64 protein-coding genes, 1 tRNA gene and 1 pseudogene (1 of these 66 running past the window's edge) are annotated in these 57,671 nt (G+C 35.8%); 9 read left to right on the top strand and 57 right to left on the bottom strand.

From position 1 onward, the window contains the following. From aroC to MHB61_RS00305, 7 genes are all read right to left on the bottom strand, one after another. Positions 1-666: the 5' portion of a chorismate synthase gene (gene aroC, locus MHB61_RS00335; RefSeq protein WP_003132775.1), read on the bottom strand. The gene continues 501 nt to the left of window position 1, outside the view; the window shows 666 of its 1,167 coding nt (coding positions 1-666); its start codon is at positions 664-666; its stop codon lies beyond the left edge, outside the window. A gap of 30 nt (positions 667-696) precedes the next feature. Then, complete coding sequence (locus tag MHB61_RS00330) at positions 697-1,293, bottom strand: HAD family hydrolase (RefSeq protein WP_003132774.1); 597 nt, start codon at positions 1,291-1,293, stop codon at positions 697-699. 4 nt (positions 1,294-1,297) lie between these two features. Next, entirely contained in the window at positions 1,298-1,897 is a 600-nt protein-coding gene (locus MHB61_RS00325) for a DUF1054 domain-containing protein (RefSeq protein WP_137016081.1), read from the bottom strand. Between the two features lie 111 nt (positions 1,898-2,008). Further along, positions 2,009-2,932, bottom strand: a complete 924-nt coding sequence (locus MHB61_RS00320) for a DMT family transporter (protein WP_003132772.1) — start codon at positions 2,930-2,932, stop codon at positions 2,009-2,011. A gap of 110 nt (positions 2,933-3,042) precedes the next feature. Continuing rightward, positions 3,043-4,113 (bottom strand): 3-dehydroquinate synthase, encoded by a 1,071-nt coding sequence (gene aroB, locus MHB61_RS00315; RefSeq protein ID WP_003132771.1) that lies wholly within the window; start codon positions 4,111-4,113, stop codon positions 3,043-3,045. Continuing rightward, positions 4,110-4,970: a shikimate dehydrogenase gene (locus MHB61_RS00310; RefSeq protein ID WP_010906122.1), complete on the bottom strand. Its 861-nt coding sequence runs from the start codon at positions 4,968-4,970 to the stop codon at positions 4,110-4,112. The genes aroB and MHB61_RS00310 overlap by 4 nt, the downstream gene beginning before the upstream one ends. Positions 4,971-5,137: 167 nt before the next feature. Beyond that, positions 5,138-5,794 (bottom strand): VTT domain-containing protein, encoded by a 657-nt coding sequence (locus MHB61_RS00305; RefSeq protein WP_003132768.1) that lies wholly within the window; start codon positions 5,792-5,794, stop codon positions 5,138-5,140. Between the two features lie 380 nt (positions 5,795-6,174). Between MHB61_RS00305 and MHB61_RS00300 the strand changes: the two genes are divergently transcribed. Both MHB61_RS00300 and MHB61_RS00295 read left to right on the top strand, forming a co-directional pair. Further along, complete coding sequence (locus MHB61_RS00300) at positions 6,175-8,319, top strand: amino acid ABC transporter substrate-binding protein/permease (RefSeq protein WP_003132767.1); 2,145 nt, start codon at positions 6,175-6,177, stop codon at positions 8,317-8,319. A 15-nt stretch (positions 8,320-8,334) separates the two neighbouring features. After that, entirely contained in the window at positions 8,335-9,078 is a 744-nt protein-coding gene (locus MHB61_RS00295; RefSeq protein WP_003132766.1) for an amino acid ABC transporter ATP-binding protein, read from the top strand. 137 nt (positions 9,079-9,215) lie between these two features. Here MHB61_RS00295 and MHB61_RS00290 read toward each other — a convergent pair whose 3' ends face one another. The 23 genes from MHB61_RS00290 to MHB61_RS00180 form a co-directional block, all read right to left on the bottom strand. Beyond that, positions 9,216-10,163: an IS30 family transposase gene (locus tag MHB61_RS00290; RefSeq protein ID WP_003130410.1), complete on the bottom strand. Its 948-nt coding sequence runs from the start codon at positions 10,161-10,163 to the stop codon at positions 9,216-9,218. Between the two features lie 103 nt (positions 10,164-10,266). Further along, complete coding sequence (locus MHB61_RS00285; RefSeq protein WP_137016460.1) at positions 10,267-12,186, bottom strand: lectin-like domain-containing protein; 1,920 nt, start codon at positions 12,184-12,186, stop codon at positions 10,267-10,269. 21 nt (positions 12,187-12,207) lie between these two features. Further along, complete coding sequence (locus tag MHB61_RS00280; protein ID WP_004255282.1) at positions 12,208-12,849, bottom strand: hypothetical protein; 642 nt, start codon at positions 12,847-12,849, stop codon at positions 12,208-12,210. Between the two features lie 115 nt (positions 12,850-12,964). After that, a complete protein-coding gene (locus MHB61_RS00275) occupies positions 12,965-13,390 on the bottom strand; it encodes a F0F1 ATP synthase subunit epsilon (RefSeq protein ID WP_004255278.1) in 426 nt (141 codons plus the stop codon). A 184-nt stretch (positions 13,391-13,574) separates the two neighbouring features. Beyond that, entirely contained in the window at positions 13,575-14,984 is a 1,410-nt protein-coding gene (gene atpD, locus MHB61_RS00270) for a F0F1 ATP synthase subunit beta (protein WP_010906126.1), read from the bottom strand. Positions 14,985-15,116: 132 nt separating this feature from the next. Beyond that, the gene (locus tag MHB61_RS00265; protein ID WP_004255268.1) at positions 15,117-15,986 is read right to left on the bottom strand and encodes a F0F1 ATP synthase subunit gamma; all 870 of its coding nucleotides are present in this window, start codon (positions 15,984-15,986) and stop codon (positions 15,117-15,119) included. A 15-nt stretch (positions 15,987-16,001) separates the two neighbouring features. Further along, positions 16,002-17,504: a F0F1 ATP synthase subunit alpha gene (atpA, locus tag MHB61_RS00260; RefSeq protein ID WP_004255265.1), complete on the bottom strand. Its 1,503-nt coding sequence runs from the start codon at positions 17,502-17,504 to the stop codon at positions 16,002-16,004. Between the two features lie 186 nt (positions 17,505-17,690). Continuing rightward, entirely contained in the window at positions 17,691-18,218 is a 528-nt protein-coding gene (locus MHB61_RS00255; RefSeq protein ID WP_004255262.1) for a F0F1 ATP synthase subunit delta, read from the bottom strand. A gap of 1 nt (position 18,219) precedes the next feature. After that, positions 18,220-18,726: a F0F1 ATP synthase subunit B gene (gene atpF / locus MHB61_RS00250; RefSeq protein ID WP_004255258.1), complete on the bottom strand. Its 507-nt coding sequence runs from the start codon at positions 18,724-18,726 to the stop codon at positions 18,220-18,222. Positions 18,727-18,740: 14 nt separating this feature from the next. Continuing rightward, complete coding sequence (gene atpB, locus MHB61_RS00245; protein WP_004255255.1) at positions 18,741-19,454, bottom strand: F0F1 ATP synthase subunit A; 714 nt, start codon at positions 19,452-19,454, stop codon at positions 18,741-18,743. A 44-nt stretch (positions 19,455-19,498) separates the two neighbouring features. After that, positions 19,499-19,714, bottom strand: coding sequence for a F0F1 ATP synthase subunit C (locus tag MHB61_RS00240; RefSeq protein ID WP_004255250.1), 216 nt, complete (start codon positions 19,712-19,714; stop codon positions 19,499-19,501). 183 nt (positions 19,715-19,897) lie between these two features. Continuing rightward, the gene (locus MHB61_RS00235) at positions 19,898-20,674 is read right to left on the bottom strand and encodes an alpha/beta hydrolase (RefSeq protein WP_004255244.1); all 777 of its coding nucleotides are present in this window, start codon (positions 20,672-20,674) and stop codon (positions 19,898-19,900) included. 284 nt (positions 20,675-20,958) lie between these two features. Next, complete coding sequence (locus tag MHB61_RS00230; RefSeq protein WP_137016458.1) at positions 20,959-23,169, bottom strand: DNA internalization-related competence protein ComEC/Rec2; 2,211 nt, start codon at positions 23,167-23,169, stop codon at positions 20,959-20,961. Beyond that, on the bottom strand, positions 23,150-23,797 hold the full coding sequence (locus MHB61_RS00225) for a ComEA family DNA-binding protein (RefSeq protein ID WP_004255240.1): 648 nt from the start codon (positions 23,795-23,797) through the stop codon (positions 23,150-23,152). Before MHB61_RS00225 ends, MHB61_RS00230 begins: the two co-directional genes overlap by 20 nt. 59 nt (positions 23,798-23,856) lie before the next feature. Further along, positions 23,857-25,218: an ABC transporter permease gene (locus MHB61_RS00220; protein ID WP_021214597.1), complete on the bottom strand. Its 1,362-nt coding sequence runs from the start codon at positions 25,216-25,218 to the stop codon at positions 23,857-23,859. Further along, positions 25,215-26,147, bottom strand: a complete 933-nt coding sequence (locus MHB61_RS00215; protein WP_004255238.1) for an ABC transporter ATP-binding protein — start codon at positions 26,145-26,147, stop codon at positions 25,215-25,217. Before MHB61_RS00215 ends, MHB61_RS00220 begins: the two co-directional genes overlap by 4 nt. A 104-nt stretch (positions 26,148-26,251) precedes the next feature. After that, positions 26,252-26,650, bottom strand: coding sequence for a hypothetical protein (locus MHB61_RS00210; protein WP_004255236.1), 399 nt, complete (start codon positions 26,648-26,650; stop codon positions 26,252-26,254). Positions 26,651-26,753: 103 nt separating this feature from the next. Continuing rightward, positions 26,754-27,317: a GNAT family N-acetyltransferase gene (locus MHB61_RS00205; RefSeq protein WP_004255233.1), complete on the bottom strand. Its 564-nt coding sequence runs from the start codon at positions 27,315-27,317 to the stop codon at positions 26,754-26,756. A 172-nt stretch (positions 27,318-27,489) separates the two neighbouring features. Continuing rightward, positions 27,490-28,668, bottom strand: a complete 1,179-nt coding sequence (locus tag MHB61_RS00200; protein ID WP_021214596.1) for an SLC13 family permease — start codon at positions 28,666-28,668, stop codon at positions 27,490-27,492. A 380-nt stretch (positions 28,669-29,048) separates the two neighbouring features. Further along, positions 29,049-29,705, bottom strand: a complete 657-nt coding sequence (tenA, locus tag MHB61_RS00195; protein ID WP_004255229.1) for a thiaminase II — start codon at positions 29,703-29,705, stop codon at positions 29,049-29,051. A gap of 35 nt (positions 29,706-29,740) precedes the next feature. Next, positions 29,741-30,046, bottom strand: a complete 306-nt coding sequence (locus MHB61_RS00190) for a CHY zinc finger protein (RefSeq protein WP_010906134.1) — start codon at positions 30,044-30,046, stop codon at positions 29,741-29,743. A gap of 16 nt (positions 30,047-30,062) precedes the next feature. Next, complete coding sequence (locus MHB61_RS00185; protein WP_004255227.1) at positions 30,063-31,034, bottom strand: biotin--[acetyl-CoA-carboxylase] ligase; 972 nt, start codon at positions 31,032-31,034, stop codon at positions 30,063-30,065. A gap of 5 nt (positions 31,035-31,039) precedes the next feature. Continuing rightward, positions 31,040-31,609 (bottom strand): biotin transporter BioY, encoded by a 570-nt coding sequence (locus MHB61_RS00180; RefSeq protein WP_137016456.1) that lies wholly within the window; start codon positions 31,607-31,609, stop codon positions 31,040-31,042. Between the two features lie 144 nt (positions 31,610-31,753). Here MHB61_RS00180 and MHB61_RS00175 point away from each other — a divergent pair, with 144 nt between their 5' ends. The 6 genes and pseudogenes from MHB61_RS00175 to MHB61_RS00145 all read left to right on the top strand — a co-directional run bounded on the left by MHB61_RS00175 (position 31,754) and on the right by MHB61_RS00145 (position 36,358). After that, positions 31,754-32,995, top strand: a complete 1,242-nt coding sequence (locus MHB61_RS00175; RefSeq protein WP_004255221.1) for an AMP-binding protein — start codon at positions 31,754-31,756, stop codon at positions 32,993-32,995. Further along, positions 32,985-34,133, top strand: coding sequence for an acetyl-CoA C-acyltransferase (locus tag MHB61_RS00170; RefSeq protein ID WP_010906135.1), 1,149 nt, complete (start codon positions 32,985-32,987; stop codon positions 34,131-34,133). Before MHB61_RS00175 ends, MHB61_RS00170 begins: the two co-directional genes overlap by 11 nt. Next, complete coding sequence (locus MHB61_RS00165) at positions 34,118-34,480, top strand: hypothetical protein (RefSeq protein ID WP_010906136.1); 363 nt, start codon at positions 34,118-34,120, stop codon at positions 34,478-34,480. The genes MHB61_RS00170 and MHB61_RS00165 overlap by 16 nt, the downstream gene beginning before the upstream one ends. Beyond that, positions 34,455-34,748: a hypothetical protein gene (locus tag MHB61_RS00160; RefSeq protein ID WP_004255215.1), complete on the top strand. Its 294-nt coding sequence runs from the start codon at positions 34,455-34,457 to the stop codon at positions 34,746-34,748. The genes MHB61_RS00165 and MHB61_RS00160 overlap by 26 nt, the downstream gene beginning before the upstream one ends. Continuing rightward, positions 34,736-35,490 (top strand): annotated as a pseudogene (locus MHB61_RS00150) (SDR family NAD(P)-dependent oxidoreductase). Before MHB61_RS00160 ends, MHB61_RS00150 begins: the two are co-directional and overlap by 13 nt. A gap of 22 nt (positions 35,491-35,512) precedes the next feature. Continuing rightward, complete coding sequence (locus MHB61_RS00145) at positions 35,513-36,358, top strand: NAD(P)H-dependent flavin oxidoreductase (RefSeq protein WP_004255210.1); 846 nt, start codon at positions 35,513-35,515, stop codon at positions 36,356-36,358. Between the two features lie 303 nt (positions 36,359-36,661). Here MHB61_RS00145 and MHB61_RS00140 read toward each other — a convergent pair. Further along, a tRNA-OTHER gene (locus tag MHB61_RS00140) sits at positions 36,662-36,722 on the bottom strand. 319 nt (positions 36,723-37,041) lie between these two features. Between MHB61_RS00140 and MHB61_RS00135 the strand changes: the two genes are divergently transcribed. After that, the gene (locus MHB61_RS00135; protein ID WP_137016454.1) at positions 37,042-37,266 is read left to right on the top strand and encodes a hypothetical protein; all 225 of its coding nucleotides are present in this window, start codon (positions 37,042-37,044) and stop codon (positions 37,264-37,266) included. On the opposite strand, the gene MHB61_RS00130 is transcribed toward MHB61_RS00135, so the two are convergent. The 26 genes from MHB61_RS00130 to terL form a co-directional block, all read right to left on the bottom strand. Next, positions 37,256-37,813: a hypothetical protein gene (locus MHB61_RS00130; protein ID WP_137016452.1), complete on the bottom strand. Its 558-nt coding sequence runs from the start codon at positions 37,811-37,813 to the stop codon at positions 37,256-37,258. The two genes, MHB61_RS00135 and MHB61_RS00130, sit on opposite strands and share 11 nt — an antisense overlap. Next, positions 37,813-38,334 carry a hypothetical protein gene (locus MHB61_RS00125; RefSeq protein ID WP_137016450.1) on the bottom strand — a complete coding sequence of 174 codons (522 nt, stop codon included), beginning with the start codon at positions 38,332-38,334 and terminating at the stop codon, positions 37,813-37,815. Before MHB61_RS00125 ends, MHB61_RS00130 begins: the two co-directional genes overlap by 1 nt. A gap of 195 nt (positions 38,335-38,529) precedes the next feature. Beyond that, positions 38,530-39,819: a LysM peptidoglycan-binding domain-containing protein gene (locus MHB61_RS00120; RefSeq protein ID WP_137016448.1), complete on the bottom strand. Its 1,290-nt coding sequence runs from the start codon at positions 39,817-39,819 to the stop codon at positions 38,530-38,532. Then, positions 39,816-40,166 (bottom strand): holin, encoded by a 351-nt coding sequence (locus MHB61_RS00115; protein WP_081144332.1) that lies wholly within the window; start codon positions 40,164-40,166, stop codon positions 39,816-39,818. The genes MHB61_RS00120 and MHB61_RS00115 overlap by 4 nt, the downstream gene beginning before the upstream one ends. Positions 40,167-40,222: 56 nt before the next feature. Then, positions 40,223-40,720 (bottom strand): hypothetical protein, encoded by a 498-nt coding sequence (locus MHB61_RS00110; protein ID WP_137016446.1) that lies wholly within the window; start codon positions 40,718-40,720, stop codon positions 40,223-40,225. An 18-nt stretch (positions 40,721-40,738) separates the two neighbouring features. Next, entirely contained in the window at positions 40,739-41,518 is a 780-nt protein-coding gene (locus tag MHB61_RS00105; RefSeq protein WP_137016444.1) for a fibronectin type III domain-containing protein, read from the bottom strand. Continuing rightward, positions 41,508-42,008 carry a hypothetical protein gene (locus tag MHB61_RS00100; protein ID WP_249351771.1) on the bottom strand — a complete coding sequence of 167 codons (501 nt, stop codon included), beginning with the start codon at positions 42,006-42,008 and terminating at the stop codon, positions 41,508-41,510. Before MHB61_RS00100 ends, MHB61_RS00105 begins: the two co-directional genes overlap by 11 nt. A 69-nt stretch (positions 42,009-42,077) precedes the next feature. Further along, positions 42,078-42,488, bottom strand: a complete 411-nt coding sequence (locus tag MHB61_RS00095; RefSeq protein WP_249351770.1) for a phage baseplate upper protein — start codon at positions 42,486-42,488, stop codon at positions 42,078-42,080. A 12-nt stretch (positions 42,489-42,500) separates the two neighbouring features. Further along, entirely contained in the window at positions 42,501-45,257 is a 2,757-nt protein-coding gene (locus MHB61_RS00090) for a phage tail spike protein (RefSeq protein ID WP_283657079.1), read from the bottom strand. Further along, positions 45,257-46,018: a distal tail protein Dit gene (locus MHB61_RS00085; RefSeq protein ID WP_137016577.1), complete on the bottom strand. Its 762-nt coding sequence runs from the start codon at positions 46,016-46,018 to the stop codon at positions 45,257-45,259. The genes MHB61_RS00090 and MHB61_RS00085 overlap by 1 nt, the downstream gene beginning before the upstream one ends. Positions 46,019-46,031: 13 nt before the next feature. Next, on the bottom strand, positions 46,032-48,644 hold the full coding sequence (locus tag MHB61_RS00080; protein ID WP_137016579.1) for a tape measure protein: 2,613 nt from the start codon (positions 48,642-48,644) through the stop codon (positions 46,032-46,034). Between the two features lie 15 nt (positions 48,645-48,659). Then, positions 48,660-48,929 carry a hypothetical protein gene (locus MHB61_RS00075; RefSeq protein ID WP_137016582.1) on the bottom strand — a complete coding sequence of 90 codons (270 nt, stop codon included), beginning with the start codon at positions 48,927-48,929 and terminating at the stop codon, positions 48,660-48,662. Positions 48,930-49,012: 83 nt separating this feature from the next. Beyond that, a complete protein-coding gene (locus tag MHB61_RS00070) occupies positions 49,013-49,363 on the bottom strand; it encodes a tail assembly chaperone (protein WP_015968013.1) in 351 nt (116 codons plus the stop codon). Between the two features lie 115 nt (positions 49,364-49,478). After that, positions 49,479-49,976, bottom strand: a complete 498-nt coding sequence (locus MHB61_RS00065; RefSeq protein WP_137016584.1) for a phage major tail protein, TP901-1 family — start codon at positions 49,974-49,976, stop codon at positions 49,479-49,481. Positions 49,977-49,986: 10 nt separating this feature from the next. Further along, a complete protein-coding gene (locus tag MHB61_RS00060; RefSeq protein ID WP_137016586.1) occupies positions 49,987-50,376 on the bottom strand; it encodes a phage capsid protein in 390 nt (129 codons plus the stop codon). Further along, a complete protein-coding gene (locus tag MHB61_RS00055) occupies positions 50,373-50,732 on the bottom strand; it encodes an HK97-gp10 family putative phage morphogenesis protein (protein ID WP_081144340.1) in 360 nt (119 codons plus the stop codon). Before MHB61_RS00055 ends, MHB61_RS00060 begins: the two co-directional genes overlap by 4 nt. After that, a complete protein-coding gene (locus MHB61_RS00050; protein ID WP_262651970.1) occupies positions 50,729-51,040 on the bottom strand; it encodes a hypothetical protein in 312 nt (103 codons plus the stop codon). The genes MHB61_RS00055 and MHB61_RS00050 overlap by 4 nt, the downstream gene beginning before the upstream one ends. Then, positions 51,037-51,369, bottom strand: a complete 333-nt coding sequence (locus MHB61_RS00045) for a phage head-tail connector protein (protein WP_003131944.1) — start codon at positions 51,367-51,369, stop codon at positions 51,037-51,039. Before MHB61_RS00045 ends, MHB61_RS00050 begins: the two co-directional genes overlap by 4 nt. Next, positions 51,356-51,553 carry a HeH/LEM domain-containing protein gene (locus MHB61_RS00040; RefSeq protein ID WP_014570729.1) on the bottom strand — a complete coding sequence of 66 codons (198 nt, stop codon included), beginning with the start codon at positions 51,551-51,553 and terminating at the stop codon, positions 51,356-51,358. The genes MHB61_RS00045 and MHB61_RS00040 overlap by 14 nt, the downstream gene beginning before the upstream one ends. Next, positions 51,553-52,374, bottom strand: coding sequence for a N4-gp56 family major capsid protein (locus MHB61_RS00035; RefSeq protein WP_003131942.1), 822 nt, complete (start codon positions 52,372-52,374; stop codon positions 51,553-51,555). The genes MHB61_RS00040 and MHB61_RS00035 overlap by 1 nt, the downstream gene beginning before the upstream one ends. A gap of 1 nt (position 52,375) precedes the next feature. Next, a complete protein-coding gene (locus MHB61_RS00030; RefSeq protein WP_098408057.1) occupies positions 52,376-53,038 on the bottom strand; it encodes a capsid assembly scaffolding protein Gp46 family protein in 663 nt (220 codons plus the stop codon). A 124-nt stretch (positions 53,039-53,162) separates the two neighbouring features. Then, positions 53,163-53,411, bottom strand: a complete 249-nt coding sequence (locus MHB61_RS00025) for a DUF6275 family protein (protein WP_058225951.1) — start codon at positions 53,409-53,411, stop codon at positions 53,163-53,165. A 58-nt stretch (positions 53,412-53,469) separates the two neighbouring features. Continuing rightward, complete coding sequence (locus MHB61_RS00020) at positions 53,470-53,802, bottom strand: YjcQ family protein (RefSeq protein ID WP_081144344.1); 333 nt, start codon at positions 53,800-53,802, stop codon at positions 53,470-53,472. Between the two features lie 45 nt (positions 53,803-53,847). Then, positions 53,848-54,888, bottom strand: coding sequence for a minor capsid protein (locus tag MHB61_RS00015; RefSeq protein WP_137016016.1), 1,041 nt, complete (start codon positions 54,886-54,888; stop codon positions 53,848-53,850). Positions 54,889-54,891: 3 nt separating this feature from the next. Continuing rightward, positions 54,892-56,268 (bottom strand): phage portal protein, encoded by a 1,377-nt coding sequence (locus MHB61_RS00010; RefSeq protein ID WP_137016014.1) that lies wholly within the window; start codon positions 56,266-56,268, stop codon positions 54,892-54,894. Between the two features lie 14 nt (positions 56,269-56,282). Then, positions 56,283-57,671 (bottom strand): phage terminase large subunit (terL, locus tag MHB61_RS00005; protein WP_137016012.1); only part of this gene is annotated, 1,389 nt, incomplete at its 5' end.

Here is a 57,671-nt window from a genome sequence, read left to right as displayed (position 1 = left end):
TACTCTGGTTTCAATTATTCCACCAATTGTATCTCCAGCTTTTTTTATTTGGTCGATGTAATTGCGTAATTCTTCTGCTTGACTCTCATCAAAAATAGACAAATCACTAAGGCCAGCTGTCTGACGAATATCTTGAACACTTAAATTTTCTGGACTTGTAATTTCTCGTCCGCCAAAATTTACGACATGATTAGCTATTTCAATTTCTAATTCGTGAAGTAGTTTTTTTGCCACAGCTCCAACCGCAACACGCATTGTTGTTTCACGCGCTGACGAACGTTCTAAAACATTTCGTAAGTCTTCAAATTCATATTTCATTCCGCCAACTAAATCGGCATGTCCTGGGCGTGGTTTGGTCAAACGACGTTGCTTTTTAATTTTATCTTCAACATCTTGGGCTGCCATAATCTGTTCCCAATTCTTGAAATCACGGTTTGTAACATTAAGTGTAATCGGGCTACCAATTGTTTTTCCGTGTCGAACGCCTGAAGTAATTTCAACTTGGTCAGACTCAATTTTCATCCGTCCGCCACGACCATAGCCGCCTTGACGACGTTTAAGTTCAATATTAATATCTTCTGCTGACAATGAGAGACCGGCTGGCACTCCTTCAATAATTGCTGTAAGTCTTGGGCCGTGAGATTCTCCCGCTGTAAAATAACGCATTTTATACCTCCATTTTTAGTAACTTTTTACTTATTTCATTTCAAAAATTTGAATAATATCTGTTAATTTATTAATTTGCTGTGAATTTTTTGCTGAAAGAAAATTGATTGATTGAATGCCACTATTATGGGCTGCTTCAGTATCAAGGATTCGGTCACCAATATAATAGGTTTCTTCAGGCTTTAATTTATACTTCTCAAGTAAATAATTGATTGCTTCAGGATGAGGTTTTCTTTTAAATCCATTTTCAGAAGTGACTATTTCTAAAAAATAGGGGGAAATTTCCAGCTGATTAAGCAAATCATAAGCATTTTTCCCTTTGTGAGTATAAATGAAATTTTGAATATTTTCTTTTTGAGTCCAATCTAAAACGGCTTTTGCACCAACCATTAATTTAATTTCGTCATTTTTAGCTGTTGAATTTGTCGTGAAATCTTCTTTTATTTCTTGAAAAGGAACGGGTTGTTCTTTTAGTAAAGCATTGACTGACTGACCTTTTATAAAATTATATACTGTTTCTCGGTCAAATGGTAGGTTAAAGTTTGCAAATGATTCGGACAAGGCTTCTAAAAACACCTCATAGCTATCAATTAGTGTTCCATCTAAATCCCAAATAAATGTCGTCATTAGATTAGACCTCCATTAATTTTTGATAAATCGGTAGGAGTTGGTCAATTGTTTCTATCATTTCCGCTAGAATTATTGAGTCCTCTTTGCCGTTAAATCTTTCTTTAGGCCAAACCCGTCCAATTTCCAATTCAGATTTTTTTACTTTTCCTAAGCGTTCAGCGGCTTCTCTAAATGCTGACAGGGGATAAGTTTCTGCTTTTGTATGGTCTTTTGAGATTAAGAAATCTTCTGTCAGTAACTTTTCTACTGACAGACTTGTCAGTAAGTTGGCGTATTCTTTTTGCTTTTTAGGCTGGTCTATCATTGATAAATAAATAAAAACGTAATCTTCCCAAATTCCTAATTGAAAATGGGCTTCCATTTTATAACCACGGACTTTTGTGGAAATTGCTGACCAAGTATTTTCAGGCGCATTTGCTGTTCTTCTGCGATGTTGAGCGATGTGAAAGTAAAATTCTTGATTTGGAATTTTTACTGACAGCTCTGTCAGTAACTTTTGACCAATTTCAGAAAAAACAGGTTGAATTTCAGAACGAATCTCAGTCATTCTTGGTTCTAAACCTTCTATTTTAAAAATTTCAAATGATTTTTGAGTAAACATTTTAGAGTGATTATCCTCAATTTTCTAAGTTCTTTTATAGGTATTACTGCTTAGTGAACGCGCAGACGGAAGGCAGTGAGCGTGAAGCCCTGTTCCATATTACTAGCTACTTTATAAAAATTTAATGAATATTATTCCGGTCAGCATAATTAGAATCCCAACAATTTGCCAAATTTGAATGCCATATTTACTTGAGCGCCACCAACCAAATTGTTGAACCAACATACTGCCTAAAATTTGTCCAATCAAGCCCATCATAATTGTCAGCCCTGCACCAATTTGCGGAACAGCAACGACTGTTGCAAAAACAAATGAAGCTCCTAAAAATCCACCAATTCCATTCCAAGGTTTTGCTTTTTTTAATTCTGAAATTTTTGGCAAACGGTGGTCAATAAAAAGAGACACGATAAAAATAGCTAAAAATCCAATGAAGAACGAAACAAAGGCTGCTTGTGCAGTATTTTCAAGTAAAACTCCCAATCGGCCATTAATTGCTTGTTGAGCAGCTGACATTGCCCCAACGATGACCGCCCATATCCGCCAGCCTAGTAAGTTAGTTTGGTGCGTTTCTGCTTCTTTTTCTTTTAAATTAGGAAGAACAACCGCGACAATAACACCAGCTAAAGTAATGATAATTCCCAAAAAGCGCATCAGAGTCATCGGAAGTTGCATGGCATGAAACCAGCCAAATGAATCAATAAGTGTCCCCATCAATATTTGACCCAAAATAGGTAAAATCACTGTTTGGACAGCTCCTAATCTTGGAAAAAGTAAAACATTAGACGTTAGGAAAATCCCACCAAGAACCCCACCAATCCATATCCATGCTGGGTGTGAGCCAACAAATTGAAAACTAGGAAAAAGTGTTTGACTTGTCACTAAAGTGATGATTCCTAAAAAAATCGAACCAACAAAGTTGGAAATTCCAGAGGCTAAAAATGGTGAGCCAACAATTTTTCGTAAATCCGCATTGATTGGATTTTGATTAGCAAGTAAAAAACCGCCAACTAAAGCAAAAGCTAGGTAAATATACATCGTTTCTCCTTTAAATAAGTGTTTTTACAGCTTTTATAAAAGCTGGGAGTTTTTTAATGCTACCACATTTTTGTAATTTTTAGATAGGGTTCCTCTCCGAATAACTCAAGTTATTTTTTGAGATAGTCTTTCATTTCTTCAAAAGTCACTTCATTAATTTTAGCGGTGCCAATTTCAGGAACAATAACGGTTTTGATGATTCTTCCTCGTGCTTTTTTATCATGAGTTAATGCTTTAAACAAAAGCTCTTCATCCCAAGGTTGATATTCGTCAGGTAAACCAAATTTTTTGACCATCTTTCGAATTTGGTCAGTAATTCCTTTGGGCATAAGACCTTTGAGTTCGGCAATTTTACTGATTTGAACCATCCCGATAGCAACTGCTTCTCCATGCATCACTTTGCCATAGCCTGCAGTATTTTCAACAGCATGTCCAATTGTATGACCAAAGTTCAAATAGAGCCGTACACCATTGTCTAATTCATCATCAACAACCACTTTTCGTTTTACTTCACAAGACCGATAGATAATTTCTTCAATCTTATCAAGCTTTTTTACTAAATCATCCGCCGACAAGTCTGTCAGTAAATTCCAGAGATCTTTGTCAGCAATTAGGGCGCACTTGATGACCTCCCCCAGTCCTTCACGGAATTCTCTTTGACCGAGCGTTTGCAGAACTTCTGGGTCAATTAACACGCCGTCAGGCTGTGTAAAAGTCCCAATCATATTTTTAGCCATTTTGGAATTAATTCCTGTTTTCCCACCAATAGAACTATCCACTTGGGCGGTCAAACTTGTTGGAATTTGTAAGAAATGGATGCCACGCATGTAAGTAGAAGCTACAAAACCAGCTAAATCACCTGTTACTCCACCACCGAGTGCAATAATTCCGTCAGAACGAGTCAATCCAAATTCGGCACAAAAGTTCCAAGCATTTTCGGCTGTCAGTAAATTTTTACTGGCTTCTCCTTCTGGAAATTCAAAAGTTGCCACTTCAAAACCTACTTTTTCAAGTTGGTCAACAACTTTTTGACCATAAAGTCCATTGACATGATTATCAGAAATCAAAACAATTTTTTGCTTCTTCCACAATGAAGAAACCCAAGTTCCAATATTAGCCAAGGCCCCATTTTCGATGATGACATCATAGGGATGTTCTGGTAAATTCACATTTAATTTCATGCTTCTTTCTCCATTTCTAATGTAATTTCTGCAACAGGCATTTTTTTACCTGTCCATAAATAAAAGCTTTCCGCCGCCTGTCCAATGAGCATGCCAAGTCCATTTTCAGTTTGAGCTCCTTGCCCTTTTGCCCAACGTAAAAATGGTGTTTCTCTAACTTTATAAATAGCATCTACCACCAAAAGTTTTTCAGGAAGAACTAAGCTCTTTTCCAGCGGCAAAGATTCTCCGTCCATTCCGACTGAGGTTGCATTTACTAATAAGTCGGTCTGTTTCAACTCTTTTTGTAATCTATCAGCTTCAGATAAGTCTGTCAGTAAAATTTCAATCCCTGTTTTTACTGACAGCTTTTCCAATTTTTCTTTTAGCGGAATATATGAGGCCGATTTTCTTGCTGCGACCACAATTTTTTTAGCTCCAGACAAAGCTGCCTGAGCAATAATTGCAATTGCTGCACCCCCTCCACCAAGAATAAGCATTTGTTTATTTTGGATATTGAAATGATATTTTTCTAAACTATTGAAAAATCCTATGCCATCTGTATTGTGTCCAATTAATTTCCCTGATTGATTGACTACTGTATTAACAGCTCCAATTAATTCAGCTGCCGGACTCAATTCATCCATAAATGGAGTAATTTCTGTTTTATAAGGCATTGAAATATTAAGTCCATACATGTCCAAAGTACGAACATTATCCACAATAGCTGGCAATTTTTCAGCCTCAACTTCCCATGCTAAATAAACACCATTTTCATTCGTTAAATCAAAAGCCAGATTATGAATAAATGGTGACAAGCTGTGTTTAATTGGGTTTGCTACAACAGCAGCCATACGAGTGTAGCCGTTAATGTTCATAAAAATTCTCCAAAATTACTGATGAAACTACTAATATATCCATAATTGCGCAAGACGCAAAAGGCTCAACTATGCTAGTGTCTTTGTCAGTAAATTCTATTGTCATTGACATATTAATCGATAAAAAAAAGGACTGACAGTTTTGTAAGTCCTATTTTATCATAAAGTTAAGCTTCCTTGCGACTTCCAAGAACGCGTTTCAAAATGCCAATAATTGCCGGTAGTAGTGACACAAAGACAATGGCAATCATGATGATTTCAAAATGTTTTTTAACAAAAGGAATTCCACCAAATAAATAGCCTGCACCTAAGGCAACAATAACCCAAGCAAAACCACCGATGAAGTTAAAGAAAATAAACTTTTTATGTGGCATTTTACCAGCACCAGCTGTAAATGGAACAATCGTCCGAATGATTGGCATGAATCGCCCTAAGAAAATGGCCCAAGAACCCCATTTTTCAAAAAATTGATGAGCTTCTTCCATATATTCTGGTTTTAAGAAACGAGAAAGCCATTTATGTTTTGGAATGACATCCCCAAATCTTCGACCAATTTCATAATTCAACAGATTAGCAATGAAGGCAATAATCCCCATCACCAAAATCAATAAGCCAATAGATAATTTTCCGTTTGACATTGCTGCCAAAGAACCAACAAAAAATAAAATGGAATCCCCAGGCAAGAAGGGGAAAATCACTAATCCTGTTTCAATAAAAATAATCGCCCCTAAAACAACATATATCCAAATATGACCATTAGGCATCTGGGCAAAATTAGCCATCCAGTCATTAAAGAAACCAAAAATCGAAAGTTGTACAAACATAATATTCCTTTTCAAAAGTTAAAAATTCTTACAATAGTTTTGTTTACTTAAATAGAATACATCCATAAAGAATTCATTCAAGCACTCGTTCAATTTTACAACAAAAAGGGCCTTTTGACAATAACAACTTTCTTATAATTTATCAGAGAAATCTCAAAACTAATGGTCAAACAATGTCAGAAAACCTAACATCAGCTTGCTTATAAGCAACTTTTGTGGTATAATTTTTCCAGAATAAAATAAACTGAGCTTAGCTCCTAATAAATATAGGAAACTAAAAGAATGTTATTCCAACACTTATTTAGAAGAACATTTTTTTAATTTTCATTTTTTTATATTTAAAAGAAGACAAGCTCAAATCTCATATTCGAGGAGACAAAATGAAGAAATTATTTTTCGCTCTGGCAATGATGCTTGCCACTGTTACAGCTTTCCTAGTCGCACCTTCGGTTAAGGCCGAGACAACTGTAAAAATTGCATCCGATAGCTCATACGCTCCATTTGAATTTCAAAATGGTCAGAAAAAATGGGTAGGGATTGATGTTGATATCATGCAAGAAGTTGCTAAAATCAATGACTGGAAATTAGAAATGTCATATCCTGGTTTTGATGCAGCTCTCCAAAACCTTAAAGCTGGACAAGTAGATGGTATAATTGCAGGAATGACAATCACTGACGAACGTAAAGAAACTTTTGATTTTTCAAATCCTTACTATACATCAGCATTAACCATTGCTACAACTAAAGACTCTAAACTTTCTGATTACAGTGATCTTAAAGGTAAAGCAGTTGGAGCAAAAAATGGGACTGCTGCACAAACATGGCTTCAAGAAAATCAAAAGAAATATGGTTACACAATCAAAACCTATTCTGACGGTGTTCATATGTTTGCCGCTCTAAGCTCTGGTAATATTGCTGGAGCAATGGACGAAGTTCCAGTTATTTCTTACGCTATGAAACAAGGGCAAGATTTAGCAATGAACTTCCCATCAATCTCCCTTCCAGGAGGCTATGGTTTTGCCGTAATGAAAGGCAAAAATTCAACGCTTGTCGATGGTTTCAATAAAGCACTCGCTGAAATGAAATCAAACGGAGATTATGATAAAATCCTCAAAAAATATGGGATTACTGCCACTAAAAAAGCAACACCTAAAAAAGATGTTTACACCATTGCTTCAGATAATAGCTTCGCTCCATTTGAATTCCAAAATGATGATAAACAATTCACTGGTATCGACGTTGACTTGCTTAACGCTATTGCTAAAAACCAAGGTTTCAAACTAAAATGGAATTTCATCGGTTTCCAAGCAGCTGTTGACTCTGTTCAATCTGGACATGCTGACGGAATGATGTCAGGAATGTCAATCACTGATGCTCGTAAACAAGTTTTCGATTATGGTAGTCCTTACTATTCTTCAAACTTAACTATTGCCACATCAAGTACAGATGACTCTATCAAGTCATGGAAAGACCTTAAAGGTAAAACTCTTGGTGCTAAAAATGGAACTGCTTCTTTTGATTATCTTAATGCCCATGCAAAAGAATATGGCTACACTGTAAAAACTTTCACTGATGCAACAACCATGTATTCATCATTGAATAACGGTTCTATCAATGCTCTAATGGATGACGAACCCGTCATTAAATACGCCATTAAACAAGGGCAAAAATTTGCCACACCAATTAAACCAATTCCTGACGGACAATATGGATTTGCTGTTAAAAAAGGAAGCAATCCAGAGTTGATTGAAATGTTTAACAATGGTTTAGCAAATCTCCGTGCCAATGGTGAATATGATAAAATCATTGATAAATATTTAGAGAGTGATGCTAAAACAATCCAATCAAGCGCAAAAGAAAATACTTTCTTTGGTATTTTACAAAATAACTGGGAACAAATTGGCCGTGGTCTACTCGTTACTCTTGAACTTGCCATTCTCTCATTTATCTTAGCAATGATCGTCGGAATTATCTTTGGACTCTTCTCAGTAGCTCCAAGCAAGATTCTACGTACAATTGCACGCATCTATGTTGACCTTAACCGTTCAATTCCGCTCTTAGTATTAACAATCTTTATCTTCTACGGAATTCCTAACCTGTTACAAATCATTACGGGTCACCAATCACCACTTAATGAATTTACAGCGGGTGTTATCGCCCTTACTTTGAACTCTTCTGCTTATATTGCAGAAATCGTTCGTTCTGGTGTTCAAGCTGTACCTTCTGGACAAATGGAAGCCAGTCGTTCACTCGGTGTGACTTACCTGACATCAATGCGCAAGGTTATCTTACCTCAAGCCATTAAAATTACAATCCCTAGTTTGATTAACCAATTCATCATCACATTGAAAGATACAACATTAGTTTCAGTTATCGGACTTGTTGAATTGCTCCAAACAGGTCAAATTATCGTGGCACGTAACTTCCAAGCCTTCCGTGTTTATGGATTAATTGGTTTAGTTTACATGATTGTCCTCCTCTTCTTGATGTGGATTGGACGTCGCGTAGAAAAAAGAATGAAATAAGGAGAACATACTAATATGGGAATCAATACTCAAATCGAAGTCACTGATCTTCACAAATCTTTTGGAAAAAACGAAGTTCTAAAAGGAATTACAACAAAATTTGAAAAAGGTGATGTAGTCTGCATCATTGGCCCTTCAGGTTCTGGAAAATCAACTTTTCTTAGAGCTTTAAATGGGCTTGAAACAGCTACTTCTGGCGATATTATTATTGACGGATTTAACCTTACTGATAAAAATACAAATCTTAATCTTGTTCGTCAAAACGTTGGAATGGTTTTCCAACATTTCAATCTTTTCCCAAATATGACTGTGATGCAAAATATTACTTATGCTCCAGTTGAACTGAAAAAGATGTCAAAAGATGATGCAGATAAAAAAGCAATTCAACTTCTTGAAACAGTTGGCTTGTTAGATAAAAAAGATGCAATGCCTGAAATGCTTTCAGGAGGTCAAAAACAACGTGTTGCTATCGCCCGTGCCCTCGCAATGAATCCTGACGTTATGCTCTTTGACGAGCCAACCTCAGCACTTGACCCTGAAATGGTTGGTGACGTTCTAGCCGTTATGCAAAAATTGGCCGAAGAAGGAATGACAATGCTTATTGTTACTCACGAAATGGGCTTTGCACGTAAAGTTGCTAACCGCGTAATCTTTACGGATGGTGGAGTTATCTTGGAAGATGGTACACCAGAAGAACTCTTTGATAGCCCAAAACATCCCCGTTTACAAGACTTCTTATCAAAAGTTTTGAATGCATAAAATAGAAAAATCCCATTAAAATTTAAATGGGATTTTTTTATTTATTCATACTCTATTTTATTATAAATACAAGTGTTTTTGAAAAAATAAAAACCAGAGCTCTGGTTTTTATTTTTTTCGCAAATTGCAAGTCCAAGTTAGCCAGCCAAGCTCATCTCATATGAACTCTTATAGTTGAACATTTTTCTTGGATAATGGTTCATCCAATACTCGATAGCGGCGACTTCTTCAGGGGTCGTCTTTGTTGTGCCTTTTGGCAGATGCCTACGAATCATTCGGTTATGGTTTTCATTCGTCCCTCGCTCAAAGCTCGCGTAGGCGTGTGCATAGTAAACTGGACAGCTTACGACCTCAGAGAGCCTTGCAAATTCATGGCCATTGTCAGGGGTAATGGATTTGAAGTCATAACTTTTTTGAAGTTCCACCAGCTCATCATTGACCGCCTGTGCTGTTTTCCCATCAATCAAGCGAATGATCTCCGTGCGGTATTTTCGCTCTGTGAGCGTCAAAAGCACCTTGTTCTTAGCTCTCGTAAGAATGACCGTGTCAATCTCGTAATGCCCCACTTCTAAGCGATTGTTAATGAACTCAGGCCGTTCTTCAATAGACTTGCCAAAAGGATGCTTTGGCGCACGAGGTTTGATTTTCTTTGCCGCCTTATACTGCGGATAGAAAAGATGATGACGCTTGGCTTCTAACCAGCCCCAGTTGACCCAATTGTAGAGGCTGCTCAGAGAAACTCCTTTTAGAGCCTGATGAATGACTTCCAAAGAGTCCTTGTCTTCTTTAAGACGTGTACTCACATAACAATCAATCTCAGTCGTGAGTTTACTCGGACGAACACTGTGAGCCCTCAATCCTTCATAATTTTCTTGAGCCTTTTTAGCAGAGTATTTTACCTTCCGCTTGAGCTGGATTTCCCCTCGCTTCATCTCTCTGTCAATCGTCCCATGAGCTTTATTCAATAAGCGCGCAATCTCACGGTTGCTCAGTCCTTCTTTATTGTGCCAACGTTCAATGTTTAAACGGTCTTGATTGGTCAGGTGTTTCCCTTTGCTCTGGCTTGTGATAGAATAGTCTTGCATCTGAATTTCCTTTTTATACTATTTGGTCGAACTTCTAGTATAAGAGATTCAGATGTTTTTTGCTTGACTCAAGGTGGCTAACTTCATTTTACAATTTGCGTTTTTATTTTTTTACTATTTTCAAAAATTTATAAAACTTATTAAATCCTGTAATTGTTCCAATAGCAACTACACCGCCAGCAAATATTCCAGCTGTTCCTGCCACTTGTATTTCCAAATTATGAGCTGACACGTTTGGATATTTAGACTGCTCGTTATTTATTGCTACAACAGATGATTGAGGCATTTGGGAAATCTCTGTAGGCATTTTTAAAGGCAGTTTAAGTGGTGAATCAATCTCTTTGTATACTTCTTTGAAGGTATCATTTGATTCACTATTAGGTTTCTCGTTTTTATGAATTGCTTCTTTTTTTATAGTCCCTTGTTCCTGTGGTTGATCTACTGTTGTTGAATACTTGCTAGTTTGTTTACCTTGTTCATTTTTTCTTTCTGCTGTAGAACTCTGCTTACTTGAATTGTTATCACTTGTGGTAGGTACAACAACTTTTGAAACGATGAGTGTAAAGTGCAACTCTTGATTTTTATATTTCTCACCTGAGATTGCATCTTTTAAAGTAGCATATTGCTGACCATCAGTTGTCACTACTTTCGAAATATAGTAATTGTCCGGTAAATTAGGGAGTTCAGGCATAATAACTGCTTCATTTATCTCACCTTCAGTATCATTAATTGTTGGCAGTAAAATCGACTGGTCTACCACATCAGAACTATATTGATAATTAAAATGTGCTTTTCCAATAGGAAGCTTCTTATAAGTAACATTAATTACATTATTTTCCGCATCATTATTTGCCACAACTAAAGGAGGGGCAGACACAAAAATATACCCGGGTATTTCTGGCGTAAGGAAAGAGAAGGTATTTATATCAACAATATCCCTGAGCTGTTTACCTAACACCTTAATTGTATCTCCCACATTAGCTTTTATAATGGAAGGGGAAAAATTTGTTATTGGTTGGTTGGTATCTTGATCAAGATAGTTAACCTGAACACTCTGCGTTCCTTTATAAGCATTAAACTCATCTTCTGTACTCGAATAGGTCAAACGTCCAAAATTACCTCCAGTCGAGCCAATTATTCCCAGTGACATTGAACGAGCAACTGTTATTTTTTCCGAAAGAGTTGTAGCTTTCCCCCCATTTTCTGACGAGATTGTATATGTTAATTCCCCTGTTACATTCTTATCATTAGTAAGTGTGCTACTTGGCTGCCAATCTATTTTCATATTTTCAGTAATTGTACTTCCAGTATTTGGAACTGAAGTGGTTGGATAAGCCTGTTTAATTAACTCCCCCAAATTATTTGTCTGACGAATTGAAACATTGTTGGATGCCGCGTTTTCTGTACCAGATCCGTCTAAATCTACATCAGAGTTTTGATATAGATCTCTACCCATGAAGATTGAATCTGACAGGCCACCAATACCCAAATACTTTCCAACAACATTTGAAGTCCCATCTGCAGCTAAATTTGATTTCAAATTATTTGCAATAAAATCTGTAGATTTTGGTGTTAAGATAAATCCTAGAGAATCACCAGCAGCAAAAGGGTCTGTACTAGAATTAGCTTGTAATGAAAAATTACCCGAAAAGCTGACTTTCTGAGTCATATCAATCGCACCATTAAATAAAGCATATCCAGCAGATTTAGACTTATTATTTACTAAATTCACTGAAAAGGTAGACGTTTCTACAGTCTCAGCTGACCCTATATTTGTCCATAACGCCGAATTCTGATTCGACTGCGGAGGATAGATATGGTTTCCAGTATCAAAACTCTGATCTGGAACTAGCTGAGAAATTGTAGTATCTGCCTGAACACTCTTGTAGAAAGCATCATTTAAAAAATGGAATGACAGTGAATAAGTGAAAATTATTATAAAAAGAATCAATTTTGAACAAAAATTAATTTTCTTTATTAAATAAGAAGTTGTTAACTTAAAATATTTGTCGTTATTGTTCAAACTTAATTCCTTTCTTATAAATTACTGTAATTGACTTTCACTCACTAACTGCCTTGATTTAAGAAGAGCACTCTTTTCATTCATAATTAAATCACGAACTTGCAAATCTTGAGATTCTAATTCTAATAAGTTAATCGCTTCTGATAAATTCTTAACTTCTTTATCTTCTATACATCCGATGATATAATTCAAGCTTCGCGAATTAAGATATTTTTCTGGTAGTTGAGGCACCTCTAAAATTTCTTCTTTTAGAATCTGGTTCATTTTTTTTATAATTTCATTTTCTTTTTTTTGATATTTTTTCAAAAATAATCTTTTAACCATTCTTTTCCCTAAAGGAAAATAGTCTCTCATCCATAACCATTGGGAGCCTATACGTATACCATTACCTAACACCAGGGCAACAAAACTGATTGAGAACATTCTTACAAAAACTTCTGTGGCACCTGTTTTTGCTGCTACTCTCCCAAACATACCAGATTTTTCGGTCATAAACCAAACAATTAAAATCGAAGAAATGAGAAATCCTAGAAAAATTGCTTGCCACTCAACCTGACGGGCGACTCGTCGTTCATAATTTTGTTTCAGCTCATCTGAACTTTGCAAAAGTTCTTCTAGCTTTGTTAGTACATCCAATAGCTGATGACAATAATCAAGAATCACGTTGCCCCTCTCTAATTTGCAGTATTTTATTTAAAGAACTCCATCAATTTTAACATGTTTGTCTTTATTTTGCAATCTTATTCCCTTAAAATAAAAAAACACCCGTAGGTGCTTTTTATCTATGAGACGAAACATTCAGCCGGTTAAGCGCTCGGTGGAGTGCTACTTCCGCTCTATTTATTTCATCTGATTTCTTCTCAGCTTTAGCAACTTCAAGTGCTTTTTCAGCTCGAATTTTTGCACGTTCCGCACGTGATACATCAATATCACGATTACGTTCTGCAGAGTCTGCAACAATTGTTACAAGACTATCTTTTATTTCGATAATTCCACCATTTACTGCAATATAATCAACATGTGTTTCATCATCTGGACGACGAACTTTAAGTTCATCAATTTCAAGTCCAGCAATCGTTGAAATCATATTTGGCAAAATACCAATTTCACCATTCGTAGTTCGAGCAGTAATGTAATTTGCATGGTGATCGTAAATCATACCAGCAGGGGTAATTACTTGAAGTGTCATGACGTTTTCAGACATTCGATTCCTCCAATTTTTTCTATGAAAATTTAAATTACAAAGATAAAAAATACTTTTCTAAAAACAAAACTCTAACAGTCACTCAAATTTTACAATTCAATCAACTTTTACTGACAGAATTTTTTGTCAGTAATTTTTTTAGTCAATAGAGTATTTTCACTTTCTCAATTCATCAGAAATCGAATTAATAACCCATTGATTTTGCTTTTTCGAGTACATCTTCAATTGGACCTACACCACGGAAAGCATCTTCAGGGACTTCGTCATATTTACCTTCCAAAATTTCTTTGAAGTCATGAACAGTTTTGTCAATTGGTACATATGAACCAGGTTGACCAGTAAATTGTTCCGCAACGTGGAAGTTTTGTGAAAGGAAGAATTGGATACGACGTGCACGTCCAACGAGAATTTTTTCATCGTCAGACAATTCATCCATACCAAGAATGGCAATAATATCTTGCAATTCTTTATAACGTTGGAGGACACGTTGAACTTCCATTGCCACTTCATAGTGTTCTTCACCAACAATTTCAGGTGTAAGCGCACGTGATGATGAAGCAAGTGGGTCAACGGCTGGATAAATACCCATTTGTGTCAAACGACGTTCCAAGTTAGTTGTTGCATCCAAGTGAGCGAAGGCTGTAGCTGGCGCTGGGTCAGTATAGTCATCGGCAGGGACATAAATCGCTTGGATAGATGTAACAGAACCCTTCTTAGTAGAAGTGATACGTTCTTGCAATTGCCCCATTTCAGTAGCAAGTGTTGGTTGGTAACCAACGGCAGAAGGCATACGTCCCAAAAGGGCAGAAACTTCTGAACCAGCTTGTGTGAAACGGAAGATGTTGTCAATGAAAAGCAGTACGTCTTGACCTTGAACATCACGGAAATATTCAGCAATTGTCAAACCAGTAAGGGCAACACGCATACGTGCTCCTGGTGGTTCATTCATTTGACCAAAGACCATGGCAGTTTTTTCAATAACGCCTGATTCTTTCATTTCCCAGTAAAGGTCATTCCCTTCACGAGTACGTTCCCCAACACCGGTAAACACAGAAATACCTCCGTGTTCTTGGGCGATGTTGTGAATCAATTCTTGAATAAGGACGGTTTTACCAACTCCGGCACCACCGAAAAGTCCAACTTTACCACCTTTAAGGTAAGGTGCAAGCAAATCGACAACTTTAATCCCAGTTACGAGAACTTCGTTTGCAGTTGACAATTCGTCAAATGTTGGAGCTTTTTTATGGATAGGATTACGTTCTGCATCAGCAGCAAATTCTTCCCCACCGTCAATAACATCACCAAGAACGTTAAAAACACGACCAAGAGTGGCTTCCCCAACAGGAACGCTGACTGCTTTACCTGTATCAAGGACTTCAAGTCCACGAGTCAAGCCATCAGTAGATTCCATAGCGATTGTACGAACTGCACCATCACCAAGTTCCAAAGCAACTTCAAGAGTAATTTTTGTTTTTAGGCCATTGACATCTTTGTAGACAATCAAGGCATTGTTAATCTCAGGCAATTTGGCATCAGAACCAAATTCCACGTCAACGACGGGACCGATAATCTGAGTAATTTTACCAGAACTCAATGTTTTTCCTCCTGTTTTTATTTTCTGTCAAAGAACAGAATTTCTATTCATTTTTATGTTTGTCAGTAAAAATTTTACTGACAAAAACAATTAAGATTCAAAGCCATCACTGACAGAATTCCTATCAGTAAATTAAAGCGCTGAGGCTCCTGCAACGATTTCCGTAATTTCTTGCGTAATCGATGCTTGACGAGCACGGTTGTATTGAATAGTCAAATCATTGATAACAGAGTGAGCATTATCAGTTGCAGTACGCATTGCTGTCATACCTGCAGCATGTTCTGCTGTCTTAGCATCAACGATTGAACCATAAATCATACTTTCAGCGTATTGTGGCAACAATTGGTTTAAGATTGTTTCACGATCTGGTTCTAATTCAAATGTTTCAAGAGATGGTTTTTGTTGACCTGATTCTTCAAAAGAAATAGGCAACATTTTTTCCATACGTGCATCACTTACCAATGAGTTCACATGGTGATTATAGCAAACATAGAGTTCATCGAATTCTTCTGCTTGATATTCAGTTACCGCTTCTGTAACAATCGCTCTAACTTCTTCAAAAGTTGGTTGGTCTGAAAGACCACGAAGGACATAAGAAACTTTAACATTGCGTGCTTTGAAGAAATCTGCTCCAGTACCGCCAAGTGCAAGAATAGTATATTCACTTTCATTAGCATGACGTTTACGGATAGTATTCATGACAGATTTCAAAATATTTGAATTATAGCCACCGACAAGTCCACGATCCGAAGTAATTACAAGATAGCCAGTTTTTTTGACTTCTCTTTTTATCATCATTGGATTCTTTGCTGGCTCTTTGTCTGAGGAAACTAAATCAGTTGTAATTTTACGAACTTTTTCAGCATAAATTTGAAATGCTTTGGCATGAGATTCAGCTTTTTGAAGTTTCGCAGCGGAAACCATTTGCATGGCTCCAGTTATTTGACTTGTTTTCTTCGTTGAGGCAATCTTAGTTTTTATTTCATTAAGTGAAGCTCCCATTAGTTAGCCTCCTTATTAATAATTCGTTGTATTTTTGAATGCTTTAATTGCTTCGTCGAGTTTTGCTTCTTCTGGCAAATCTTTAGTTTCAGTAATCACGTTCAAGAGTTCTGCATAATTTGCATCGAAGAAATCGAACATTTTTGTTTCAAAATCAAGAACGTCATCAACTGGAACATCATCAAGATGACCATGAGTCAATGCATAAAGAATTAAAACTTGTTTTTCAACAGCCAATGGTTTGTGCAATGGTTGCTTCAAAACTTCAACGGTACGACGACCACGATTCAATTTTGCTTGAGTCGCTTCATCAAGATCAGAACCAAATTGAGTAAAGGCTTCAAGTTCACGGAATGACGCAAGGTCAAGACGCAAAGTACCAGCAACTTTCTTCATGGCTTTGATCTGTGCAGCACCACCAACCCGAGAAACTGAAGAACCAGCATCGATGGCAGGACGTACACCTGAATAGAATAAGTCATTTTCAAGGAAAATTTGACCGTCAGTAATAGAGATAACGTTTGTTGCAATATAAGCTGAGATATCTCCGGCTTGTGTTTCAATGAATGGCAGTGCAGTCATTGAACCACCACCAAGATCGTCAGATAATTTGGCAGCACGTTCCAAAAGACGTGAATGTAAGTAGAATACGTCACCTGGGTATGCTTCACGACCTGGTGGACGGCGGAGCAAGAGTGAAAGTTCACGATAAGCAACCGCTTGTTTTGATAAATCATCATAAACAACTAAGACGTGTTTACCGTTGTACATGAATTCTTCACCCATTGCAGCTCCAGCATAAGGAGCGATGTAAAGAAGTGGTGAAGGTTGAGAAGCTGACGCAGTTACGACGATTGTATAATCCATCGCACCGAGTTTGCGGAGCGTTTCAACTTGTGTACGAACAGTTGATTCTTTTTGTCCAATCGCAACGTAGATACAGATCATATCTTGACCCTTTTGGTTCAAGATTGCATCAATAGCGACTGATGTTTTACCTGTTTGACGGTCTCCGATAATCAATTCACGTTGTCCGCGTCCAATTGGAACGAGGGCATCAATCGCTTTAAGACCAGTTTGCAATGGTTCAGAGACTGATTTACGTTGCATAACACCAGGAGCTTTTGCTTCAACAGGACGAGTTTTACCAGTATTAAGTTCTCCAAGTCCATCAACAGGTTGTCCAAGTGGATTTACAACACGTCCGATGAGTTCTTCACCAACTTGGATTTCCATGATTTTACCTGTACGTTTTACAGTGTCACCTTCACGAATTGAGAGGAAATCACCAAGTACGATAATACCAACGTCTGTCGCATCCAAGTTTTGCGCCATACCAAGGACACCATTTGAAAACTCAACAAGCTCACCGCTCATCGCATTTTCAAGGCCATAGGCACGGGCGATACCGTCACCAACATAGGTAACGACACCAGTTTCAGCAACTTCAAAATCTGGTGTGAAATTTTCAATTTGTTTTTTAATCAGTGAGCTGATTTCATTAGCTTTAATTGCCAAAAATATGCTCCCTTCTAGAAATTTTTACTAGTTCAAGGCTATTTAGCTTTAAACTGCAGTTATACCGTTTGAGCATGATAGGTAAGATTTGAAATCACCTTTATATTTTCTCAAAAGTTTAACAGTATGATTTTGAAAAATTTTCCACTGAGTTTTGAGCAGAGAAAGAAAATTTTTCTATCCTGATTAGAGGATTTCAGCGGCGATTTTAGCCAATTGTGTTTTTAGTGAGGCGTCAATAATTTTTCCACGAGAATTCACAATGAATCCACCGAGAATTTTTTCATTGACTGTGTTAATTACTGTTACTTCATTTAGGTCAAATTTTGCTTTCGCCATAGCTGTAAATTTTTCAATCTGAGCATTTGTCAAAGCAATGCTTGAAACCACCTCAACGTCAGCAATCTTAAACATATCATCTGCTGCATTTTTAGTTTCATCAAGTATTTCACCCAAATCTCCTAAACGACCATTTGAACGAACGGTATTAAGGAAATTTGACATTACTTCTGAAGAAGTTTGAAGTAAAGTATCAATCAATTCAGATTTTGCAGAGAATGAATAAACTTCGCTACTTAAAAAAGCAACCAAGTTATCTTCTTTGAAAAGTTGAATCATTTCGCTAACTTCAGAAAGAATTGCTTCAAGTTGTCCTTTTTCTTGGGCAACTTCTAGTAAAGCTTTACTGTATTTTTGTGAATTTACTTTTGTCATCTTATTCTCCTAACTTAGCGAGATAAGAGTCGATTAATTCCTGTTGTGCAGAAGCATCTAATGATTGTCCAATAAGCTTTTCAGCAATTTGAACTGAGATGTCCGCAACATCGCCTTTAACTGTGTTAAGAGCTTCTTTGCGTTCTTGCTCGATATCTTCTTGCGCACGTTTTTTCAAACTAGTTGCTTCTTCATTTGCTGTTGCAAGTACTTTCGCACGGTTTTGTGAGGCAGTATCGTTTGCAACTTGAATGATGTTAGCAGCTTCTTCTTTTGAACGTGCAAGTTCTGCTTGACGTTGTTTAACCAAGTCAGCAGCTTGTTTGTTGTTCGCTTCTGCTGCATCGATATCATCAGATATTTTTTTCGCACGACTTGCAAAAACACTAGTAATTGCATTCCATGCAAAGAGGCGCAACAATACCAATAAGATAATAAATGCACCAGATACAACGATGATGTTACCGAGAACGGTATTCGGAGCAGCTTCTAATAATAATGTTGACAATTTCTACTCCTTTCTTAATGTTCTGCTATAATTTTGTGGCTAATGTACAAGTTTGTCAAAAGGACAAAGACATAAGCTTGGAGGGCTGAAATGAAAAGTGAAAAGCCAATCCATGCAACTTCAAGAATCCACGCAACTGGAAGCATCCACATGGTTGATTGAATCATACCGGCGATAAGACCAAGCATGATTTCACCCGCGAAGATATTCCCATAAAGCCGTAAACCAAGTGAAAGTGCATTTGTAAATTCTTCCAGAATATTCATTGGAAGAAGACCTTTCGGATCTTTCCAGAAGGCAACTTTGAGGTAACCTTTAAAACCGAATTTTTGTACACCCAGTGTATTTGACATTACAACAACAAGTAGTGCAAGAGTCAAATCGACTGTTGGATTTGCAGTTGGTGATTTCCAAAGGGAAACATCACCTGGCGTACTAATTTTGGTTACTAGCCCAATGCAGTTGGCAATAAGAAGGAAAGAAAAGAGGGTAAAGTTCATGAGCGCAAAGCGTGGTGCTTCATGAGGGCCGACGTTATCTTTGGAAACTCCATTGACAAAATCAACAACCCACTCAAGAACATTTTGTTTACCTTTGGGTTTGAGCTGCATATTGCGGCTCGCCCAGAATACCAGACCGAACACAATGAGGACAGTCACAAAAGTCATTACTGTGATTGTTCCATCAAATGGAATTGGCCCAATATTAAAGGTCCATGTTGATTCCATACCTGTTCTTCCTTTCTGTTTTTAAAATTTTGTTGAGAAAAATTTTAACGGAAAAGGAATGCCATAGCAAGGGCGATGAAGAATGTACCTTCGACGAAGGCAATACCCATGAACATTGAACCACGAAGTTTTCCTTCAAGTTCTGGTTGGCGTGCAACGGCTTGGAGAAAGTTTGAAACGATAAGTCCATCACCGATAGCGGCTCCGAGTGCTGCAAGACCGATAGCAATTGCTCCAAGAGCGGCAAGTGTAATTGTCATTATAGACCTCTTTCTATATTGCGATTTCGCAAATTTATTTTACTAAGAAATTCTACTACTATTCGTAGTTTTTGTCAAAGACAAGCATGAGAATTTCATCATTTCTCTCATTTTTGTCTTTGTAAGCGTTTGAAGACAAAATTTTTAAATTTTGTACTGAATAAACAGAGAAATTTTTTTAGATTAGCTCAAGCGTTCTTCTTGTTTATAATTTATTGGGAGCCATTTTAATACAGATTCGATTTTTTGGGTCCAATAATACCATTCATGAACGCCGTCTGAGCTTTCATAAGTAATATCGAAACCTAATTTTTTCAACTCGGCTGTCGCGTATTCATTTCCTGGAAAAAGAAAATCTTGTTTCCCACACCAAGCATAAAGTTTGGGTTTGTTTTCTTGTTTTCTGTCTGCCAAAGATAAAATTTCATTATCTGACCCTTTAAAAGTTTCCCAATTTCCAAAAATTCCTCCCCAGTAAGCTGGATTTTCTTTGAAATTTTCTTCCATTCCATCAAAAGTCAAAACGCCAGACAAACTAGCCGCATAACTAAAATAGTCAGTTCCTAATGCGAGACGATAAGCTCCATATCCTCCCATTGATAAACCAGCGATAAAGTTTTTTTCTCTTTTTGTGGATAGATTTGGGAAAAAATTGTTAATTACTTTGGGAAGTTCATGAGCAATCGCATCAAAATAATTCATACCATATGTGGTGTTCACATAAAAACCAAGATCCGTTGAGGGCATGACAATTGCTAAATTAGTATGCCGAATCAATCGTTCAATTCCTGAACGAATTATCCAAGAATTCTCGTTTCCGCTCATTCCATGCAAAAGATAAAGCACCGGAATATCTGTTTGGGTAAAATCTTCCACTTTACTTGATTCAGGATAAATAACATTAACTTTTCGATTCATCCCAAGAACTTCTGAATAGTATTCGATATTAATTACTGCCATAAAATATCTCCTTAATAAATTTATGTTGTTATCATTTGTTGACAACTCTCTACCTATTAAAAGTGGATTTTCTTCAATCCCTTAATTTTGAAATTTCCTTTCTCTTTTATTCTGACCTTCTTTCACTTTTTTTCAAAGTGTGCGCTGTGAAGTCATTACTCCATTTTATTTTTGGGGTACATTAGAAATCAAATAATGGTAGTATTTTTACGTTTCTACAGGCCTTCAACGTCTTCTTTATTCTAACATTTTATAGATGTCTTTTGCTCACTTTTTCCTTTCATTTATCTAACTGTTTGGATTCGCCACTGTTGATTGATTTGCATTAGTTTAAGCGCTCCCTTTTGATCGGTTCTCAGTATTCTGATTTGGTTTTTTTTTAATGTTTCTAAAGTTTCTTGATTGGGATGTCCATATCGATTTTTCTCTCCAACCGAAATGAGGGCAAGTTTGGGATTAATTTCTTTAATAAAGTCAGGGTTTGAACTTGTTTTACTGCCATGATGACCTACTTTTAAGACATCAAATTTCAATTTAGGATAATTCTTGAGCAGTTCTTTTTCTCCTTCTTGTTCTAAATCCCCTGTAAATAGAAATTTTGTATGATAAAAATTTCCATAAGTCACGATAGAATCATTATTATCCCCTTTTCCTGTATAACCATTTGATAAAACTTGTAAAGCACTATCAAAGATTGGAATTTTATCTCCAACTTTACTGATGTGAATCGCAATATTTGCTTTCTTCAATTTTTCTACAAAATGATTATTTGTCAGTTCACCGGGGCTAACCCAAATTTCTTTTATTTTTATTTTATCAGCTAAATTCAAAAAAACTCCAACATGGTCAGCGTCCGTATGCGTCAAAATGAGCTGGTCGATTTGACTTACTCCAACAGATTCAAGATATGGAATGAGTGTTTTTTCGGCATTTGTTTGACTTTGAGGTTTTTGCCAACTTTCTTGCGGAAGGGCTAATCGTCCGCCTGTATCAATCAAAATTGTTTTTTTATTAAATTTATCTTGCAAAAAAATACTATCCCCTTGGCCAATATCAACTGCTGTGATACTGGGGTAAACTGGATTTTTACAAATAAAAAAACTACAAACAATTAGGCCAGCAAAAATTATTTGTCTTCTTTTCTTAAAGAGATTATCAATTAACAAACCGATTAGGAAAAATAAGATTAATAATTCAATTGGCCGGGGATTCCCTAAAACCAAAGGATAATGTAAGGGTAAATCAACCTCATGAATTAGCCATTCTAGAATTTGAAAAATATGATTTATATTAAAATTATAGCCAATTAGAGACAAGAGAAAAGTTCCTAATAGTAAAGGCAATAAGATTACATCAAATAAAAAGCCAAAGCCAATCGTCAGTAAAATTGAAAAAGGCTGAAAGATATGAAAATCCAAAATGAGTAAAGGTAAAACACTCAAAGAAATCACTGATGATTCTGTCAGTAATTTTCTTATTCCTTTTAGTTCTGAAATTTTATGATTAATCATTGAAATGACAAAAGCATAAAATAAAGTTAGTTGTCCTCCTGTTGTCAGTAAAAATTTAGGACTGACAATCATCAGAAGAAAGGTTGTCACTGCTAGGTTATCTAAAGGATTTAGACGAATATTTTTTTGAAATAAAGCTCGTAATACTGAAACCGAAAATCCTGTCATAAATGCATAAAAAATTGAAAAGGGAATTTGCCAAATATTTAATTTTTCTCTCGTTATTCCTAGTCGAAGAATAATTCTACGAAACCAATCAATGAAAAAATTAACTTGCATTCCCGATAAGGCAAAAAGATGAATAATTCCTAATGAACTGTAAATGTCTCCTATTTGATTAAAATCTTTACTTAAAAAGCCAAAAAGTAAGCCAGTCATATAATCATTCATTGGCTTTGGAAAATGAGTTTGTGACCAGACAATTGCTTTTCGTCTTAAAACATGGAGGTCAAAAGTGTCGTTTAAAACTATTTTATTAATTTTATCAATCGTAATTTGCCGATAAATATTCTGACTCGCTAAATACTTTTGATTATCGAATCCATTAAAATTTCTTTGTTTTTCTGGAATTTGAAGGTTTCCTGTGAAACTCAGCTGACAATTTTGACTTAGATTTTGATAAAATTTTTGTTCTTTTTTACTTTTTAGAGTCTCGTAAACTTGATAATTTTGGCCTCTTTCTTTTCCTTGAAAACTTAATAAATCACCATTAACTTGGATAGTGTCGGGGATCATTGTAATTTTGGAAAGAGTGGTTGGCTGATTTTCACTATTCTTAATCGTATCCATTTTTACTACTAAGAAAAAACTTCCCATAACTAATAAAAATGGGATGACTAAATAATATTTTCTATATAAGGCAAGTAAACTTGAAAAAATGAACAAAATGAGACAAATTAAATTAAAATTGAAGATTAAAAAATACAAGATAACAGAAAGATAAGCTAAAAATATCAAAGGAATTTTATTCAAAACACAACTCATCTTTCAATTTTTCTAGTGTTTTATCTCCAAAACCAGAAACTTTTCCCAAGTCTTCAAGTGATTTGAAATCACCATTTTTCGTCCGAAAATCGATGATGTCTTGAGCTTTTTTCTGACCAACACCTGTTAATTTTTGTAGTTCAGTCAAATCTGCTTGATTGATATTTATTTTTTCAGTGGTTTTTGAGACTTGACTAGTGACCGAATTAGCAGAGCTGTCAGTATTTTCTGTGCTTGAATTTTCACCAATTTTTGGGACATAAATTACTTCTTCATCTTTTAATTTTGCTGACAGATTAATTGATTTCTGGTCAGCTTGGTCAGTAAAACCACCAGCTTCTTTAATTAAATCAACTAGACGTTCATCTGACGAAATTTGATAGACATTAGGCTTTGTTACCGCACCTTTTAAATCAACCATAATTTTACTGACAGATTTTTCATTAGGTTCACTAAATTTACTGACAGAGCTTTGCCTGCTGACAGAACTTAAATTTTCTACTGACAGATTTGTAGTTGGCTTTTGACCGTTGGTTAAAACGTAAAAAATCCCACCAGCAATGAGCCCACAAACAACTAAAACAATCATTTTCCAATATTCTTTTACTTTTTCTAAAATCTTATCCATACTTTTATATACGAAAAAACTCTTGGAAAGTTTCCAAGAGTTGAATTATAAAATATTTTTTATTTAAAGATGAATCGATAAGCCAAAATTATTAGAATGATAATGATGACAAGAGCTAGACGCAATGGAGAATTTCTCCGCCATGGATTTTTCTTTTCACCATTTTCACTGACCAGTCTGTCAGTTGTTTTTTTCTTTGAATTTCGACCTGTCAGTCCTTTAAAAAGTTGACTCATAATTTTTTCGTCGCTGTAAGAAAGAACATTTCGCGCATAAATTTTCTCACCCGCTTTTGCTATTGCAAGCGTTGCTAAAAGTTGTAATCCAAGAGCAATCCAGGCTTCTGTCGTTGTTGAATATTGAATAGCCAGTCGGCTAGTCATCAATGTTGGACTGATAAATGGAATAAAACTAAGAACTTTCAAAACAATATTCCCCGGAACAGTCGAGCCAGCAATTCCCCCAATATAACCAATCATCGCTAAAAAGGCAATTGGCTGAGTAGCTTGTTGCACCTGAGCTTGTTCATTAACCAGAGATGCCACAATTGATGCGAGAATTAAATAACCTAAAATCCCAATTAAAGACATGGCTACCAAATAAATTCCGAAACCGAAAGTAATCCCTGAAAGCATGGCACCAATTGCTTTAATCTGATCTAAATTTTTGATAAAAGGATAAGCAATTCCAAAACCAAGCACATAAATTCCAAGCTGAGTCGCTAATAGTAGAATTACACCAATAATTTTCCCATAATACTGTACGTTTGAGCTAGTGGCCGCGAGTAACGTCTCCATAATTCGACTAGATTTTTCATTACCAATTTCCTGTCCGATGATTCCCACATACATCATCATCAATGTGAAAATTAAAATCGAGGCAATGGAGCCAATTGCGATATTCGCGCCAGTCTGTCCATCACCTGTTGACTTTTGTCCAGAACTTGTTTGTGTTTTCATTGTAAACTTAGCTGGACTAAGAAGGTCTTGAACATCAGCGGCTGACAGATTGAGACGTTGTGCTGTTTTTGAAATATTAACTTGAGTCAGCGCAGTTTGAAAACTTGATTGGTCAAATTTGACACTTGATTTATTATCAGTGACAATGGTATAAGCTCCATTATCTTCGGTTAAAAATCCATCAATTTTTCCGGAAGAAAGGTCTTTCTTAGCGTCATCTAAAGAAGACTCGTTACGAATATCTGCTTTTAAAGTGTCATTTTTAGAAAGAATCTGAGTTAGAGCAGGATTATCGACTACAGCCATTTTTGGACTTTGATTAGCCCCGCTACTGATGACTAAACCGATAATTAAATAAATCGCTCCTAGCAAAAATGGTGAAAGGACAAGTGCCCAAAAGCCCACTCCTTTGACACGACTTCGGTAAATATTTTTTGCAACAAGCCAAGTTTGATTTTTCATTTTATTTCCTCACTTCTTGCACTTAAATTTTCTTGATTGTTCTCAGCTGCTTCCATTCGGAAAATTTCATCTAGTGACGGTGGAGACTGAACAAATGCTTGAACATAGCCATCTTTAGCCACTTTTTGGAAAATTTCACGTCCAACTTCTGCCTCAGATATTTTTATTGAACGACCACTTCCTCTTTTTTCAATTGATTCAACTCCTGTAATTACAGAGAGCTCTTCATTGGGCAGATCAGACTCCAAATAAATACGGGTACGGCCATAAGAAGCTCGAATGGCTTCAACCGTTCCATTTAAAATTGTTTGACCGCCTTTTAGCATTAACAAATGGTCAGATAAAAGCTCAACATCACTCATATTATGGTTAGAGAAAATAACCGCCGCTCCCTTATCACGACTCCGTTTAATCTCATTTCGCAAGAGTTCTGTATTCACTGGGTCAAGCCCTGTAAATGGCTCATCCAAAATCAAAAATTCAGGCTCATGAATCAAAGTGGCAATGAATTGAATTTTTTGGGCATTCCCTTTAGAAAGGGTTTGAACTTTGTCGGTTGGTTTACCAACGACCTCTAAACGTTTCATCCAGTCTTGTAACTTTATCCGGGCATCTGCTCGTTTCATTCCATGGAGTTCCGCAAAATAAAGAATTTGGTCTTCAACTGTCATCTTTTGATAAAGACCACGTTCTTCGGGTAAGAAACCAATTTTTTGCTTGATTTCTTGCGTAATCGGTCCATCTTGCCAAGTAATTTTCCCTTGGTCAGCTGATATAAAATTAAGAATCATCCGAAAAGTCGTTGTTTTCCCAGCACCATTTTGACCAATTAAGCCCATAACTTCACCTGGTTTAACAACCATATTGAGATTATCAACAGCGATTTTATCACCAAAGCTTTTTCGAACTTTGTCAATCTTTAATGTCATAATTTTCCTTACTCTTCCTTTTTTTCTAATTATATCATTTTATTTTCACTTTTAACCTCCTTTTCCCTCTTAGGTAAGACAAAAAATGTCTTAATTTTGTCATTTTAATTTTCTTTCTTCATTTGACCTCTAAATCCTAAAAAACTTAGGCTCAAAAGGAGCATGCTTGCAAAAAAAGCAGGTCCAGCAGAACTAAAACTACTCATACCCCACAGCCATCCTTGCCCCTGAGCTAAATAAACTCCTGTGTTGATTAAGTCAATTAGAAAAACTAAACTCAGAATGAGCCACAAAACTTTTAAGCTTTTCATTTTCCGAGATTTTATCCCCAGATGCCAAATCCAAAAAGCAGCAAAAGTAAAGATTAAACTTCCAAAAAGATAAATGAGCTCAACGGATTGAAGCCAGTAAAAATGCTGACTCTCAAGGCTAAAACCAATAACTGTCAATAGTCCTGCAAAAATCAGGACGGGGATAAAAATGGACCAGATAAATTTGTTCATTTTTTCTTCCTTTCTACTTTTAATTTATTTAATTTTATTTTAATATTTTTCTTACCATACACAAAATGTTTTACTTTTTCAATAAAATAATAAAAAATCTTGACTAATTAGCCAAGATTTTTTCTAGTTCATTCTCTGACAAATCTGTCAGTAATTTTATCGCAGTAACTTTATCAGTAGTTTGGAGAGAGCGTTCTAACCAAACAATACCATACCATTGTTCAAACTTATAACCCGCTTTTGGAAAAAGTCCAATTTGTTCAAAACCAAATTTTTTATGAAATGCAACACTTGCTGGATTTGGATAGGTAATACAAGCATAAGCACGCTGATAATTAAGTACCGATAAAGCTGTCAGTAACTTTTGGTAAAGGGCACTACCAGCGCCATGTTGCCGTTCATTTTCATCTAAATAAATTGATAATTCAACCACCCAATCATAAGCCGCCCGTTCTCGATAAGCGCCAGCATAAGCATAACCAATGATTTTGTCATTTTCAATCGCCACAATATAAGGATAGCGACTTCCTATTTTTTCAATTCGCTTTTCAAATTCTGCAATCGTTGGGACTTCATACTCAAAAGTAATGGCAGTTTTTTCAACATAAGGTTTATAAATTTCTAAAAGTCTTTTAGCATCAGACTTTTTCGCTAATCTAAACTCCATTTCCTTCTCCTTTACATTTTTAACTATTATACACCATTTATTAATTACTGACAGAAATTTCTACACATTTTTATTTAACACTTTTTTATCAGAGATAAATAAAAAATTACTGACAGCTCTGTCAGTAAAAATTTTCCATAATAAAAAAGCTGGATGCTCCAACTTTTACATCTTAACCAACAATTGTCACAATGACTAAACCAATCAAAGTTAGAATCACAACAAATCCTGCATTTACAATTGTAAAATATTTTACAAATCCTCGCGTTTCACCACGCGCATTCATTCTAATAACTTTGTAAGCAATCAGCGTTGCCATTGACGAAACAATTGTGCCAATTCCCCCAATATCAGCTCCAAGCACCAAAGAAACAGCATGAGGAGTGAACGGAGAAATCAAAATTGGGGCCGCGATATTAGAGATAAATTGACTCATAATCACAGTTCCTAAAAAAGAAGCCTGCGGTCCAACTAAAGTATTACTGATAAAATCAGTCAACACACTGATATTAGCAATATTTCCTACAATCAAAAAGAAAAAGATAAATGTAAATAAAAGATGATAATCAATTCCTTTAAAAAGTCTCGGACGATAAATTAACACAACTAAAGCAACAATTGCTCCAGCAAGATAAAAATTCACATAGCCAAAAACCGAAGCTGCCATCAATAACATCAAAACAACAAAAATAGAAGTTTCAACTTTATTAAATTGCGTCACTTTAGTTTCAATCACCAAAGGCTCATTATCAATGAATTGACAAGCAATCATCAAAATCAATAAACCCAAAATCCATAAAGCGCCTGTTCCTTTAAAAAAGTCCAAATTAGTTAAAGCGGCACCACCATGATGTGCTGCTACTTTATAAAAAGAATACAAATAAAGATTATGCGGATTACCTTGCGGAAGTAAGGCAGAACCAATGTGACAGGCCGGAACAATCAATGCTGCTCCAATATAAACTGACTTTCGGTTTTTAATTTCTTTAGTAATCGCTAAATAGAGCGGTAAAACCGTCAAAATTGTTAAATCATTTGTAAAAAAAACGGCTAAAAAGAAGGTAAGTAGCGTCGTAAATCGAACGAGCTGACGCGTTGTTGTACTTCTTTTAACTAAGGATTGTCCCAAATACTGTAACAAACCTGTTTCTTTAAAACCACCAATTACAAGCATCAAACCTGAAACCGTAACGATGACGTGACAATTAAAGAAACGCGTTGTCACTCCACCCAAACTAATGGCAATAATTGCAATAATAAACGAAATCAGAAAAACTTTGTCCACTAGAAACCAATTTTTAATGGCCGTCCATACTTTTTGGGATTCGCGCTGAGTAGCTGAATGTTCCACTACTTCTCCTAACTAGCATATAAAATTTTGCACCACAATAAATTATACCATCTAAAGATGACAGTGACAAGCTTTTTCTCATATAAAAGTAAATTAATTTTAAAGGGACTTTTTCAAGTAGAAAATACATTTATTATCCATAGATTCCATCTAAAATTTCATCAAAAAAATCCCCCTGACTAGGAGGGATTTGAAAGAAATTAAGCTACTCGCTATAGCTTATTTACGTAACCATGACTTTTAGGTAAACGCTTTCCTATAAGGATAAATATATTTCATCATTTTGTGTATCCGTTTGCAAGAATTAACTGAAATAGATTTAATCTTTTTTTATATTAGAAGTCATATAAGACTTTTTAACTTTTACAGAAAAATTTCAACTACCATTTTTCTAAGACCAAAGCCATTTCCCAAAAATCAGCCTCCATTTTACTACTAATCAAAAAAGCCTCAAGCATCTGTTCTTGCTCTTGTTCATCACTTTCTTGATAAAGCCGATTAATAATATCACACTCTTTTGCGATTTGGACGGTAGCTTCTTCACTCGCATAGGTTTCAATCCATTTTTGATACAAAGGATTGGGCGACCCCACCTCAATTAATCGTAAACCAATTTCATGATATAGCCAAGCACAAGGCAACATTCCCGCAATTGCACTATTGACAGAGCCATCAATAAGCTGACGATACATATGAGAAACATAATGATAAGCAGTGGGAGCAACCGGCGTTTCTAAAATTTCTTGTTCACCAATCTCTAATTCTTTAAAAAATCCCTCGCGAACAAAAATCTCTCCATTTTTTAGTTCTTCGGCATTTAATCTTAAATGTGCTTGAATCTCTTCACTAGCAGATTTCTTGGCAATAAGAAAATATAACTTACTAAAATGTTCAAGATAATAACGGTCTTGCAACAAATAATAGCGAAAAACCTCAGGAGCTAATTCTCCACTCACTAATCCTTGAATAAAAGGATGCTCAAAACTTCTTTCCCAAAATATTGATGATTTTTCTCTTGCTAATTCAGTAAATAACATTTCATTTCTTCCTTCATAATATTAAAAACATATGCCTATTCATTAAAATAAACTTGCCAATGTCGATGACAATTTGGATTAAAAGCGGAGCTGCACTTGATACACTCTCCTCGCGAATAATCATTAAAATTTAATTTTTTTCCACAATGGCCACAAAGTACTGGAAAGTCTTCTTTATCAGTAGCCCTAAATAAATGATTCTCTAATTCATCGTGACAATGATAACAAGAAAAATACTTTTCACAGTCTGAACATTTTAGGGCGACAATATCATTTTCTTGATGATAATGAGTACACCTGCCTTCCTCATCTATCACTTTCCCCCAGATTTTTTCTCGCAATAAAATTCACCTTTCATTACCAATCAACTTTCACAACTTCGCCACTTTTAAAAGTTTGTAATTCTCCTGATTTTGCTTTTAAAATCAAGCTTCCGTCATCAGAAATTCCTTCTACTTTTCCATTAACAGCTTTTGTTCCCAATTTTAAAGTCACATTTTTACCAAACAACAATGACCTCTTTCGATACTCATCAATTAAATCTGGCTGTCTATAATTTGCGAAATTATTTATCACTTCTTTAGCCATTTCTGCTAAAAGCTGATTTCTGTCTATCTTAAACTCAGGATTTATTCCCTGAGCCTTTTCGGATAAATCTGCTGGAAAATCTTTTGTTGACAGATTTAAGCCAATTCCCATAATGAAATTTCCAGCAGAGCTTGATTCTAAATCTAAAGCAGCTTCAGTGATAATTCCGCCAACTTTATAGGTTCCCAAATAAATATCATTAACCCATTTGAGTTGAAAGTTTTTATCTTTATAAAATTGTTCAAGGACCTTGACAACGGCCACAGCCGTACTTGTCGTCAATAATCCTATTTTCAAAATATCATGACTGGGGTTGGGTAAAATAAGACTAAAATATAATCCAGTATCACTTGGAGAATAGAAATTTCGGCCACGCCGACCGTGTCCCTCCGTTTGATTATTTGCAACAAAAATAAAAGGTTGTTTGACCTCATGTGAAGACAAATATTGCTTCGCTAACTCTTGCGTAGAAGTCACCTCATCAAAAACAAAAATTTTATCTTCAAATTTCATTCCACTATAAAAATTTATCGTATCTTCATCTAATGATTCATTTCCAACATACTTATAGCCCAAATTTTTACGACTTTCGATTTGATTGCCCTTGCGCTTTAAAGTATTAATTGCTTTCCAGATACTTTCTCGACTAAGCTTTAGCTCCTCAGCTAATTCATCACCCGAAACCCAGTTTCCTTTTTGTTGAAGAAGTTTTAACAAGACAAATTGTTTTGTTGTTCGCATAATTATCACTTTCTAAAATACATTTCAAAGCCTCCTTCTTTTCTAAGACGTCGCACGATAAGAACAGTCAAAATGGCTTTGATACAATCACCAGGAATAAAAACTAAATTAGAAATCAACGAAGTAATTAATGGAATATTAGATTGAATAGATAGCCAGATTGCTCCGACTAGATCAACAAAAATAACTCCAAACACTAAAACAATGATTAATTCTCCAATCCAATTCTTTGAAGCTGTAATTTGCAATTTCTTAAGGAAAAAACCTATTAAAAATGGTGTAAAAAGCCAAGCAATTCGGTAGCCTCCCGAAGGCCCTAAAAAGCTCGCTGCTCCGCCATTTCCACCCGTTAAAACAGGTAAGCCAATTAAAGCTAAGGTAAGAAATGCTCCTACCGAAATTGTACCATATTTGGGGCCAAGAAGTCCCCCAGCCATCATTATTCCCATATTTTGCAAGATAATTGGGACAGGAATAAAACCAATTGGTATTCCTGGTAAAAATCCTAGAATAATAATAAATGCAGTCATAAAGGCTGAATACGTTAATGTTTTGACTTTTTGATTCTTAGTCATATTTGCTACTCCTGATTTTATATTTTACAATAAAAGAATTTTTTATTATACTGATATCATATCAAACAGTAACCCTAAAATCAAATTTAGGTTAACTGTTAATTTTATTATTTGCTTTTTTATTCACACAAAGGAAAATTTTAGATGGAAAAAAATAAATTTAATTTTTCAAAACTGGCCGCACTTTTTACTGATTATCCAGCTCTTAAAATAGGCGAAATTTCATATAGCTACCAACAAATCAATGATTTAATACAAAGAAAATTAACAGATTATAGCCACTCCTCTAAAACTGTTATTACTCTAATAAATGATAGTCCCTTGAACTTTATTATTGATTTTCTCGCAATTATCGAAAGTGGAAATTACCCACTTGTCGTGGATAAATCTTTTAAGAAAAAGTCTTTTAAATTCGGACTTATCCCTGAGGATACTCTGTTTTTAGCAAGTACATCTGGGACAACTGGACCGCCCAAAATCTATTATCGTAACTGGGAATCTTGGAAAATGGGTTTTGAAGTTTGTGATGATTTATTTCATTTGAGCAACTCACAAGCTCTTGCAACTACTAGCCCACTAACTACTTCATTAGGACTTCATACACTCATGTGTGCTTTATATTTAGGAAAAACCTTCCTAACAATTACAAATCCTTCACAATTTATAAATATTACAGAAAACTATGCTCTCTTTACCGTCCCAACCTATCTCTTAAATAACCTCAATGAATTATTTGCTTTAACTTCTCCAGAGATTATTTTTTTAGGTGGAGGAACACTGAGCCCAGAGGCGATTAATAAAGTAAGAAAAAAACTTCCGCAAACTCAAATGATTGAGTTTTATGGAAGCTCTGAAACAAGTTTTATTTCATGGCAAGCAGTTAATGAGGGTAAAAAAACATCATCTGTAGGAAAACTCTTTCCACACGTAGAACTTACTTTAGGACCAAAATATCGTCTTACAGTTAAAAGTCCTTATTTATTTTCTGGCTATCTTAATCAACCTTATCCACAATCATGGACAACTGATGATTTAGGAACCTTAAAAAATAATCATCTTTATTTATTTGGACGTCGGTCTGACATTATCGAACATGGTGCAAATAAAATTTTTCCAGAAGAAATTGAGCGTATGGCAAAAGATTTATGTGAAGACTGCATCGCTTTTGGAGTGTTTGATGAAAGATATAGTCAAAAAATTGCTCTACTACTCTTAAAACCTATCGAGAAAGAGAAATTAATCAAAATACTAGCTCAAAGACTTCCTAAATACAAACTTCCTCAAATATATTTAGAAACTCCCACTCTTAATTTTACTAAAAATCAAAAAATATCCAGAAAAGAATTAGAAAAAGAATATTTTAGAGGTGTCTATCATGAGCTTTAAAAATCCCGTCGGTATCATAGCAGCAAACCGTTTACCTATAGGAAAAATCAATGGTTTTTATAAAAAAATTTCTCCTGAAACTTTATATCAAAATCTAATTAAACAACAATTTAATAAAAATCTACTTCTCAAAAAAGCTGATATTGACTATATTATTTTGGGAAATGTGACTAATCAAGGAGGAAATTTAGCTCGACGTTGTGCCTTAAAAGCAGGATTTTCTAGCCAGGTCCCAGCTTTTACAATTGACCAGCAGTGCGGTTCTGGACTGACAGCTATGATTAGCTCTGCAAACTACATTATTTCTGGTGAAGCTTCCGTTATTTGTACAGGAGGGGTAGAAAGCACATCTCAAGCCAATATTGTGCTTGATTCAGAGAGTTATCAGCCGATTAACCGATTTAAAATGGCTCCTGAACCCTATGAAGATTTCGACATGGGAACAATTGCCGATATGACAGCCCTAAAATACAATATTCCTCGTAGTGTTCAAGACCTTTACGCTCTAAATAGTCATAAAAAAGCGACTCAAGCTATTGAAGGAAAACTTTTAGAAAATGAAGTTTTTCCCTATCAAGATGAAGGATTTACAATAAGTAGCGATCAAACTGTTCGTCCTAAATCCTCAATGGAAGCTTTGAGCAAATTAACCCCTGCTTTTACCACTAACGGAACAGCCACTGCTGGAAACTCTTGCCCAATAAACGATGGTGCTTCTTCAATCATATTGTCATCCACTAATAATCCTTTTGATTTTCAAGGCTATTATTTAGGACAAACAACTATTGCTTTATCTCCATCAGATTTCTTATTAGGCCCAATAAAAGCAACTGAAAAACTTTTACAGAAATTTAACCTTAAACTTAATGATATTGAGGCTATCGAATTAAATGAAGCCTTTGCCAGTCAGGCCATTTTATTCCAAAATTATTTTAAGCTTGATGATATAAAATTAAATGCTTATGGTGGTTCCCTTGCATTTGGTCATCCTTACGGTGCAACTGGTGGCATTCTAATTTCTCGACTCTTAAATCGCCTAAACCAAGTGCAAAAACCATGTCTTGGCATCGCAACTTTGTGCGTAGCTGGAGGTATGGGAATCAGTGTACTGATAGGTAATCAATGGTATCAAAAATGATTTTAATCGCTCAAAAAAGTCTTCCAAGACATTTTAAATTAGAGGGCCAAAAAAATTTTCTCTCCTTACTTCCACAATTGTGGCAAGAATTAGAAGGAATTCCCTACAGTCTTAAAAATGGAGAAAATTGGTTACTATCCGAAGAAATTATTCGATATCCATCTTCTAATTATTCATTTGATAAACTGAAACTTTATTTACTAAGTGAACACATCACTCGTCATTCAAAAAAATATATAATCAATCTAAGTCTTGAAATAACTAGCAATACAAAGTTATTGGCACAAATTAACCTAAGTCTATTATCTGAGGATTCCTGGAATGAAATTATACAAAAAAATCAATAAGGCTGATTTAATTGATTATCTTCAATCAGTTAAAGATACCAATTCTTTACACTACGGTAAAAATCCCATTATACCTGGAAATTTTTTATTATTTATTTTAGAAGAGATGTATCAAGAGTTCTATTCTATGCCTTTATCATACTTAAAAGCAAATTTCTGCTCACCAGCCTATTTGAATGAACGCTTTTGTTTTATATTTAATCAAAACGCTTTTCAAATTACTGACAGAAATCAAACATTAATCCTAAAAGGAGAATGGAAGCAATGAACAAACGAACAATTTTGATTACCGGTGCAACAAGGGGAATCGGCTGGGCAATTGCTCAGAAAGCTGCTCAAGCCAATCACAAAGTCATTTTAACTGGCCGTGACCCACTTAGTTTAAAAAGTAGAGCTGAAGAATTGAAAAAAAATTTCCCAAAACAGAAATCCAAGCTATTCCACTAGATGTTTCTAATCGCTCTAGCGTTGCTAATGCAGCCAAATTAATAAAGGATATTGATATTCTAATTAATAATGCTGGAATTACTGCTGATAGTACTTTTAAGAAAATGAGCCCAGAAATTTGGGATGAAGTCATTTCTGTCAATTTGACTGGTGTATTTAATAGTACTCACGCTTTGCTTGATAAAATCAATCAAGGTGGACAAATCATTACACTAACTTCAAAATCAGCTTTATTTGGTAACTTTGGGCAAGCAAACTACGCGGCGTCCAAAGCCGGCATCATTGCTTTTACGAAAACACTAGCTAAAGAATTGCAAAAAAGTATGATACGAGTAAATTCTGTTTCTCCTGCTGCCGTAACTGATATGACTCTACCAGTATTAAAAAGTTTAAAAGAAACTTATGGTCAGAATATCCCTGATGAATGGAAAATGGGTTCAAGCTCTGATGTCGCTAATTTTATTATTAATGATTTAATTGAAAGCGAAATGACAGGCAAAATTTTTTCCATTAACGGCTCTGAGATTGGCTATTGGCAAGAACCTACATTTCATAAACTTTAATAAGGTATAGAAAGAGAATTAAATGACTTGGTATCACGAATTAGGAATAAAATATCCTCTTTTTCAAGGTGGAATGGCTTGGGCTTCTAATGCTGAATTAGTAGCTGCTGTTTCAAACAATGGAGCTTTGGGAATTATTGGTAGCGGCGGACGGACAGCAAATGAACTGAGAAGAATGATAAGAAAAACAAAAACTCTCACTTCACAGCCTTTTGGCGTTAATTTAATGTTACTCGATAAAAATATCAAGCAACTTTTAGAAGTGATTTGTGAAGAAAAAATATCAGTAGTGACAACTGGTGCAGGAAGTCCTAAAGAAATTATTGATACTATAATTGCTAATAATATCAAACTTTTCCCTGTGGTTCCCAATAAAGAAATTGCTCTAAAAATGTTAAATCTTCCTATCTCCGGAATCATTGTAGAAGGAAATGAAGCAGGAGGTCACGTGGGGAGCCAAAACTTGGCCTCACTTCTCAAAGAAATTGCTCCAATCTGTCCCTTACCGCTCATCGCTGCTGGTGGAATTTATGATCACCATACTGCTTCTTTGGCTAATATTTTAGGTGCAAATGGAGTACAAGTTGGCACCGCCTTTTTATTGGAAAAAGAATGTCAAATTTCACCAATTTACCAAGAATTAATCTGCAAAGGTGAAGAAAATGGAACAAGTTTAATCTCAGATAAGAATGGCCATCTGACCAGACTATTAAATATCTCATCAGAATATCCTTTAAATAAATCATTGAAAGCCGCAGTAGAAAAAGGTGATTTAATCAATGGTGCATTTATGGCTGGTAGCTCTTCTGCTTATCTTGAAAAAATTGAGCCTGTTGAAAATATTATTCAACGAATTATGAAAAAATAAAATTTAGATTAATCCTCTTTATTATTTAAAGTGATTCTACCAGAGTTTTCATTGTACCTATTTTCTCTAATATCACAAACTAAGTAAGATATAAATCATAAAAAAATACTCCCCAAAATCAAGGGAGCAGATTTTTTATTTTACCCAATAGAACCCTCCATTTAAAAATGGAATTACTTAATCTCATGATATGACCTAAAACATTGATACATAAGCCTTAATAGATTTAGAACATTTTCAAAAAAACGTCATATTCACATAGAAGTTTAAGGCTTATGCCCCTTTTGTGCCCCTTTTATTTTATGGTTCTTGCTGGACTCGAACCAGCGACCGAACGGTTAGCTTCCAACTGAGCTAAAGAACCGAAATATGATAATCTGTAGCACTTATCTTGGTTATTATATAAGATCTGTATGGATGGAACTGCAGATTATCAAGTGTTTGTAAATGAATGTTTTTCTCATCCACTAAAACTATTATACAACTTTTTTAATAAATAAAAAAAGCCACTCCGAAGAATGGCTAATGAGGAGAATAAAACTCTTCATCGATGTCCAATATTATTATAACATAAAAAGCACCCTATTGGAGTAAGGCCCTTAGGAGTAAATTTATAATCGACGACTATATTTGAATTTTTTTAAAAAATACGTTATACTTAAACTTACATAAGGAGAATAAATATGGAATATAAATTGTTGTTAGATGATTTGTTGACAAAACTCTCGGAGTCCGGTATTAATATTGAAGAACTAAATCTTGTAGAGGAAAGAGCCGATGATGTTTCAGATTTTGTTTTCTCTCATGGTCCTTCTATAAATGATAAATCAAAAATTAATGAATTATTTTCACAAGCTACTGAACTAAAAAAAGAATCCCAACAATGCTGGGATTTTTTTATTTTATAACGTGATTTATTTTTAATCCTTTATCGGGATGAAATAGGAATCGGCTGTTTGTTGTTTCCAAATCTACTGCTAAACCAGAGATTAAGCTTAAAACCCTAGTTGAAGGTTTTATATATCCATTATCTACAGGCATCAAAGCTGATTGCACAGCCAATGAAGTACCTTCGCCAAATAAGTCTAGTGTCATTTTTATAATTGAATAGGGATTGGTGTTTGTACCTGGAGTAATAATAGGTTCTAATGGTAAAGTTGAGGAAACCAAAGATATATCTTTTTCTTCTAATATGCTTATATTTTCCGAGTCTAAGATTTCTGGATAATTTTCCTCAAGGTCCCCAGCTTCATTTTCTAGATAAAGTACTTGATTACTTGGAAAAGTTGTAACTACAAGCTTTATTCCACTATCTTTTAGCATATTATTTAATTTTAAAACATTTTCAACTCCTTTTGCAAACAAAATGATATATTCTATATCATTATTTTGTGCATAGATCTTTGTTTCTTCAAATAATTGATCAATATTGTTAATTTTATTAGTGTTTTTCATTATAGATATTTAAGATACCTTTCATTTTTTGTTTTATCAAGAATATGTTCATCCGGATGAGCGACAAAAGAGTTAAAAATATTAATGGCTTTAAAGCAATCTAAACGTTCTAAATCAATATTCGTACTATCTGGATATGTTAAATGGTTTCCCCACTTTTCTTCATCACTATTTATATGAAAATGCGGAAAATCCTTATAGGGTTTATAATCAAACCTTACAAAATCACTAGGGTCTGTAGTATTTCTTATTTCATAACTATATTTGTTCGTAATTATCGAATTCTGAGTTTTTGGTATAGTAGTCTCTTGAATTTTAATTACATAATTACTATCTCCATAGTTTTTAAAACTTTTATCAATAATTTTTAAAGTAACACTGGTTACCACCGTCTCTCCATTCCTAACACCATAAATAATATCAATGCAATCCTGTACTATGGCTGATTCCAATCGCTCTTGAATATATTTAATAATGTTTTCTAAATAATTTTCTTGTGAAATTTTAAACTCTTTTACCAAAATTTATAGCCTACCTCTCAATCCTTTAATTATTTTCTACATTTCATATCTTATTTATAAATATAATACCATTACAAAAACATTATGGCAAGTAATTATTGGGTAATTCCTTATTATATTAATCTTAAAATCATCCCAAAAGGATATTATCTAAAATTTTTAAATAAAAAAAGCCCGCCGAAGCGGGTTTTAATTTTAATAATTTAGAGTTTGACCAACGTAAATCAAATTAGGGTTTGAAATACCATTCATTGAAACTAAGCTTTGAACTGTTGTTCCTAAACGGCTCGCAATTGATGAAAGATTATCACCAGATTGTACAGTGTAAGTTCGTGATGTAGCCCCAGATTGACCGCCTGTGAAGCGAATAACCTGACCGGAGTATATCATGTTCGGATTAGATAAACTGTTCTGACGTGCCAATTCTTGCCAGTTGGTTCCCCAGTTTAAAGCAATCCCACTAAGTGTATCACCTTGTTTTACAATATAACTTTTTGCGGATGTCGTTGGCTGGCTTGTAGAAGCATCAATAGTTTCCACATCATGAACGGATAACCAGCTCATAATACCATCAAGCAAGACAGTATCTCCATTCTTCTGGATGATTTTATGTGGTTGACCTTTTACCCATTGAGGAATTGTTTCTCCTGTGGCATAATTCTTAGCGCCAAAGTTTACTTTAACCGTCATTCCAACTTCTACATCGTTTCCTTTAACTTCATTTGCTTCTTTACCATTTTCAATGGCTGGTGTAGCAGTATCGGGTTTAACTTCTTGGCCTTGCTGTTTTCCGTATCCATTATCTGTGATTCCTGTTAAATCAACATTTCCATCAAGTCCGCCAGCAACATAAGTTGATGTGAACTGGAATACTGAAATTCCGTCCATACTTGGGAAAAAGCTATAGTTTGGAACTGGTGTTACTTCATAATTTGGATATGCCGCAATCCAAAGTGAGTTAGGAAACTCTTTGATGATTTGCTTATAATTGACATTTTCCAAAGTGTACGGCTTGTAAGAATAATACATTGGAGTATATCCAGCCGCTTTTACTCGACGCATTCCGTAAAGAATCGCATCAGTATTTGCTTGCTTATCTCCACTTGCTCCACCTTCATAGTCCAAAGCTACAATAGAATTCTTTGGCGTTTGAATTTTTGGTAAATAGCGGTCAAGTGCTGCTTTTGCTACTTCTTGTGAACCTCCGACTTGATACCAAATGTAAGTATGTGCTCGTTTACCTTGAGCAATTGCCGATGCAACTTGCGTTGAATAAGTCGCTTGGTCTACAAAGGTTCCACCGTAAGTTCCTCCGATTTGGCTAAAAGCAAATTTATCATGAGCATAGCCAAAATTACCGTAAGTTCCGTTATATTTTGACCAGTCCACACCTTGGTCACCAACTGCGGCAAATACAGGTCCACTTGCTGCAACAACAAAGAAAGCTACCATTCCAATGGCAGCTTTTTTGATTACTTTTTTCATTTATTTTCCTCCGTAGTGTCATTTTCAATAACATCAGTCTTAGAACTTTTTGATTTCAAATAATTCACAAGTTCTTGAAACATCGGATTTACTTGGCAAATTAATTGAATCATCCGTGCGCCAAAGAAAGCAAGTGAACCGTTAATAATCCAATTTACTTCATTTTCATAAGCCCTTGAGCTTGAGAAATGCCAAAACTCAAATACAATCCAAAATAAAGCGATTGTTGTTAAATCAATAATGATTCTTTTTCTCAAAGGTGGGTCCATTTTTTCCCCATCTTTTAACCATGTCAGTCCTAATATAATTAAGATTAACCCTGAAACTCCTAATAATTGATACTCCAATTTGTATTTTTCCTTTCATATTAAAAACCTATCCATTTAACGATTGGCTTTCCCCTTTATTTTGTAGCCATGACTTGAATGATAACATCGCGACCTGTTCCCCCAGCAGTGTTGACTCCTGAAATTAGTCGGAAAGTGCTTGGCCCTGAAACTGAACTCCACATCAAATTGTTTGTTTTAGAAACAGATACTGTGAAACCAGTTTTGGTAAAACCAGCAGGTAGGTCTGGATGTTGTGTTTCAGCACTCAAATATAAAGAACCCCACGGTTGATCTATTCCTTTATCTACCGATATAATTGTGGTCAATCTATACATGTTTCCATCTAAATTTTCAACGAACCAACTCCCGCTTTTATAAGATGGAAAAACATCAAGGTCTTTGATTTTTATTCCATCTTTGAAATTTTTAACACCAGAAACATCTTGGTTTCCTGTCATTTTTACAGAAGCGTCAGCCGTTTGTTTCATCTCAGTATTCATTTTACTAAAGTTATTATCAATCGTTTCAGCACCGTTTTGCATGCCACGATAAATTTTAGTTAATTCAGCCATTTATTTCTCCTATTTCTATTATTTGGGTAGTGTCGTTTTAAAGGCAACACTTTCTGACTTATCACTTTCATCATTGCCATTAGTTTGATTAACCTGAACGTTGTATGATGTGCCCGCCTTTAGATTTTCTAAATCAAATGACAGAAGTTTACTTCCACCTACGGGTGTACCATCTAAATAAACTCGATACTTCATTTCGTCCCAATCATACTTGCTTGAGACTGTACTAGAAACCGGGTTAGTATCAACGTAAGTTCCTACATACTTTGGCCAGTCAGCAGTTGTGACTTCGCTAGCTGATTGCATGTATGGAGTGACGATTGAGCCTGGTTCCCACTTATGACCAGCAGCCCATAAAGCCGATTCTGAACCTGAACCTGTTATTTCGTATCTGACAGAAATAGTATCCTTAGCTTTCAAAACTACGCTTAAACTGTCTCTTAACCAATCAAAATTATTTCCCATAAACTTTTCAGGTATGAGATGACCAGCGCTTGCCTCAACATATCTAGTTATATTTGCCGAACTTCCTGAACTTTTAACATAAGCTGAAAACGTGTAAACACCACTTTTTGGAGCTGTAAATGTTTTATATATACCTCCCCATGGGGAGGTTCTTTTCTTAACAGCTAATCCTTTATATGTTCCGTCGTTGTCATAACCACTTATATGCTCCCAGTCCCCACTAAAATCTTTAGTTCCGTCTAATAAATTCAAATTCGGATAAACAGTCGTGAAGCCGTCAGTACCGTCTGCGCTGTTAGCGTAGGCGGTATGTAAATAATTTTTATCTGCCATAGTATCCCCCGTTTTCCCACGAAATTTTTGCACTTGAAGAAGTGATATCAGAAACAATTAGATTAGTTGGTGGCTTCACTTTTTCAACATAGCCTTTGGTGATTGTTGCGCCCTCAATAACAAAACGCATAACCTCAGTTCCGTTGATTAACAACAGTTCGTTACCATTATTTACAACTTCTCCGGCCATTGCATAAACTGACGGAAGCTCAACATTGACTTTATTTCTGATATAGCTTAATGAAGAAGCTAGGTTATAAATTCGCTCTCCGCCAAATACTGGACCAGTATCAAATCCATTGGCTTCGGTTCCAATTGAATTTTTGTAATAAGTTACTTTCACATCCGGTTGATACTCTGAATCGTGCTCAATTACTACATTAAATCCGCTTGGAACTTTACGATAAATAATTTTATTGAGGTCTAAAACTTCCGCAAGTAACCGTCCTCCTGGATCAATTGATTCAAGGATTTCACGGTTTGCTTCCACAAACTGTTCCCAGCTATTTTTACCATCTTCAATATACTTATTAAAGATTCGATAAAGCTCTTTGAAAGTCTACCAATAGTTTGAGTCTTTGAAGGGTTGCGAATAAATGGATTTCTCAACGATATAGTGAAAAGTCCGAGTGGAGAATTGCTCAATCCACCGCCCGCCTTCTTGTTTTCTAAAGCTAAAATAAGCTTCATTTCGTCCAACCATTTGAAGCGCATTGTCACTGGCAATATAATTCAATGTTCCATTTTTGGCATCAAAGGAGACAACACTTTCTTCTGATAATCCTTGACCTGTGGTTTCTTGTGCCATTAAACAAAAGAACGGTTGCAGTCCCTCAAAACTCTTGGGCTGACCGTTCTCTACAATTTGAGCAACAATGGCTTGACTATTGACATCCGCATGTCTTAGCTTAACAATGCCAATATTGTTATTAAGCTCTGTGGTGGACAGTGTTATAAAATGTTCTGTCATAATAGACCCTTTCTAAAATTTGATATAATCCCTTGGATTCTTAAAGTGAGCGCTTGATGATGGCCAATATTGGTCCATAAATTGGAAGTGCAAATGTGGTCCAGTGACCGGACCAGTCGCTCCCATAAGTCCAATTTGTTGGCCCTTTTTAACATTTTGACCCACAGAAACATCGATTCTGCTTTGATGTGCGTACCCTGTATAAAGTCCATCCGCATGCTTGATGACCGTGTAATTTCCATACCAGTCATAATAATTACTTCCCGCTTGGACCACTTGACCATCGTTAGAAGCTAAGATTGGAGTTGTTGGATTGCCATTAACCAAGTCCATAGCATTGTGAAATTCTTGCGCTCCGGTGATTGGACTCGTTCTCCAACCCATTTCACTTGTTACGGTAATAGGGCTTGAAATCGGAGCAATATAACCTCCGCCACCGCTTGGGATTTCAAGATTAACAAATTTGTTATACCATTCTTGGGCCCAAGTGCTACGTTCAGGGTGTCCGTTTAAGGGCCGCTCAAAGTTAGCTACAAATGCTTGAGTGGCAGTGTTAATATCCGTTAATGTCATGAATTGAGTCCAAGAATAAGGATAAGAACTTTTTGCAATCCATTGGCCGTTTGGTGCATGCCACATCAAGAGCTTGAATTGGGCTGTGATTGTGTCAGGATTGTCAGTCACTCCTGCTCGTGTCATGAGATTAATCATATAAACACGTCCAGAGCTAGCGCCTGAACTATCCGTCCATTGCCAAACCCCATAACCGAATCCAGGACGTCCGCCGCCCTCATCAGCCGTTGGATTGGCATCAGATTCACCCTGTGCATTTCCGAGTAAAGCGGCTGCCGCTTGTTTAGAGAATCCAGACCCAATTGCCATTGCCCATATTTGCCAGTAACGTTTATCACGATCACTTGTGACTTCTGGTGGATATTGGCCATTCCAACCACCACCACCGCCGCCAGAGTTTCCTCCACCGTTGGTATCGATTTTTACTCCATTAACATAAAAGTTACCCTTAACTTTTACTTCTCCGTAAAGATTTAATTTGCGATTTTCAGCCGTACTGTCTTTTGGAATTTCTAAAATATTTAAAAGCGCTCCGTTGTTTCCTTTTGATGACAAGGCGAAAGAATAACCCTGATTTTGAATTGCATTAATCCCTTGGAGTTGTCCGCCTGTATAAGTTGGCGCAAAAGCAAACATCTCATTTTCGGAAGAACCGTCTTTTTTTATAAAGCGAATCTTTCCTTGATCAAGTTCAATAATGAAATCATTATCAACTGAGCGAATCTTGACCCCTTGCAAAACTCCGGCATTAATAAAGTTAGCATTGAAAGTCCCATCAAGTGTCCATGCAGTATTACTTTTGCCATTATGAACATCTTGAATTGTCGTCCATTGACCTTTTTTACATTGCTTAAAAGATATCCCAGCATTATTTTGAATCATGAAATACTGTGAATCTTGAATCTTTGGACCATCCATAAAGACTTGCTCATAGGTCTCTCTTGATTGAGAGACGCCCGCTTCAATTCCGTTGACCATGTAAATCGAGCCACCATTGGCACCAGCACCGCGCATAATATCGTCTTGATACTTTCCAATTTCTGTGGAGTCATACCAAGTCATTTTGTTGCTATCAAGGTCAGAGATATTGCTTTGAACTTGTGACAAATGGCGAAGAATTGAGTTTCCACTTAAATTATCGCCTAGACTAGCTTGCACTCGTCCATTAACATAATCAGTAACCACTTTAAAGACTCTTGTCTGATAGTGATAATTTCGCTCTCCTCTATGGATTGAAACAGTATTTCCAATTGAATCACTGCCTAATATCTCAGTACTAAACTGAACGAGTGGCCGGCAGTAATAAGCTAGTTGGTCATAAGTCTTTTGTAAAAGTTCGCTTGCATCTTCCACATCATCAAAGACAACAACCGTTTTACGTGGTAACATTTTTCCGTTTGAGGGAATGCCATATTCTTTCGTCATTTCTGAATATTCAATCCAATTTTGACCTTTAGGCTTATCAAGTGGTTTACCATTTGACTTTCTCCACTCGACATCTGAAAACTCAAGTCTTCGTCCATATCCGTCCCCAACTTCTTCACCTTTCCCACGTCCAATTAGGGCAGTGACAATATTTGTGCGGTCTTGTTGGTGGACAATTTTCAAAACTTCATCGCCATATTCAAAGCGTTTATTGGTTATTTTCCCAATTTGGTTATAGCAGTGAATGATTTTTTTAGCAATCTTATTTCCTGTAATTTCAATTGAAAAGGTAAACTCTGCGCCTAACTCTTGTAGAGCTTTTAAAGCTTCACGCATGGAAGTATAGTAGAAAGTACTGGAAACTGTTTTAATTGGTTCACAGATACCCAATACCCAGTCACAACCTGAATCAGATAAAAGCTGATTAATCACATAAGAAAAAGACCTATTTTTAGGTCTTATATCTTTAATGATAAAATTGTCCAGTTCGTCGACTGCAAAATTTATCGCTTCAAATGAAAGCAGATTATCTTCGTCTTTTGCGGTTAAAATTCGATATAAAGAAAATTCTTGTTCTTTCGTATCATTAACTGCAATATAGCTGGCATCTTTAATTGTTTCATCAAAAGGTAAAGAAACTGAAAGTGTGTCATTCATTAGTTCAGAAGCGTTAGTTGTGATTTCTTTTGTCTGAACACATTCTATGAATTCATCGGAATCATAACTTTTGATAACTTGTTGCATCTTATCTAAAAGTAAGATATTACTCACTAAAGCACCGCCTTTCTATATTGAATCGTTAACTCATAGTTTGAACTTGAAAAATCTGTTCCAGTTGTCAATCTGATATTTTTAAAATCAGAGTCAAGGTCTAAGAGGTTGTTATTTACTTTTCCATTAAGAAAAGTATTGCCAGATTGAAAATCAAATTCCAATAGGTCGCCTTTTTTAGCCTGTGATGATTTCAAGCGATAATTTCCGTCAGTTGCAAGTAAACCCTCTGTCAGTAAATTGAATGATAGCTTATCCGGTTTAACTGGGTAAGGTAAAACTTCAATGACCTTATTTTTTACACTTTGAGTTTTTCCGTGTTTAAATGGATCGCTACAAAGTACAGTAAAACTTGAAATAATTGAATTAGTATCTCCCGCTACAGTATCAGCAGTTTGGAAACGGCCATAAAAAGTATATTCCAGATCATCATAAAAAATAATGGGAACATCTTCTTGACGAATCAAGAATGCTTTTAAAGTATCAAACTTTTCTTGTAATACTCGAGGGTCCCTATCCTCAAGCTTATATTTTATCGTCAGCTCTCGAGGAGGATATTTCACATTGGTGATCACTCCTCCCACTTGCATTTCTTGTGATTCAAAGCTGAGAGAATACATTTCTCGCCCCTCAACCGTCAAAGTCTGATAACCTTCTATGAGTTCCTCTAACCAAGTCCCATCATAACTCATGGCGCTGGTTGGAATAAAAGGAAGGTTGCGATAATGCTCCTGTTTTGTCGTATCTCTAAACTTGTACATTTCTACCTCCCGACTAGAATTTATTCATCATGACGTTTTGCAATCCTTGAACGCCTGAAATATCATCAACAAAAGCTTTATATTCTTGGCTTCCGAGTTTTAAGGTTACATAAGCCGGCTGTTTTCCTTGGTTAAGATTCACATCATGAGAAACTTGACTACTGATTGAGCGATTAGCAGCCGCAACATTTGCCCCAATATCCACAGAATAGTCAGAATTAATTGCATTAGCAATCATGTCGCCCATTCCTGAAACATTGGATTGAACATCACGGAAACCTCCAGTTAAACCAGAATTTAAACCATTCATAATGGCATTACCAGCGGGAATTAAAAGTTTTCTGTCGACACGAATTGGACCTTTATGCTTCCGAATCCAATCTCCAATTCCACTTATAAATTTCATCCCATCTTCCCACTTTTGTTTTAATCCTTTTACAAGTCCATCAATGATGGCTTTACCAATATCTAGCAAGTTTATATTTTTTAGATTGTTAAATGTCGTTTTTACATTATCAATCAAATCACTAACACTTTGTTTCAAACCATCCCAAATTCCTTTGAGTCCGTTAATCATTCCGTTCCACAAGTCAATTGTTCCTTGTTTCAAGTTTTCCCAACCTTGTTTGACTCCGTTCACAATAGCATTAGCAGAATCAATAACCCACTGCTTAAATGAAGCCCAAGTGTCCTTGACCCATTGAACAGTTGCGTTCCATAAATCAACGGTACCTTGTTTAAATGAATTCCAACCATTAACAATTCCGTCAACAATAGACTTAGCCATATTAACGACCCATGTTGTGAAAGCTCCCCAAAGACTTTGGATTGTGTTTACAATTGTTGTCCAGATATTAACTACAGTTTGGAAAAATGAACTGTAAAATCCAACTACGATATTCACAAAAGTTTGGACTATTGTTTGAATCGCTGTTGCTAGTGTTTGCCAAAGCATTCCAAAATCTTCTTTGAATTGGTTAAAGTCCCCAGTGATTAAATCAATGAGCAACAAAACTGGACCCATAACAACCGTCTTAATAATCTCCCAAGCTGAACCAAAGATAGTTTTAACTTGCCCCCATAATCCGCTAAAGAAATCAAGAATTGGTTGAAAGATTGTTTTGATTGTCTCAACAAATGGAGCTAAGGTTGTTGTAACGCTATCCCAAGCGCTAGATAACCCGCTTGTTGTACCTTTCCAAAGATTAGCGAACCACTCCTTGATGCCGTTCCAAGCATTTTTAACACTATCAACGGCATCTTTTGCACCTTGGATTGTTCCATCCCAAAGCCCTTTCGCTCCGTTTTTGATGTTGTTCCAGGTATCAGTGAACCATTTGACAGTAGCATTCCAAGCGTTTTGAATTCCTTTTACTGCAGTATCAACCGCTTTTTTGATTCCTTCCCATAACCCTATCCAGAAATTACGAAAATCTTCACTTGTGTTCCAGAAATAAATAAAACCAACTACCAAGGCAGCTATTAATCCAATGATTACAGTAATTGGGTTAGCAGCCATAATAGCGAACAATATTTTTATTGTGCTCATCACTCCTGTTATTGCAGACTTAACTTGGTTAAAGGTTTTTACAACTGCCCCAACACCTTTGAGCTGAACCATGAATGCTCCCCAAGTTGTAATTATTGGCAATAATACGGGCAAGAACGGCTTTAGTGCATTAATTATATTTCCTATCAATTTGATAAATGTTGCAATTACACTAATAACTGGAGGAATAGCTTTTGTAATTGCACTAAAAACTTGATTAACTACAGTTTTTAACTTGTCAAAATTCTGAGCGATTGAACCAAGACCAGCGCTCTTCATTCCGTTATCAATTGCAGATAAAACATTCTCCAAACCTTTCACTACTGCTGTTTTTACATTTTTGAACGAGGTTTTTATCCCTGCTGAATTTTTCTTAGCAAGTTCCGCAAATCCTCCAACACCGCCATTCAATTTAATTAATCGACTATTAAAGTCATCGAATGTAATTTTCCCACTTTGTAAAGCATCATATAGCTCACTAACCGAATTTACACCTTGGTCTTTAAAAGACTTAGCAACTTTATCCATTGCAATGGGCATTGTTTCTTGAAGTGTTCGCCACGATTGCATATCAACAGTTCCCTTAGATAACATTTGAACATATTGTTGCATTCCTCGGCTTGCATCTGCAGTTGAAGCACCAGAAGCTAGAAAAGCATTGTTTAACGCAATAGCTGTATCAGTTCCTTTTGTTAAGCTTCCTGTAGATATAGCAAGTTGTTGAGTATTGGATACAATTTCATCAAGAGAGGTAGGTAAGCCATCAATTCCTTTATTCAGTTTTGCCATTGATTTATCAACATCAGAAGCAGAATAACCAAGCGCCTGCATTACAACAGGATACTTATTCAAAGTATCAAATCGATCTATAGCACCATCTAATGAATTTCTAACCAAACCTACCGCAGAATCAACAAGTTTAAAAACCCCAACACCCTTAGCAATATCTAGGATAGAAGTATTTGTATTTTGTGAGTTCTTGTTCAATGTTCCCATTGAACTATCTGCTTTATTCATGGTTGAAGTGAAATTTTTATCAACAGCACTCAGAACCGCTTCTACACTATAAGATTCCATGTTTTTCCTCCTTTCTTACTTATTTGCTTTTTTCATGAGGTTAATTAGTTTTTTGTCCTTTTTAAAAGCACTGTCCGAAGTTTTGATTCCTAAAATATCATTTTCAAATTTTTCTTTATCAAAAAACTTCTTGAAGGTCGAATAAACTGGAACTTGCTTCTTACCTTGTTGCTTAGTTGATTGAACTTGCCAATTTGCCCATGCCTGTTGGTAAATAGATTCTTGCTCATCAAGTCTTTTTAGCCTATAAGCTTTCAGCCTTAATTCATACTCCGAAATGGTCATGCGCTCTATATCTCTTAGATTAGCAATTCCGAGATAACGCAAACAATTTAACTGAACTTGTTCATAGAGTTTGTCAAAATCTGTTACTGTAGATTTTTGCTGACTTCTTTCTCGAAGTTCAACGTTTTTTTCTTGGTAAATTCCGACTTTTTTAACTCTTCGAGTACTAAATCAAAAAGCATATCAATACCATTTTCTTCAATCCATTCAACTATCCCTTTCTCAGAGACACGAGGATTTTCTGTTGCATTCGCAGTTTTTAGCATTTCAACAAGTGTTTCGATATCTCCGCTAAAGAAGTTCATCAAAGCATTATCTAAGCCGGCTTTTAAAGTCATCCCACGCTCTGTGACTTCATTTTTTTTGTTCAATTCCTTAATGAATCGGTAACCAAAGATAAAAACATACTGTTTGCCATTAATTGTTAATTCCATTTTTATTTCTCCTTAAAAAATAAAGACTAGAGCGAATCTCTAGCCTTTTGTTTATAGTATTTAAATTGTCACTTCTACAACTGTACTCCAGGCAGAGCCAGTAATATTTTCAGCTTTATCCCGCAACAGTATCTTTGAAGACATACTGAACAACATTAGCTTGTTCTTCAGTTAGTGTGGCATTGCCCTTTTGAGGTTTACCAAACACTCCGAATTCCATGCTTAGTTCCAGCGCATCTTCTGAGTTAGGTTCATAAGAGAAACTTGTAAGATAAGCACGAAGATATTTAGCTTTGTACTTTCCATCAGATCCTTTTTCAGCTTTATCAATTTCCCACACTTCAATAATATCGCCATTATCCATAGCGTCATCCATTTCGCCAAGATGTGGGTCACCATTTGCTGCAATAGATGTGGCAGATAAACTGTATTCAATTGCTGCAAGAGAACCTATTGTCCCATCTTTGGTAGCTGTAGTGTTGTAATCTCGAGTTTTTTCATTCGAGTGTTCTGTTTGGAATGCAAGTTTCCAAGCGGCTTCTTTTGTTGCTTTACTAAGCAAACGATAGAGCAAGATAATGTCTTTCCCCTGTTTAGCTGTTAATTCTGTCATATTAAATCTCCTATCTTAGTCTAAATTCTAAGTTAATCAACGCTCTTTTAAGCGGTGTACCTGTTGTTGTATCGTCCATCATTTGAATGGTACTTGCTTGTAAATTCAAAGCCCAAGAATAGCCATCTGTGGCACTTATATTCAATGCTTGATTAAATATATTGCTTGCCATGTCAGACACTTCCTTGCGCTTCTTCTGTAAGCCCCAAACGGATAATGAAAGACTTACTGTGCCTTTAATATCCGTTTTATTTGGTTCATGAATAGTTTGAGTATTCTCCATTTCAACAAATGGATAGCCCACTTCATTCATTTGCTTATAATCATAAACGGTATACCCCAATGATTGGACTCGTTTGAACAATTCGTCAAAAATAGATTGGTCTCGAGTTTTAATCATTTCGTCAACTCCTTTAGGTCGTTTATAAAAATTTTCTTTTGAATATCAAAAGCTGGCTTAACAAAGGGCTGTGCACCCATGAAACGGGTACCTACTTCTAAATATCCACCATAATCACTCGTAGGACCAGTTGTTGCTTCGAGATTATTTCGAGATAAACTCAATATGACGGAGCGCTTTGTAAACCCTGTTGGTTTCACAAATTTCTTTCCCTCATAATGTCCTCTAAAGACTGCGTATTTTTGAATTCTAGTTGTTAATTGAGCACCATTGCTTTTTACAACATGTTTGACATCATCAAGCGTGGCATTTTTTCTCAATTTCTTTTGCAAGGCATCAATTCCAGTAATTTTCATTGATTGACCTCCTGCAAAATAAAAGTGTTTCGCTCACTTGGATTGCGGTAAGTCAATAAAGCCCACTTTTTATTATCAAACTCAATGTAATCATATTCTGGCATAGTAAAAAGGGGCATCATTCGCATGACTTTTGCCCCTTGTTTAATATCCCCGAAAACTTTTATACTTCTGTCAGTTCCAATATCAGTGATGTTTGCACTAAATACTGCTCGAGTTGGTTCTTTTTCAACCCATTCACCTAAATCGGGGTCATAATGTGAGTCGGGCGATTCTTTGATAAAAGTAACTTCATCTAAATATCTCAATACAATCTGAACCTCCCAATCTTCTTATCGCCCTCAGTTTCTTTTGATTTTCGCCATGATTCAATCTCATCGGCATACTCATCAAAATCAGATTCTGAAAAAGTCATGCTTAATCCTTCTTGTGAGTAGGACTGCATGCCTTCTTGACCGATACGATTAAAACGCTTCAAGGAAACGTCCAAAACAACATATTCTAGTTCTGGCGGTACTTCTTCAATGTCAGAACCAAGAATAAGCAATAGACGTTCACGAGTGCGTTTTTCGATTACTTCCAAGCGCTCATCCGATGAACCGCCTAAAAGCTTTTTTAAATCATCAGTGATAGCCATAAGCAACTCCTAATTTTGAAATCAAATCTTCTTTCTTATCGTTTTTTGTATATTCTATCCCTTTAGTTTCAAGAAGCTCTTTTAGCTGATTAACGGTAAGCGTCGTTAGTTCATCATTTTTCACTTGCTTGGTCGCATTTATGTTTTCATATTTATGCAAGTGGCGACTTAGTAGCCGTCCCATTATACACCAGACGTAAATGTGATATTAACAACTTTTGTTAAATCATAGAGATATGCTGCGTAATGTTCATCTGCAGTAATTACAGTTGTTTTAGTAACAATATCACGGTCAGTTTCTACCTGAACTCCACGTTTTAAAACTAATTTCAAAGCTGGGCTATTTGAAACAATCTTGAACATTAGAGCTGAACCCTCAGCTAGTTTTTTAGATCGTACAATTTGAGCGCCTAAAACATCAGCGTAAGTTCCGTTGATAATAGTATTTGCTCCTACTTCTGAACCAATTTTTTGTGCGTTTGCATCTTTACGAATTTTTGCCGCATCTTTAGGATTGACGATAAGAACATAGGCTTGTGCATCCTCATCATTAAAGATATCCAATGCAGCTTGAACCCCGTCAACGTTTGCTTTAGTAGAAACAGTTTGAGAGGTAGTCTTAGCTGCGCTCAATAAGTCGTCATCGACTTTATTTGCAAGAGATAGCCCAAGTTGTTTATTAGATTCTCCAATTGGATCACCATAACCAGATAATGCGGCTTCATCCGTGATTTCTGTACCTTTTGCAGCTTTTTTAATTGTTACTGACTTAGTAGTAGTTCCGATTTTATCTAACGAAATTTCTCCGCCTTCTGCAACATCAGCAGCATCGCCAATATAAGTAAAAGCTGGGAATTTCAAAGTATTACCTGGTTGTCCTTGAAGTGTTGTGTCAACTTGTGCAAGGGGTGCAAACCGAAGTGCTTTATTCAATTCGTATGAAACAATTGGTGCAAGCACCTCTGGATTTACTAAGTCTGTAAGTGTTGTTTTTTGTTTTGACATTTTAATAGCCTCCTGTTAATTTTTTAAATTCATCTGGATTTGATTTTGCTAATTCAGCTTTTTCAGCATAAGTCATTGAATCAAATTTATCTTTATCGACTGATATTACATTACCCGGAACACGTTTAGGCGTTGTCCCTGTGTTTCGTGCTTTTTCCCACTGTGAGCGTTGATTATCAAGTAAATTGAGGAAAGTTTTTACATTACTGTAAGTTTTTTCTTCATCAACATCAACCAACAATCCTAACTCCGCAGCACTCAAAGCAATTCCACTTTCTTTCAACACTTCATCAGCTTGGCTGGTGATATTTGAAATTTTGATTTGTGCTTTAAGGCTTGCGATTTCATCGTCTTTAGCTTTTTGAAGTTCGGCAGCTTTTTCTTCGTCAGATTTTTCTTTAACTGACTTTCTTCCACCTTTTTCAAGTTCTTCAATACGAGCCAGCGCTTGGTCAAGCTGTGTTTTTGTTTCATTTTTTTCAGCCTGCTCTTTACCAATTCGTTTTTGAAGCTTTTCGACAATTTTGTCATTGTCAGTTGATTGTTCTTGTTGCTCTTCTTCATTCGTTTCTGTTTCAGTTTCTGAACCAACTTCAGACGTCTCATCAGCTGCTTCTTCTGCGAACAGTTGCAAATTAAGGGGTAAAAGTTCTGTTTGTTCCATTTCTGGTTCCTCCTACTCGCATTTAAAGACTTGGGAGTCTGATTTTCTCGTGTTTTATTTAGTGTCCACAACATTCGGAAACGGACATAAGAAAAACTCATGGAATACCAAGGGTTTAAAACTATTATTTAATGAGTTGATTGTGTTCCTTGATATAAGCGTCAAAATAAAATTCTTGCTTATCTCCGTTGTAAGTTACTTCATAATAGCGACCGTCTGGGGCATCGGTAGAAAGCAACGCTTTGTTATTCTGCAAAGTCTTGCATGACCACACGACATATACTTCTAATGGTGTCGTTTTTGCCTCGTTCTTTTTATTGGCATAGTCAGCTACCATTTGCTTTGCTTTGTTTGTGAATTGTAATTCGTCCATTTTCTGCCCTCCTTTGAGCATAAGAAAAGCGCCTGTCAGTGACAAACGCTTTGTGTTTTTAAGTTCCTGGTATCCAATCTTTTAACTCTTTGAGTGTTTTGTAGGCTTTTTTCATCATACTATTCTCATCCAGATATTCAATCCCTTTAATTGTAATTTTTATATCAGATAACCCATTAATTAACTTACCGTCTTTGGTTTCAATAAAAGATATGCCTTTAATATATCCATTTTCTTTTAGTTCCTCAAGAATATCATTTAAATAAGGATAGCTCACTCTGTAATTCTGTGGGTCAAAAACTTCTGGATCAATTTTTTCACCTTTTTTCATTGCATGATAAAGGTAAGCTAGAATTTTATAAGAGATATAAAAAAAATCATCTTTGGCCATCTATAACCTCGCTTTCGTTAATATTATTTTACCATAAGTAGAATTTTATCCTTTTCTTTTTCTGCTCAATTCTTCAATCGCTTTGTCAGCTTCTACCCTGTCATCAAACGCTTGCTTGTACTCATCTTGACTAATTACTTTCCTATCAAGTAAATCATCCCAGAAACCTTTATCATCAACATGCGGTGCTGTGCTACATCTACAGAACGGGTGCATGTTAGGTGCATTAATACCAGGCGACATATCTTTAAGCTTGAAAATTTTACCATTCAATGCCCCACAGATAGGACAAGCTGACGGTTCAGCAATATACTCATAACTATCAATATCAGCTTTTTTATAGCTTTCTTCTTGAATAGCTGTCTGAACTCGTGTTGTTTCTGACACAAGCAATCGTTGAGCATTGTAAGTGGCATTGAGCTTTCCCTTTTCTGTCATTAGCCTTTTTAGTTGTGGGGCTAGTGCTTTTGGATTGATTCCACCAGTCACTGACCGGATGAGAAGTTTTTCAATATCAGCTTTCAATTCAAATTGGTACTGCCAAAGCTTGTCAGAAAAACTGGCAAATCCTTCGACCTTATAACTTCCGTTAAGAACTGATTCAACTAGACTGTTATAGCCTTTCTTTGGAACGCTTAAACCAAGAATTCCGGATTGTCTTTCAAATTCTGCGAGAGCTACACCAGTCAAATTCTTTGAGAAATATTTGTCCAAATCGTCAAATACAGAAATAAGCTCCAGACCAATATTTGCTTTCAGGAGTTCTAAACGATTCACTCTCATGGTCAAGTTATAAAGTTTCAACACTTGATTTGCTTGGTGCGAAAAGTCTTTTTCTTCTACGTATTTCTTAGCTTTATTGGCAAATGCTTTGACATCCATTTTATCCGCACGTTTCATGGCTTCACTGATAGAAATCCCTTGCCCATTCGCAAAGTTCTGCCAGTTGGCATTGATTTCTTTTTGAATGGCTTCTTGAGCTTCAAATAGCTTATCCATGATTTGCTTCATGCGTTTGGTATCATCTTTGATTTGCTGTTCTTGCCAAGCTTTCTCACGTTTTTTCCAGTAATCAGGAGTTTTCATAGACTATTCCTCATTTGTTTCAGGAACTACTGTATCTGTTCCCTTTTCACTAGGTTGCTTATCCTTGTCAAAGATAGCTGTAGAAGCTTCTTCTTTTTTGATTTTTTCCATTTCAGCTTGGACATCTGGAATAACGGAAATGACACTTAAAGCAGTTTCTTGGCTAGTGATTCCCATAAGAATATTAGCAGTTTCAGCTTGCTCTTTAATATCTTTAGGCTCATTACGAGTAAAAGTGTACTCAATATCTTTCCAAGCTTCCTTGTTTGAAACGTTCGTACTTAACTCACAATATAGTTTGTATCGACTATTCAAAGAAGATTGGAACTTACGTTGAAATGACAAAGCTAAGTTACTCATTGCTTGAAGCTTGTAAGCTAACGAAACACCACTGGATGACCCGAAAGATTCATCAGAGATGTTCGCAACCATTGTTGTTTGGAAGATTAACTTAGTCAGTCGGTCCAATAGATTTTCTGTTTGAGAATCACTATCAGGCTTTTCTAAGAATTTAACATCTACTTTTGAAGCAGAACCACTTTGATTATTCTGATTCTTATCATAATAATTAATTAGACGATTATCTTTGATATTTTTAGCATCTTCTTCGTCTATTTCTGCTCCCATGAAAACCAAATACTGATCGCTAAAATAATCAACGTCATTTGCTTTTTCACTAATAGCTTTATTAAAAGCGTTGACTAATGAAATAACAGATTCAAAAATACTCATTCGTTCTTCGTTGAAATAGAACTCTACAACTGGCAAATCTGGATATGGGTTGTAAGTCTTTTCTCCAAAGCTAATCTCATCATTTTCTCCGCTGATTTTAATAGTTTCAAGTAGAGTATAAACTTCTCCATGAAGTTTTTTGTCCTCGTCAACACCATATCTCACGGCAAATAAAGGCTCTTGTTTGACTGTATCGTCATAGACCATAAACATATTTTCTGGACTATTATAAACAACATTCGTTTGAGTGTCCTCGTCTTGATACAAGAGTTCAAATGCTCGACCATAAATACAAGCCATCTTTGCAAGCTCTGACTCTTCATCTTCCATGTCATTCAGGTTATCAAATTCTTGTAGTTTAGAAAGTATTTCTTTATCTGAATGAGACTTTTTAACTGGAATCCCATTAAAGTAACCTGTGAAAGTATCAACGATATATTTAGTGAAATTAACAGCTAAACGATTGTCAGGTTTCCAAGAATCTTTTGCCGGTTCATCATCAATAGCCATAATTCCAAGATACATATTTTTTAAGTACTCATACCGAGCAACTTCTAATTTATGTTTTTCCATGAACTTGTTAACCACTTCAACTGTGATTGGTTCATCTTTTGGAAATGTCATTAATTTAGGTGGTTTGTATTTCAATTAGAAATCTCCTTTTATATTTTAAATGATTTTAATCCGGCTTTTATTCGCTTACCACTCATTGTCTCAGCAATCCCGGTTGTTGCATCGGGCGCATCATCATGTTTATTTTTACCTTCACGTTGATAAGTCGTCATTGCTTGATAGTATTCTGGAAAGCGAGTCCGCCAGTCATTAGGAAATCGAACGTGCTGCTCTATCCAATAACTATTGGAATAAATTCGGGCTTCTTTATTATTTCCTTGGAAGAAATCTTCTACAGCACAAGCCACTTTGCCTTGAATCTTATCCCTGACAGAACGAGCAAAAGACCGACCGCCATTGTTGCGCTCGATTCTTGATGCATTCACTCTGTTATTAATTAATTGATTGGCCACTGCGTTTTCTGTGTATTCCATCGGTTTTTGAGTGTAAATGATATCCAGTACATCCGCAAAGCCGTCTGAGGTTTCGCCCCATACAATTGAACAGAGATAGTCTTTCCCAGTGTCTGCAGTATCGCAATAGTTCCAAATCTTTTTGTACTCTGAGCGAGCGTTGTAGGTTTGGAACTCACTATATAATCGACCTTTGACATCAATCGGTTCTTGTTGGTAGTTGGCGCTGGCAATATCAGCCCCCATTGTTTTTACTTTGCGCTTATAATCTTCGAGTGTCAGGACATCATCACAAAGCATTTCATTCGTTTGTTCATTGAAAGCCTTGAAATTAATATGTTTTACTCGATAGCCATTCTTAGGCAGTTCACGCAAAGCCCGTCCGGCTAAATCTTCGCTATGCCAACGAGTCATATTGATTATGATTTTACCGCCTGACTCCAAACGTGAAAGCATGGTATTAACAAACCAGTCCCAATGTTTTTCTAAGACTGTCGCGTTGTTAGCTTCCTCAGCATTCTTGATAACATCATCAATGATAATAATGTCAGCACCAAAACCTGTTGCAGTCCCTGTTGGAGAGGTTGCCAGATAGTTATTATAGCCGTCCGACAAACTCCAAAGATTTTTAGCAGCATCTCCATACTTAATTGCAGCATCGAAAATATCAGAGTAAACGATTTTGTTCTCGTCTGCTTTTTCTTCTTGGAGCGTATTACGAACATTTTTAGAAAAGACTGTGGATAAAGTTTCGTTATATGAACCAGTCATGATTTTCTTCGTGTGGTCATTACCAAGCACCCACTCTACAAATTTACCAAGCGTGAGAGATTTCCCGTGACGTGGCGGAAGATTCAAAACTAAAACATCATGATCATTATCATTTAGAAATGACTGAAACTCTTCACACATAGTCACTAGATAAGCCCTATTACGTTTATAAAAGCTTGGCATGATGAGATTACAGTAATCAAAGAAAAAGCGCTTGGACAGCTCAATTTTTGCCCCTAGCGCTATTTTATCCAT

The organism is Lactococcus sp. FSL K6-0773, assembly GCF_038006485.1.
GTDB classification, from domain to species: Bacteria; Bacillota; Bacilli; order Lactobacillales; family Streptococcaceae; genus Lactococcus; species Lactococcus lactis.
The sequence above is the reverse complement of the archived record's forward strand: the minus strand, read 5'-3'. Positions and strand labels throughout refer to the sequence as shown.

Excerpts from the sequence above, each read along its gene's own strand:
- MHB61_RS00170 (WP_010906135.1), top strand. The coding sequence starts at position 32,985 with ATGAGCTTTAAAAATCCCGTCGGTATCATAGCAGCAAACCGTTTACCT.
- MHB61_RS00055 (WP_081144340.1), bottom strand. The coding sequence starts at position 50,732 with ATGAAAATTACTGGAATTGATGCCTTGCAAAAGAAATTGAGAAAAAAT.
- MHB61_RS00235 (WP_004255244.1), bottom strand. The coding sequence starts at position 20,674 with ATGGCAGTAATTAATATCGAATACTATTCAGAAGTTCTTGGGATGAAT.
- MHB61_RS00060 (WP_137016586.1), bottom strand. The coding sequence starts at position 50,376 with ATGATTAAAACTCGAGACCAATCTATTTTTGACGAATTGTTCAAACGA.
- MHB61_RS00035 (WP_003131942.1), bottom strand. The coding sequence starts at position 52,374 with ATGTCAAAACAAAAAACAACACTTACAGACTTAGTAAATCCAGAGGTG.
- MHB61_RS00105 (WP_137016444.1), bottom strand. The coding sequence starts at position 41,518 with ATGGCAGATAAAAATTATTTACATACCGCCTACGCTAACAGCGCAGAC.
- MHB61_RS00180 (WP_137016456.1), bottom strand. The coding sequence starts at position 31,609 with ATGACTAAGAATCAAAAAGTCAAAACATTAACGTATTCAGCCTTTATG.
- MHB61_RS00110 (WP_137016446.1), bottom strand. The coding sequence starts at position 40,720 with ATGGCTGAATTAACTAAAATTTATCGTGGCATGCAAAACGGTGCTGAA.
- MHB61_RS00085 (WP_137016577.1), bottom strand. The coding sequence starts at position 46,018 with ATGTACAAGTTTAGAGATACGACAAAACAGGAGCATTATCGCAACCTT.
- MHB61_RS00065 (WP_137016584.1), bottom strand. The coding sequence starts at position 49,976 with ATGACAGAATTAACAGCTAAACAGGGGAAAGACATTATCTTGCTCTAT.
- MHB61_RS00210 (WP_004255236.1), bottom strand. The coding sequence starts at position 26,650 with ATGAACAAATTTATCTGGTCCATTTTTATCCCCGTCCTGATTTTTGCA.
- MHB61_RS00095 (WP_249351770.1), bottom strand. The coding sequence starts at position 42,488 with ATGACAGAACATTTTATAACACTGTCCACCACAGAGCTTAATAACAAT.
- MHB61_RS00145 (WP_004255210.1), top strand. The coding sequence starts at position 35,513 with ATGACTTGGTATCACGAATTAGGAATAAAATATCCTCTTTTTCAAGGT.
- tenA (WP_004255229.1), bottom strand. The coding sequence starts at position 29,705 with ATGTTATTTACTGAATTAGCAAGAGAAAAATCATCAATATTTTGGGAA.
- MHB61_RS00265 (WP_004255268.1), bottom strand. The coding sequence starts at position 15,986 with ATGGGAGCTTCACTTAATGAAATAAAAACTAAGATTGCCTCAACGAAG.
- MHB61_RS00160 (WP_004255215.1), top strand. The coding sequence starts at position 34,455 with ATGAAATTATACAAAAAAATCAATAAGGCTGATTTAATTGATTATCTT.
- MHB61_RS00015 (WP_137016016.1), bottom strand. The coding sequence starts at position 54,888 with ATGAAAACTCCTGATTACTGGAAAAAACGTGAGAAAGCTTGGCAAGAA.
- MHB61_RS00080 (WP_137016579.1), bottom strand. The coding sequence starts at position 48,644 with ATGGAATCTTATAGTGTAGAAGCGGTTCTGAGTGCTGTTGATAAAAAT.
- MHB61_RS00330 (WP_003132774.1), bottom strand. The coding sequence starts at position 1,293 with ATGACGACATTTATTTGGGATTTAGATGGAACACTAATTGATAGCTAT.
- MHB61_RS00300 (WP_003132767.1), top strand. The coding sequence starts at position 6,175 with ATGAAGAAATTATTTTTCGCTCTGGCAATGATGCTTGCCACTGTTACA.
- MHB61_RS00070 (WP_015968013.1), bottom strand. The coding sequence starts at position 49,363 with ATGGAATTAACAATTAATGGCAAACAGTATGTTTTTATCTTTGGTTAC.
- MHB61_RS00295 (WP_003132766.1), top strand. The coding sequence starts at position 8,335 with ATGGGAATCAATACTCAAATCGAAGTCACTGATCTTCACAAATCTTTT.
- atpB (WP_004255255.1), bottom strand. The coding sequence starts at position 19,454 with ATGGAATCAACATGGACCTTTAATATTGGGCCAATTCCATTTGATGGA.
- MHB61_RS00240 (WP_004255250.1), bottom strand. The coding sequence starts at position 19,714 with ATGACAATTACACTTGCCGCTCTTGGAGCAATTGCTATCGGTCTTGCA.
- MHB61_RS00120 (WP_137016448.1), bottom strand. The coding sequence starts at position 39,819 with ATGAAAAAAGTAATCAAAAAAGCTGCCATTGGAATGGTAGCTTTCTTT.
- MHB61_RS00075 (WP_137016582.1), bottom strand. The coding sequence starts at position 48,929 with ATGACCATTTCGGAGTATGAATTAAGGCTGAAAGCTTATAGGCTAAAA.
- MHB61_RS00290 (WP_003130410.1), bottom strand. The coding sequence starts at position 10,163 with ATGCAAGACTATTCTATCACAAGCCAGAGCAAAGGGAAACACCTGACC.
- MHB61_RS00040 (WP_014570729.1), bottom strand. The coding sequence starts at position 51,553 with ATGGGACGGCTACTAAGTCGCCACTTGCATAAATATGAAAACATAAAT.
- MHB61_RS00275 (WP_004255278.1), bottom strand. The coding sequence starts at position 13,390 with ATGTCTGAAAACGTCATGACACTTCAAGTAATTACCCCTGCTGGTATG.
- MHB61_RS00310 (WP_010906122.1), bottom strand. The coding sequence starts at position 4,970 with ATGAACATTAACGGCTACACTCGTATGGCTGCTGTTGTAGCAAACCCA.
- MHB61_RS00305 (WP_003132768.1), bottom strand. The coding sequence starts at position 5,794 with ATGTTTGTACAACTTTCGATTTTTGGTTTCTTTAATGACTGGATGGCT.
- MHB61_RS00175 (WP_004255221.1), top strand. The coding sequence starts at position 31,754 with ATGGAAAAAAATAAATTTAATTTTTCAAAACTGGCCGCACTTTTTACT.
- MHB61_RS00130 (WP_137016452.1), bottom strand. The coding sequence starts at position 37,813 with ATGAAAAACACTAATAAAATTAACAATATTGATCAATTATTTGAAGAA.
- MHB61_RS00215 (WP_004255238.1), bottom strand. The coding sequence starts at position 26,147 with ATGACATTAAAGATTGACAAAGTTCGAAAAAGCTTTGGTGATAAAATC.
- MHB61_RS00320 (WP_003132772.1), bottom strand. The coding sequence starts at position 2,932 with ATGTATATTTACCTAGCTTTTGCTTTAGTTGGCGGTTTTTTACTTGCT.
- MHB61_RS00020 (WP_081144344.1), bottom strand. The coding sequence starts at position 53,802 with ATGGCCAAAGATGATTTTTTTTATATCTCTTATAAAATTCTAGCTTAC.
- MHB61_RS00165 (WP_010906136.1), top strand. The coding sequence starts at position 34,118 with ATGGTATCAAAAATGATTTTAATCGCTCAAAAAAGTCTTCCAAGACAT.
- MHB61_RS00255 (WP_004255262.1), bottom strand. The coding sequence starts at position 18,218 with ATGACAAAAGTAAATTCACAAAAATACAGTAAAGCTTTACTAGAAGTT.
- MHB61_RS00135 (WP_137016454.1), top strand. The coding sequence starts at position 37,042 with ATGGAATATAAATTGTTGTTAGATGATTTGTTGACAAAACTCTCGGAG.
- MHB61_RS00205 (WP_004255233.1), bottom strand. The coding sequence starts at position 27,317 with ATGGAGTTTAGATTAGCGAAAAAGTCTGATGCTAAAAGACTTTTAGAA.
- MHB61_RS00045 (WP_003131944.1), bottom strand. The coding sequence starts at position 51,369 with ATGGCTATCACTGATGATTTAAAAAAGCTTTTAGGCGGTTCATCGGAT.
- MHB61_RS00325 (WP_137016081.1), bottom strand. The coding sequence starts at position 1,897 with ATGTTTACTCAAAAATCATTTGAAATTTTTAAAATAGAAGGTTTAGAA.
- MHB61_RS00230 (WP_137016458.1), bottom strand. The coding sequence starts at position 23,169 with ATGAGTTGTGTTTTGAATAAAATTCCTTTGATATTTTTAGCTTATCTT.
- aroB (WP_003132771.1), bottom strand. The coding sequence starts at position 4,113 with ATGAAATTAAATGTGAATTTACCAGAACATCCCTATGATGTCATCATC.
- MHB61_RS00225 (WP_004255240.1), bottom strand. The coding sequence starts at position 23,797 with ATGGATAAGATTTTAGAAAAAGTAAAAGAATATTGGAAAATGATTGTT.
- MHB61_RS00185 (WP_004255227.1), bottom strand. The coding sequence starts at position 31,034 with ATGCGAACAACAAAACAATTTGTCTTGTTAAAACTTCTTCAACAAAAA.
- MHB61_RS00220 (WP_021214597.1), bottom strand. The coding sequence starts at position 25,218 with ATGAAAAATCAAACTTGGCTTGTTGCAAAAAATATTTACCGAAGTCGT.
- MHB61_RS00030 (WP_098408057.1), bottom strand. The coding sequence starts at position 53,038 with ATGGAACAAACAGAACTTTTACCCCTTAATTTGCAACTGTTCGCAGAA.
- MHB61_RS00025 (WP_058225951.1), bottom strand. The coding sequence starts at position 53,411 with ATGGACGAATTACAATTCACAAACAAAGCAAAGCAAATGGTAGCTGAC.